This is a genomic window from Paenibacillus sp. EB106-06-01-XG199 (assembly GCF_058791575.1).
Window position 1 is genome coordinate 1 of the sequence record NZ_JBYTDQ010000014.1, and the last position, 57,671, is coordinate 57,671.

General features: G+C 50.5%; 50 protein-coding genes, 2 tRNA genes, 1 other RNA gene and 1 pseudogene (1 of these 54 running past the window's edge). 47 read left to right on the plus strand and 7 right to left on the minus strand.

What is annotated here, in order from left to right; translation table 11 throughout:
* Window positions 1–84: 84 nt before the first annotated feature.
* The 9 genes from AC3WT9_RS31050 to AC3WT9_RS31090 all read left to right on the plus strand — a co-directional run bounded on the left by AC3WT9_RS31050 (window position 85) and on the right by AC3WT9_RS31090 (window position 8,527).
* Window positions 85–157 (plus strand) — tRNA-Lys (locus AC3WT9_RS31050).
* 41 nt (window positions 158–198) lie between these two features.
* Complete coding sequence (locus AC3WT9_RS31055) at window positions 199–1,269, plus strand: NAD(P)/FAD-dependent oxidoreductase (protein ID WP_492408633.1); 1,071 nt, start codon at window positions 199–201, stop codon at window positions 1,267–1,269.
* 109 nt (window positions 1,270–1,378) lie between these two features.
* Window positions 1,379–2,473, plus strand: coding sequence for a PucR family transcriptional regulator (locus AC3WT9_RS31060; protein ID WP_341089115.1), 1,095 nt, complete (start codon window positions 1,379–1,381; stop codon window positions 2,471–2,473).
* Between the two features lie 107 nt (window positions 2,474–2,580).
* Window positions 2,581–3,702 (plus strand): ABC transporter ATP-binding protein, encoded by a 1,122-nt coding sequence (locus tag AC3WT9_RS31065; protein WP_038584594.1) that lies wholly within the window; start codon window positions 2,581–2,583, stop codon window positions 3,700–3,702.
* Window positions 3,703–4,003: 301 nt separating this feature from the next.
* Window positions 4,004–4,942 (plus strand): HPr(Ser) kinase/phosphatase, encoded by a 939-nt coding sequence (gene hprK, locus AC3WT9_RS31070; RefSeq protein ID WP_038584597.1) that lies wholly within the window; start codon window positions 4,004–4,006, stop codon window positions 4,940–4,942.
* 12 nt (window positions 4,943–4,954) lie between these two features.
* Window positions 4,955–5,986 carry a prolipoprotein diacylglyceryl transferase gene (gene lgt / locus AC3WT9_RS31075; protein WP_341089117.1) on the plus strand — a complete coding sequence of 344 codons (1,032 nt, stop codon included), beginning with the start codon at window positions 4,955–4,957 and terminating at the stop codon, window positions 5,984–5,986.
* 7 nt (window positions 5,987–5,993) lie between these two features.
* A complete protein-coding gene (gene ppaX, locus AC3WT9_RS31080; protein ID WP_341089119.1) occupies window positions 5,994–6,647 on the plus strand; it encodes a pyrophosphatase PpaX in 654 nt (217 codons plus the stop codon).
* On the plus strand, window positions 6,644–7,165 hold the full coding sequence (locus AC3WT9_RS31085; protein WP_341089120.1) for an acyltransferase: 522 nt from the start codon (window positions 6,644–6,646) through the stop codon (window positions 7,163–7,165). Before ppaX ends, AC3WT9_RS31085 begins: the two co-directional genes overlap by 4 nt.
* 162 nt (window positions 7,166–7,327) lie before the next feature.
* Window positions 7,328–8,527, plus strand: a complete 1,200-nt coding sequence (locus tag AC3WT9_RS31090) for an acyltransferase (RefSeq protein WP_341089122.1) — start codon at window positions 7,328–7,330, stop codon at window positions 8,525–8,527.
* Window positions 8,528–8,627: 100 nt separating this feature from the next.
* Here the strand turns inward: AC3WT9_RS31090 and AC3WT9_RS31095 are convergent, their stop codons facing one another.
* The 3 genes from AC3WT9_RS31095 to gntK all read right to left on the minus strand — a co-directional run bounded on the left by AC3WT9_RS31095 (window position 8,628) and on the right by gntK (window position 13,299).
* The gene (locus AC3WT9_RS31095) at window positions 8,628–10,067 is read right to left on the minus strand and encodes a stalk domain-containing protein (protein WP_341089123.1); all 1,440 of its coding nucleotides are present in this window, start codon (window positions 10,065–10,067) and stop codon (window positions 8,628–8,630) included.
* A 37-nt stretch (window positions 10,068–10,104) separates the two neighbouring features.
* Window positions 10,105–11,493 carry an MBOAT family O-acyltransferase gene (locus AC3WT9_RS31100; protein WP_341380306.1) on the minus strand — a complete coding sequence of 463 codons (1,389 nt, stop codon included), beginning with the start codon at window positions 11,491–11,493 and terminating at the stop codon, window positions 10,105–10,107.
* A 276-nt stretch (window positions 11,494–11,769) separates the two neighbouring features.
* The gene (gene gntK, locus AC3WT9_RS31105; RefSeq protein ID WP_445935377.1) at window positions 11,770–13,299 is read right to left on the minus strand and encodes a gluconokinase; all 1,530 of its coding nucleotides are present in this window, start codon (window positions 13,297–13,299) and stop codon (window positions 11,770–11,772) included.
* Between the two features lie 311 nt (window positions 13,300–13,610).
* Between gntK and AC3WT9_RS31110 the strand changes: the two genes are divergently transcribed.
* The 23 genes from AC3WT9_RS31110 (at window position 13,611) to AC3WT9_RS31220 (ending at window position 35,438) form a co-directional block, all read left to right on the plus strand.
* On the plus strand, window positions 13,611–14,828 hold the full coding sequence (locus AC3WT9_RS31110) for an ATP phosphoribosyltransferase regulatory subunit (RefSeq protein WP_341089125.1): 1,218 nt from the start codon (window positions 13,611–13,613) through the stop codon (window positions 14,826–14,828).
* Between the two features lie 189 nt (window positions 14,829–15,017).
* A complete protein-coding gene (gene hisG / locus AC3WT9_RS31115; RefSeq protein WP_341089126.1) occupies window positions 15,018–15,662 on the plus strand; it encodes an ATP phosphoribosyltransferase in 645 nt (214 codons plus the stop codon).
* Between the two features lie 33 nt (window positions 15,663–15,695).
* Window positions 15,696–17,003 (plus strand): histidinol dehydrogenase, encoded by a 1,308-nt coding sequence (gene hisD / locus AC3WT9_RS31120; protein ID WP_341089127.1) that lies wholly within the window; start codon window positions 15,696–15,698, stop codon window positions 17,001–17,003.
* Window positions 16,993–17,604 carry an imidazoleglycerol-phosphate dehydratase HisB gene (gene hisB, locus AC3WT9_RS31125; RefSeq protein ID WP_076113252.1) on the plus strand — a complete coding sequence of 204 codons (612 nt, stop codon included), beginning with the start codon at window positions 16,993–16,995 and terminating at the stop codon, window positions 17,602–17,604. Before hisD ends, hisB begins: the two co-directional genes overlap by 11 nt.
* A 1-nt stretch (window position 17,605) precedes the next feature.
* Window positions 17,606–18,229, plus strand: a complete 624-nt coding sequence (gene hisH / locus AC3WT9_RS31130; RefSeq protein WP_341377004.1) for an imidazole glycerol phosphate synthase subunit HisH — start codon at window positions 17,606–17,608, stop codon at window positions 18,227–18,229.
* A 41-nt stretch (window positions 18,230–18,270) separates the two neighbouring features.
* Window positions 18,271–19,020 carry a 1-(5-phosphoribosyl)-5-[(5-phosphoribosylamino)methylideneamino]imidazole-4-carboxamide isomerase gene (hisA, locus tag AC3WT9_RS31135; protein ID WP_341377005.1) on the plus strand — a complete coding sequence of 250 codons (750 nt, stop codon included), beginning with the start codon at window positions 18,271–18,273 and terminating at the stop codon, window positions 19,018–19,020.
* 73 nt (window positions 19,021–19,093) lie between these two features.
* The gene (gene hisF / locus AC3WT9_RS31140; RefSeq protein WP_038584629.1) at window positions 19,094–19,852 is read left to right on the plus strand and encodes an imidazole glycerol phosphate synthase subunit HisF; all 759 of its coding nucleotides are present in this window, start codon (window positions 19,094–19,096) and stop codon (window positions 19,850–19,852) included.
* A complete protein-coding gene (gene hisIE / locus AC3WT9_RS31145) occupies window positions 19,849–20,580 on the plus strand; it encodes a bifunctional phosphoribosyl-AMP cyclohydrolase/phosphoribosyl-ATP diphosphatase HisIE (protein ID WP_341377006.1) in 732 nt (243 codons plus the stop codon). Before hisF ends, hisIE begins: the two co-directional genes overlap by 4 nt.
* A 13-nt stretch (window positions 20,581–20,593) precedes the next feature.
* The gene (gene hisJ / locus AC3WT9_RS31150) at window positions 20,594–21,421 is read left to right on the plus strand and encodes a histidinol-phosphatase HisJ (protein WP_341377007.1); all 828 of its coding nucleotides are present in this window, start codon (window positions 20,594–20,596) and stop codon (window positions 21,419–21,421) included.
* Between the two features lie 23 nt (window positions 21,422–21,444).
* Window positions 21,445–22,395: a ribose-phosphate diphosphokinase gene (locus tag AC3WT9_RS31155; RefSeq protein ID WP_341089136.1), complete on the plus strand. Its 951-nt coding sequence runs from the start codon at window positions 21,445–21,447 to the stop codon at window positions 22,393–22,395.
* 251 nt (window positions 22,396–22,646) lie between these two features.
* The gene (locus AC3WT9_RS31160) at window positions 22,647–24,389 is read left to right on the plus strand and encodes a tetratricopeptide repeat protein (RefSeq protein ID WP_341377008.1); all 1,743 of its coding nucleotides are present in this window, start codon (window positions 22,647–22,649) and stop codon (window positions 24,387–24,389) included.
* Between the two features lie 160 nt (window positions 24,390–24,549).
* A complete protein-coding gene (gene trxB, locus AC3WT9_RS31165) occupies window positions 24,550–25,503 on the plus strand; it encodes a thioredoxin-disulfide reductase (protein WP_038584642.1) in 954 nt (317 codons plus the stop codon).
* A gap of 204 nt (window positions 25,504–25,707) precedes the next feature.
* On the plus strand, window positions 25,708–25,935 hold the full coding sequence (locus AC3WT9_RS31170) for a DUF1858 domain-containing protein (RefSeq protein WP_038584645.1): 228 nt from the start codon (window positions 25,708–25,710) through the stop codon (window positions 25,933–25,935).
* A gap of 42 nt (window positions 25,936–25,977) precedes the next feature.
* On the plus strand, window positions 25,978–27,237 hold the full coding sequence (locus AC3WT9_RS31175) for a DUF438 domain-containing protein (RefSeq protein WP_341089139.1): 1,260 nt from the start codon (window positions 25,978–25,980) through the stop codon (window positions 27,235–27,237).
* 319 nt (window positions 27,238–27,556) lie between these two features.
* Entirely contained in the window at window positions 27,557–28,507 is a 951-nt protein-coding gene (locus AC3WT9_RS31180; protein WP_341089140.1) for an ROK family glucokinase, read from the plus strand.
* 46 nt (window positions 28,508–28,553) lie between these two features.
* On the plus strand, window positions 28,554–29,453 hold the full coding sequence (gene rapZ / locus AC3WT9_RS31185) for an RNase adapter RapZ (RefSeq protein ID WP_076113245.1): 900 nt from the start codon (window positions 28,554–28,556) through the stop codon (window positions 29,451–29,453).
* Between the two features lie 57 nt (window positions 29,454–29,510).
* Window positions 29,511–30,446 (plus strand): gluconeogenesis factor YvcK family protein, encoded by a 936-nt coding sequence (locus AC3WT9_RS31190; protein WP_179091833.1) that lies wholly within the window; start codon window positions 29,511–29,513, stop codon window positions 30,444–30,446.
* Window positions 30,447–30,488: 42 nt separating this feature from the next.
* Window positions 30,489–31,418, plus strand: a complete 930-nt coding sequence (whiA, locus tag AC3WT9_RS31195) for a DNA-binding protein WhiA (RefSeq protein WP_341097504.1) — start codon at window positions 30,489–30,491, stop codon at window positions 31,416–31,418.
* Between the two features lie 97 nt (window positions 31,419–31,515).
* Entirely contained in the window at window positions 31,516–31,785 is a 270-nt protein-coding gene (locus AC3WT9_RS31200; RefSeq protein ID WP_019914358.1) for an HPr family phosphocarrier protein, read from the plus strand.
* Window positions 31,786–31,932: 147 nt separating this feature from the next.
* Window positions 31,933–32,457 carry a GNAT family N-acetyltransferase gene (locus tag AC3WT9_RS31205; protein WP_341089141.1) on the plus strand — a complete coding sequence of 175 codons (525 nt, stop codon included), beginning with the start codon at window positions 31,933–31,935 and terminating at the stop codon, window positions 32,455–32,457.
* Between the two features lie 126 nt (window positions 32,458–32,583).
* Window positions 32,584–33,342 carry an SIMPL domain-containing protein gene (locus AC3WT9_RS31210; RefSeq protein WP_341089143.1) on the plus strand — a complete coding sequence of 253 codons (759 nt, stop codon included), beginning with the start codon at window positions 32,584–32,586 and terminating at the stop codon, window positions 33,340–33,342.
* Between the two features lie 235 nt (window positions 33,343–33,577).
* The gene (locus tag AC3WT9_RS31215; protein ID WP_341089144.1) at window positions 33,578–34,678 is read left to right on the plus strand and encodes a PdaC/SigV domain-containing protein; all 1,101 of its coding nucleotides are present in this window, start codon (window positions 33,578–33,580) and stop codon (window positions 34,676–34,678) included.
* Between the two features lie 121 nt (window positions 34,679–34,799).
* Window positions 34,800–35,438, plus strand: coding sequence for a GDSL-type esterase/lipase family protein (locus AC3WT9_RS31220; protein WP_341089146.1), 639 nt, complete (start codon window positions 34,800–34,802; stop codon window positions 35,436–35,438).
* 100 nt (window positions 35,439–35,538) lie between these two features.
* Here AC3WT9_RS31220 and clpP read toward each other — a convergent pair whose 3' ends face one another.
* Window positions 35,539–36,135 (minus strand): ATP-dependent Clp endopeptidase proteolytic subunit ClpP, encoded by a 597-nt coding sequence (gene clpP / locus AC3WT9_RS31225; protein WP_341089147.1) that lies wholly within the window; start codon window positions 36,133–36,135, stop codon window positions 35,539–35,541.
* Between the two features lie 191 nt (window positions 36,136–36,326).
* A tRNA-Arg gene (locus AC3WT9_RS31230) sits at window positions 36,327–36,401 on the minus strand.
* 248 nt (window positions 36,402–36,649) lie between these two features.
* Here AC3WT9_RS31230 and AC3WT9_RS31235 point away from each other — a divergent pair.
* The 13 genes and pseudogenes from AC3WT9_RS31235 to AC3WT9_RS31295 all read left to right on the plus strand — a co-directional run bounded on the left by AC3WT9_RS31235 (window position 36,650) and on the right by AC3WT9_RS31295 (window position 50,840).
* Window positions 36,650–37,702 (plus strand): sugar-binding transcriptional regulator, encoded by a 1,053-nt coding sequence (locus tag AC3WT9_RS31235; RefSeq protein WP_341377010.1) that lies wholly within the window; start codon window positions 36,650–36,652, stop codon window positions 37,700–37,702.
* A 116-nt stretch (window positions 37,703–37,818) separates the two neighbouring features.
* Complete coding sequence (gene gap / locus AC3WT9_RS31240; RefSeq protein WP_038584677.1) at window positions 37,819–38,829, plus strand: type I glyceraldehyde-3-phosphate dehydrogenase; 1,011 nt, start codon at window positions 37,819–37,821, stop codon at window positions 38,827–38,829.
* A 110-nt stretch (window positions 38,830–38,939) separates the two neighbouring features.
* Window positions 38,940–40,121, plus strand: coding sequence for a phosphoglycerate kinase (locus AC3WT9_RS31245; RefSeq protein WP_341089150.1), 1,182 nt, complete (start codon window positions 38,940–38,942; stop codon window positions 40,119–40,121).
* Between the two features lie 33 nt (window positions 40,122–40,154).
* Window positions 40,155–40,910, plus strand: a complete 756-nt coding sequence (gene tpiA / locus AC3WT9_RS31250) for a triose-phosphate isomerase (protein WP_341089151.1) — start codon at window positions 40,155–40,157, stop codon at window positions 40,908–40,910.
* 2 nt (window positions 40,911–40,912) lie between these two features.
* On the plus strand, window positions 40,913–42,457 hold the full coding sequence (gene gpmI / locus AC3WT9_RS31255) for a 2,3-bisphosphoglycerate-independent phosphoglycerate mutase (RefSeq protein ID WP_341089152.1): 1,545 nt from the start codon (window positions 40,913–40,915) through the stop codon (window positions 42,455–42,457).
* Between the two features lie 58 nt (window positions 42,458–42,515).
* Window positions 42,516–43,802 (plus strand): phosphopyruvate hydratase, encoded by a 1,287-nt coding sequence (gene eno, locus AC3WT9_RS31260; RefSeq protein ID WP_038584689.1) that lies wholly within the window; start codon window positions 42,516–42,518, stop codon window positions 43,800–43,802.
* Between the two features lie 126 nt (window positions 43,803–43,928).
* Window positions 43,929–44,192 (plus strand): YesK family protein, encoded by a 264-nt coding sequence (locus AC3WT9_RS31265; protein ID WP_341089153.1) that lies wholly within the window; start codon window positions 43,929–43,931, stop codon window positions 44,190–44,192.
* 148 nt (window positions 44,193–44,340) lie between these two features.
* Window positions 44,341–44,574, plus strand: a complete 234-nt coding sequence (gene secG, locus AC3WT9_RS31270) for a preprotein translocase subunit SecG (protein ID WP_038584695.1) — start codon at window positions 44,341–44,343, stop codon at window positions 44,572–44,574.
* A 244-nt stretch (window positions 44,575–44,818) separates the two neighbouring features.
* Complete coding sequence (rnr, locus tag AC3WT9_RS31275) at window positions 44,819–47,713, plus strand: ribonuclease R (RefSeq protein ID WP_341380308.1); 2,895 nt, start codon at window positions 44,819–44,821, stop codon at window positions 47,711–47,713.
* Window positions 47,714–48,113: 400 nt separating this feature from the next.
* On the plus strand, window positions 48,114–48,593 hold the full coding sequence (gene smpB / locus AC3WT9_RS31280) for an SsrA-binding protein SmpB (RefSeq protein ID WP_038584698.1): 480 nt from the start codon (window positions 48,114–48,116) through the stop codon (window positions 48,591–48,593).
* 193 nt (window positions 48,594–48,786) lie between these two features.
* Window positions 48,787–49,151: a transfer-messenger RNA gene (ssrA, locus tag AC3WT9_RS31285) on the plus strand.
* Window positions 49,152–49,405: 254 nt separating this feature from the next.
* Window positions 49,406–49,832: pseudogene (locus tag AC3WT9_RS31290) on the plus strand (VOC family protein).
* A 90-nt stretch (window positions 49,833–49,922) separates the two neighbouring features.
* Entirely contained in the window at window positions 49,923–50,840 is a 918-nt protein-coding gene (locus AC3WT9_RS31295; protein WP_341089154.1) for a VOC family protein, read from the plus strand.
* A gap of 366 nt (window positions 50,841–51,206) precedes the next feature.
* Here AC3WT9_RS31295 and AC3WT9_RS31300 read toward each other — a convergent pair whose 3' ends face one another.
* Together AC3WT9_RS31300 and adhE are read right to left on the minus strand one after the other, a co-directional pair.
* Window positions 51,207–51,608, minus strand: coding sequence for a CHRD domain-containing protein (locus AC3WT9_RS31300; RefSeq protein WP_341097507.1), 402 nt, complete (start codon window positions 51,606–51,608; stop codon window positions 51,207–51,209).
* A gap of 310 nt (window positions 51,609–51,918) precedes the next feature.
* Window positions 51,919–54,543 (minus strand): bifunctional acetaldehyde-CoA/alcohol dehydrogenase, encoded by a 2,625-nt coding sequence (gene adhE / locus AC3WT9_RS31305; protein ID WP_341097508.1) that lies wholly within the window; start codon window positions 54,541–54,543, stop codon window positions 51,919–51,921.
* Window positions 54,544–54,800: 257 nt separating this feature from the next.
* Here adhE and pflB point away from each other — a divergent pair, with 257 nt between their 5' ends.
* Both pflB and pflA read left to right on the plus strand, forming a co-directional pair.
* Window positions 54,801–57,029, plus strand: a complete 2,229-nt coding sequence (gene pflB / locus AC3WT9_RS31310) for a formate C-acetyltransferase (RefSeq protein WP_341089155.1) — start codon at window positions 54,801–54,803, stop codon at window positions 57,027–57,029.
* 13 nt (window positions 57,030–57,042) lie between these two features.
* On the plus strand, window positions 57,043–57,671 hold the 5' portion of the coding sequence (gene pflA / locus AC3WT9_RS31315) for a pyruvate formate-lyase-activating protein (RefSeq protein ID WP_341377012.1). It continues 112 nt past the right edge of the window; the window shows 629 of its 741 coding nt (coding positions 1–629); the start codon lies at window positions 57,043–57,045; the stop codon falls past the right edge of the window.

The following is a 57,671-nucleotide window of genomic DNA, read 5'->3' on the forward strand; positions in this document are numbered from 1 at the left end:
GCGAAGTGGCCAAACGCATCAGACTGTAAATCTGCTCACGTACGTGTTCGGTGGTTCGAATCCATCAGCCTCCACCAGTTTTATGAGCCATTAGCTCAGTTGGTAGAGCACCTGACTTTTAATCAGGGTGTCGAAGGTTCGAGTCCTTCATGGCTCATCCCAATCAGAAAGTCATCACCTTCGGGTGGTGGCTTTTTTGTGTTATCGTCATACCGCATGAAAATGAAATTGCTGACAGCGAGTTTAAAATTTCTGTCTCCGTTTAATTATAAGTTTATAACACTGAGCAGAAATGAGGGGATTCCCGTTATATATGATGCAATTATTGTTGGAGGCGGTTTTGCCGGCCTGCAGGCAGCGATTCAATTGGGACGTTACTCTACGCACCATGTGCTTGTGATAGACGCGGGAGGGGGAAGATCTAACATTTGCCGCAATTATCATAATATATTGGGCTGGCCAGAGGGAATATCCGGTGAAGAGCTTAGGGCAAGGGGGAGGCGACAGGCTGAAGTTGCCGGTGTGGAGTTTGCTGCGGATAGGATTACTAAGGCAGAGAAGCAAAATGGTTTGTTTCAGCTGAACGGTTCCGAGAATCAGTGCTATAGTTCCAAGACATTGCTGCTTGCAACAGGTGTAATGGACCGCTTTCCTGAGCTGCCGGGGCTCGCAGCTACACTAGGGAAAACGGTATATGTATGCCCGGATTGTGATGGCTACGAAATTCAGGACCGGCAGACCCTATTGCTGGGCTCAGGAGACGCAGGGGCAGATATGGCTTTTGTTTTGCGCGAGCGTACGGGTGATCTGACTTATATCAATCATGAATGCCAGCCGGTATCGGCAGAAAACCGCCAACGTCTTGATGAGCAAGGGATCTTATACGTAGAGGAAGCAGTTGCTCGAATTGATGAAGAGAATGATGGAATCATTAAAGCGGTAATCCTAGAGAGCGGAGATACTTTGCTTGCAGAGCGAGGGTTCATCGCCTTTGGGAACAATGCGGTACATTCGGAACTTGCGGCAGAGCTTGGGGTGAAGCTTCATAAGAACAAGCATATCGAAGCTGATAAGCGTTCATTAATGACCAATGTAGAGCATTTATGGGTGGCTGGTGATGTTGCTGTTCATGCAGAGCAAGCTACAGTTGCAATGGGGGAGGGAGCGTTAGCCGGTATTTGGATGCATAAAGAGTTAAAGAAGATATCCCCGGTAAGCTTGCCGCTGTCTAAGCAAAAACATAGCGAAATAGTAAAACAAAATAAATGATTCCTCAAATTGTCGATTGTGTCTTAGTAATCGGAGGGACCAGGCCGCATAATGTTGTGAATTATGATAAAATAGGCGAAAAGAGCAAAAGTGGTGGAGTATGGTGACGATGGATAGTGAGGCATTGCGTCAAAAATTGGAGCAGCTCACCGGAAAAAGAACCGGAATCAAACAACTCGGGAGGCAGCATTCAGCTTCTCTTTTTGGCATAGGCAAAGAAGAGTTGGATCAGCCGGTCACTCATGAAGGGCATCTCTGGGTACCATTGTATGAGAACGAGGGAAGAATAACTGCGATTTGGGTAGAGATGGATGGCCTTTCGGCTCTGGAATTGCAATTGGTCAATTATGCGGCACGGAATTTTGCTGTCGCGCTCAAGGCCACAGGGTTAAAGGAAGAAGGAGAAGTAGAGGCCCGGCAGCTGAGCAACTGGCTGAATTCGCAGCTCGAGCAAGAGAAGAATGATGCAGAGATTCCTGACGAAATCACTCTGAAGGGACGTTTGTTCGGCGAGATGATTCCTTTTCTGCTGGTGAGTGAGAATGTCCACAATCCGCAGATCTCTTACCGTTCGCTTATGAAGCTGCTGCGTAGTTATTTTGAGAACGAAATATTGCTGATCCCCCTGCAGGAGAAGGAATGGTTAATTTTAGCCCGCAAGGAATTACTGACCGGCGGGGATGATAAGGACGATGAGGAAGAGAGTGCAGATGAGCTGCTGTCACAGACTTGTATGGGGCTGCATGAGCTGATTGCCAGTGAGTGGGTAGGTGTATTCCATCTGGCGGTTGCACCGGCGATCATCCCGGTAAAAGGTTTGACAGGCTCGGTTGCGCTGCTGCGGGAAACGATTGTTTTGGGACGGATTTTTCAGGTTGGCGACTATATTCATCTCCCGTGGGAGCTGCACATGGAGCGGCTGGTGAACAGTATCCCTGATGAGCGGCGCAGGCAGCTGCTAGGACAGATCGGTGACTATACTTCAGTGCTGGCGGATAAGGAAATGCTGCTGACGCTGGAAACCTTCTTCGAGATGGACTGCAATGTCAGTGAGACCGCGAAAAAATTATACATCCACCGCAACACGCTCCTATACCGGTTGGACAAGATCAAACAGGAGACCGGAGCCGATGTACGGAGCTTTGGCGACGCAGCAATTGTAAAGTTAACCATGTTATTGTATAAAGTGACGAAAAGAAAATAGGATTTTTGTGAACGTTGCAAATAGCCAGCGAGGCACGTCTGGGGTAAGATAAATGTACAAGAAAGCGATTTATTTATAATCAACTAATAACTCGAGGGGGAAATACAATGGCAGGCGTACGTTTAGAGCATATTTTCAAAAAATACCCGGGTTCCGATAAAGCAACAGTAATCGACATCAATCTTGATATTAAAGATAAGGAATTCCTCGTACTGGTTGGACCTTCCGGTTGTGGTAAATCCACTACCCTGCGTATGATTGCTGGTCTGGAAGAAATCTCCGAAGGTAAAATGTACATTGGCGACCGTGTAGTCAATGACGTTGCACCTAAAGACCGCGATATCGCGATGGTATTCCAATCCTACGCCCTGTACCCGCATATGAGCGTGTACCAAAACATGGCTTTCGGTTTGAAACTGCGTAAAGTGAAGAAAGAAGAAATCGACAAGAAAGTTCGCGAAGCTGCGAAAATTCTCGATATCGAGCACTTGCTTGAGCGTAAACCTAAAGCACTGTCCGGTGGTCAACGCCAACGTGTCGCTCTAGGCCGCGCTATCGTCCGTGATCCGCAAGTCTTCTTGATGGATGAGCCACTTTCCAACTTGGATGCTAAACTTCGTGGTCAAATGCGTGCTGAAATCACAAAACTGGTTAAACGCCTTGAAACCACTTGTATCTACGTAACGCATGACCAGACAGAAGCTATGACGATGGGTGACCGTATCGTAGTTATGTATGATGGTATCATTCAACAGGCAGCTTCTCCTGAAGAACTGTACAATGAGCCTACCAACCTGTTCGTAGCCGGATTTATTGGTTCCCCAACTATGAACTTTATCAATGGTACTCTGTCCGATGTTGGCGGCGCTGTCCGCTTCCGCGCTGAGAACCTTGATGTTGAAGTTCCAGGAGGCAAAGCTACAATCCTGCGCAGCAAAGGCTACATCGGCAAAGAAGTGATCATGGGCGTTCGTCCAGAAGATATCCATGAAGAACCAGTATTCCTGGAAGCTTCCCCGAACACAATCTTCACTTCGCTGGTAGATGTTACGGAAAACCTTGGTCATGAAATGCTCCTTTACTTGAGCGGTCTGGGCAGCAACACTGTAATTGCCCGTGTAGATGGACGTTCCACTACCCGTGAAGGCAGCAAGCCTAAATTGGCAATTGACATGAACAAAATCCACATCTTTGATAAAGAATCCGAACTTAACGTATTGTTGGGCTAAGATAGAAATATCTTTCCCTTTAAAGAAAGCCGCCTGAAAGGGCGGCTTTTTTGTCTTCTTGGAGCCTTCCGCTAATGACCTCCTAAGCTATAGGAATAGATGGGCAGAATATAAGCAGGTTTTGGGTTCAACTCCTTATATACCAATGGATCTAAGGGCAAGGTAGCAGGTATTAAGATTGCATTAAAGGGGATTATCAATTAAGATAGCAGGAGAATTACCTACGGATGGAATGGAAAGAGTTGTTAACCAAATGTAGGAAAGCGGACATAACCGTTAGGTGACGAAAGGACGGACATACATGGCTAAGAAGGTAAAAGTATCGGAATTGGTACAGCATTTTCAATTAGAGGTTGTTTCCGGGCATGAAGGTCTGAAGAGACCGATTACAGTGGATGACTTGAATCGGCCCGGGCTGGAAATAGCAGGTTATTTCGAATATTATCCGGAAGAACGAGTACAGCTGCTGGGCAAGACAGAGCTGGCCTTCTTTTCTATGCTTTCGGAGGAAGAGCGCAAGAGCCGGATCCGCGGGATCTGCAAGGATAATACACCCTGTATTGTCATTACAAGAGCGTTGGATGTACCGCAGGAGCTGATTGACATCAGCAACGAAAAGGGGCTTCCAGTGTTGCGCAGCTCGATGGCTACAACGATTTTTTCCAGTAGACTGACCAGCTTCCTTGAAGGCAGACTTGCTCCTACAGCAACCATTCATGGCGTTCTCTGCGATGTATACGGTGTAGGCATGCTGATTACAGGCAGCAGCGGCATTGGTAAAAGCGAAACGGCACTTGAGCTCGTTAAACGCGGACATCGCTTGATCGCGGACGATGCCGTGGAAATCCGCCAGACCTCCGATAACCAGCTGCATGGTACGGCACCGGAGCTGATCCGCCATTTGCTCGAAATCCGCGGTGTCGGAATTATAAATGTAATGACACTCTTTGGTGCAGGCGCAATCCGCAATCATAAGCGTATTACGCTGGTGGTTCGGCTGGAAGCCTGGCAGCAGGACAAGCAATATGACCGGCTTGGTCTGGACGAAGAAACAACACGGATTATCGATACGGATGTTCCTCTCGTAACGATTCCGGTACGGCCAGGACGAAATCTTGCAGTTATTATTGAGGTTGCGGCCATGAACTACCGCTTGAAGCAAATGGGCTTTAACGCGGCTCTGCAGTTTACCAATAAACTTACAGCTACCATATCTGAAGACATGGATGATCTGGACTAGGAGTGTGAGAGAATGTTTTTTTCATTAGCGATTAATCCCATTGTATTCTCCATCGGTTCACTACCCGTTCACTGGTATGGTTTGATCCTGGGGTTCGGCGCACTTGCCGGATTATTCCTCGCGATTCAGGAAGGCAAACGGTTTAATATTTCCCAGGAATTCTTTATGGATATGCTGCTGCTTGGAGTGCCGTCAGCAATCATTGGCGCACGGATATATTTTGTAGCTTTTAAATGGGAGGACTATAAGGATAACTTTATAGATGTCTTCAAAATATGGAACGGCGGAATTGCCATCTATGGAGCCTTAATCGGGGCCATTATTTGCGCCATTATCTATTTCCGCTATAAAGGGTACCCATTCTGGCGTGTTGTGGATATTTGCGCGCCTGGACTGCTGGCCGGACAAATGATTGGCCGATGGGGCAACTTTATCAATCAGGAGGCTTATGGTGGGGTTGTAGAGGAGTCGTTCCTGCGCGATAAGCTGCATTTGCCTGACTTTATCGTCAATCAAATGTACATAGAAAATGCGTTCCATCATCCAACCTTCCTGTACGAATCTCTGTGGAGCCTGCTGGGTATTCTACTCCTTATGGTGCTTCGCCGCCAGAGGTTTGTCCGTGCGGGTGAAATCTTCTTATCCTACTTTATCTGGTATTCAATCGGCCGTTTCTTCATTGAAGCCTTGCGTACTGACAGCTTGGGCTTTACCGGCAGCAGCGGTGTAGCTTCATTCGTCAACGGCCTGTGGAGCCCGATGAAATGGATGGGCTTTGAACAAGGGTACTTTGATCCTGCCTATGGAAATATCCGTATCTCGCAGCTGCTCGCTTTGCTGATTATTGTGGCTGCCGTAGTACTTATTATTGTGCGCCGGGTAACCGGCCAATCTAAGGCTCATTATTCCGATCCTATTGTCAGCACCAAGCCGGTCGCGGCAGATTCTGTGGTCCCGGAGAATGCAGTCAACACACCGCAAAAAGCCCCGCAGGCGGCACCGCCTGACAAGGTCAAGTCTGAGGATGCGGAACCGAAGGAGTAGTAACCCGATGATAGAATGCGTTCTTTTTGATCTGGACGGAACGATTGTGAATACCAATGAACTGATTATTGGCTCTTTCATGCATGCGCTGAAGGAGAATAATCTTCCGTCTCTGACCCGGGAGCAGATTATCCCCCATATGGGAACAACACTTCATCAGCAGCTGAGCGCGTTCTCCGGCCTTGAGGATACAAGCGTATTGGAGAAGTCCTACCGTTCTTACAACTACGCGCATCACGATGAGCTGATTGGTTCTTTTCCGCGTGTGAATGAAACGATGGAGGAGCTGTCGCGGCGTGGGATTAGAATGGGGATTGTAACGACGAAGATTCGTCCAACTACGCTCAAGGCACTGGAGATGTTCGATCTGCTGAAGTATATGGAAACTATAGTAACGGTTACTGATGTGACAGAGCCTAAACCGCATCCAGAGCCGGTGCTGACAGCTATCCGCAACTTAGATGTTGACCCGCAGCATACCTTGATGGTAGGCGACAGCATTGTAGATATCCAATCGGCCAAAGCGGCCGGTGTGCCTGTAGCAGCTGTAGCCTGGTCACTTAAAGGGGAAGAGACGCTGCGTAAATATGAGCCGGATTATATTATCCACGACATGACGGATTTATATGAGATAGTCCGGCAAGGGACGAAGGAATCGTGAGAAACCTAACCCGCTATCCGGTGGAGGGGCATAATTCACTCTGGTACATTTACCGAACGGTCAGCCCATGGAAGGGCGTCCGTAATTTTATTTTTATCCAAATTGCCCGGTATTGCCCCATCCTTCCGCTCAAGAACTGGATTTATCGCCGGATCCTTGGCATGAAGGTAGGTAAACATACGGCATTTGGACTGATGGCAATGGTGGATGTATTTTTTCCGGAGAAAATTACGGTCGGCGAAAACTCCATCATCGGCTATAACACCACCATTTTGGCACATGAGTACCTGATTAAAGAGTATCGGCTCGGTGAAGTCATTATTGGTGAAAATGTTCTGATTGGTGCCAATACAACCATTCTTCCCGGTGTAACGATCGGAGATGGCGCGGTTGTGGCGGCGGGTTCGGTTGTGCATAAGCATGTGGCGGCTGGCTCGTTTGTCGGAGGCAATCCGCTGCGGGAGCTGCGCCCGGAGGACTCGTCAGAACGGTTAGACCGTACAGAGGACTATAGTTAGAAACAAACCGCTTACGTATTTTACTTGTCCAGGATGCATTTTGATGTCTTTTGGGTATAGTTACGTAAGGCGGTTTTTTTCGTTATAGAGGAGCAGCGACAGATAAGTTACAGGCATCGTATCTCTTTGCATAGTCAATCTGAAGGAGATGAGAGATTTAAAGTGAATTCCATCAAAAAGGAAAGGCTGCCCCAGTTGGATATTTTCCGGGCTTTGGCCATACTCGGTGTACTGCATGTACATGCCACATCGTTTGCAGCAGGAGAGCAGGCACTTCAATCGCCTTATTATGTTTGGATCAACGGGGTCAATATTTTTTTTAGATTTGGGACCCCCTGTTTTATTTTTCTTAGCAGTTTTGTTCTGTTCTATAATTACTACGGCCGTCCGGTTACCCGCGGGCTGATGCTTAACTTTTACCGCCGGAGACTAACGTATATCCTTTTGCCTTATCTGCTGGCCTCCATCGGATATCATCTATTGGTTCTCTACATAAACGGCCAATTACTTGATGATCCGTTAACGAATCTATCCTCTTTTATGTACGCCCTCATTACAGGCTCTGCCTATACTCATTTGTACTTCGTATTTATCAGCATTCAGTTCTATTTGGTCTTTCCGCTAATCCTGCAACTGATGCAGAAATCAAAAACAATGGTCACCTGGGCTATACCGACCGGTCTCATCATTCAGTGGGCTTTTGTATTCCTGAATAAATATCAGCTGCAACTTGTGGATAAGGCCAGCTATGCTCCAACGTATATGGCTTACTACATGATGGGGGCTTATCTTGCGATTCATTTTGACAAAATCAAGCCTTGGCTGGAACGCCCCTTCAAAGCGTGGTCCAACAAACAAACCGGAGAGACCCTTGTGCTATGGGGCAGTTGGCTCGCTGCGGCCTTCATTCAGATTCATCTATGGTATCAAGGCCGGCATTTTGGCCATTGGGTCAACTCGCTGTGGTACGAGCTGTTCTGGAATGTTCACTCTATGTTATCGGCGCTTGTACTGCTCCATGCCACCTTCCTGATATACCGCACAGCTTCCCGCGGGGTTAATGCCTTTATGACGAGGCTAGGAGAAATCTCCTTTGCTGTGTATCTGCTCCATCCGCTCATTCTGGTGCTGTATCGCCGGTTCCGGTATAACATTCCATTGGATTCCTTGGCCTATGTATTATTCGTACATGGAGGGCTTATAGTGGCTCTGGGGGTAAGCTGGGTGGTCGTTCAGATCTCGTTCCGCCGAATCCGGTGGTCCTGGATCGCATTCGGAAGTGTTCCCCGCTCGCTTGCACCTCAACCTAAGCGGGAGCCGGAAGCAGTGCTCACTTTGGATAATAGCCACGGAAAGGCTTAGCGAGTGTTTAAACAGCAAAAAGCCATCCGCATGAAGAATGCCAATGGCTTGATGTTCCCGGTTATCGGGCACTAGGATCGAACAGTTACGGGTGTATGCCTTACTTCCCAAAGGTGATATCAACTTCAAGCAGCTTGTCTTTCTCCTGCCCCAAAGTGACTGAACCTCCGAACAAGGCTGGAATGGACTCCAGTGGAGCGGCCATGATCCCGATCTTGTTCTCAACGGGGGCAGCCAGCTTGACCGTTTGTCCATCGAGCAGGGCTTCGTCCGAACCTACAGTCAGTTCCGCAACGCTGTCTCCCTTGGCGAGAGTAATCAATTTCTTATCGATATCATAATCGAAGGCAATCCCCAGCATCTGCGCATAGAGCTTGAGAGGAGCCATAATGACATTCCCAGTCGTTGGCGGAAGGAAACCGAAGCTTTGCGGCTCACCGTTCAGAGAGAGATCTATGGAATAGACTGTACCCTCCTCTGTATTAACGATTACATTCTCAGCCTGCCGCTTCAGCAGTTGGATCCCCTGTTCCAGGTTATCTGCTGTGACCAGATGGGTTCCTTTAGAGATTCCATCCACGATTAAGGAATTAACTACGCCGGAGTGATGGGACAGATCCTTGTAAAGATCAAGGTTATAGGTGATGTCGCTATCTGTCTGGAATTCATAAATACTAGCATTGGAATAGGAATTAAGCTTATCGAACATATAACGTTTCATTTCCAGCTGGTTGCCGTAGCGTTCCGGGTTGGTCTTATACCAGACCTGCTGCCGCAGAATCGAATATGGCGGATAGTAGAAATAAAACTTCGTTTCCGGATGGGCTTTGACTATGCTGATCACATTCTCATCAAAGGTTTGCTTAACAGAATCCAGCGGATCCTCATTATTTCCATACGCGACCTCCTTGTTCCGTGCTGACTGCCAGTTCTTAATGACTAAGTCGCGTCCATAGGTAACTGACTTGTCCCAGTTGTACAGTAGTTCAAGCGATGACAGCTGCAGGTTGGCTCGTCCTTCTGACTTACTCAAGGCTGTAAGCGCCGACTTAATATTAGTTTCATTGAAGACATATTTGTAATCGTTAAGCGGATTGCTATCGTACAGATATGCGGGGAATTCTTCATTCCCGGTTGCATTGTTAGTGCGGAAGGCGAAATAATCGATTCCCCATAATACTTGTTTGACCTGGCCTGTTTTGAAGGCTACTTTTGCAGTCTGATACTGCTCTCCGATGGTCGAGCCTTCAATAGACAACTTAAGAACGTCGCCCTTCAACTTCTCGCCTACATCAGAGGGGAGGAAATTCTCCGTCATGGAGCTGCCGAGAACGATGGTATCATATTTGTAGTTACGGGCTAGACCTGGGTTCTGGTATCGTTCCTGCCAGGATAGTTTAGGAGTATAGAAGCTGGCCTTGCGGTAGAACTGCAAGGGATCGACAATATAACTAAAGGTACCAATCAGAACAGCGAACGCGATAACCATAGTTATAAATTGAAATATAAATTTTTTGTATTTCGTTTTTTTATGCCTCAATTCAATAAATCTCCTTTATCAGTTGAAATGGCCGGGATCAGAAGCTGAAATAGAGAAACTCGCTGATTTTGTTGAAATAGACGACAGCAATACAGAACAAAGCGGCGGCAAAAATGGCGGTTTTCCAGCCCGGCTTGAATCCTTCCAGCATCTGCATGGAGTTGCGGCATAGCACAGCCACAATCATGAAGACAGCCAGTCCCAATACAATCGTCTTGTCCAATGAAGCGATGCCGATTCCGTTAAGGCCGACCATTCCTTTCAACACCTTGATGGCATTGTCCCAACTGGTTGCCCGGAAGAAAACCCAGGTAAGATTAATAAATTGGAAAGTGATAAACCAAGCTACCCATTTCGGCAGTTTGATGTTGGCTTTTTGCCAAATCCGGTGGATAAACTGGGCAAATCCATGCATGAATCCCCAGAAGACAAAGGTCCAGCCCGCCCCGTGCCAGAGACCGCCGATGAGCATGGTCAGCATGGAGTTGATATGGGTGCGTGTAGTTCCTTTACGGCTGCCGCCCAGAGGGAAATAGATATACTCCCGCAGGAAGCGGCTCAAGGTCATATGCCAGCGGCGCCAGAAATCCTGAATGTTCAAGGATTTGTATGGTGAATTAAAGTTGATGGGCAAAATGATATTAAACAGCAGGGCAACACCAATCGCCATGTCCGAATACCCGCTGAAATCATAATAGAGCTGAAGGGTGTAGGAAAGTGAGGTTGTCCAGGCTTGAATAAAATTCAACTGGGACAACACATCAAATCCATTGCTGGCTACGGGTGCAAATGAATCGGCGATAACCACTTTCTTAAATAGCCCAATGCTCAGCAGAAAAAGGCCTTTGGCCACGTTGCTGTAATCAAAACGTTTGCCCCGTAAACGGTCGAACTGCGGCATCATCTCCTTATGATGGAGAATCGGACCTGCAATCAGATGCGGATAAAAGGTTACAAACAATACATAGCTGATCACATTATATTCTTTTGCCTTACCGCGATAAGCGTCGACCAGGTAAGCGATCTGTGTAAAGGTGAAAAAGCTGATTCCGAGCGGAAGCACGATCTTGAGCAATGGAACATCTGTATCGAACAGAGCGTTGACATTGCCGATAAAGAAATCGGCATATTTATAATAGATAAGCAGCAGCAGATTCATGATGATGGCGAAAGCCAAAGCTAGTTTGCGCTTTCGTTCTGTGGCATTCTGCATATGGGAGATGGTTCTGCCCATAAAATAGTTGAAGGCGATGGAACCCAGCAGCAGCGGAAGGTAGCGCACATCCCACCAGCAGTAGAAGAAAAGGGAACTAAGCGCTAGCCAAAGCTTGCTGGCGTAGATCAAACGAAAGCGATTTAATAGAAAATAAACTATCACAGTAACCGGCATGAAAATAAATATAAATTCGTAAGAGTTAAACAGCACTTCTTCAAACACCTCTTCATAATTTTCGACTTCAAATAGCTGGTCTATGGCCCTAAGTTTCAATATACTAAAAAAACGTCTAGCGGGTAAGTCCTTACACGGCAAATAATAAGAAATAATCCTGAAAATTGACAAAAAACGATGTGCGGCAAATATTCCATATTTTAGTTTTTTTGTCAAGTGACATTGAGGCGAGCCGATATCAGGAAGATCTATTCAAAGATATGAGATTGCCGAATGTATAACATCTTGCCGGTATCATCAGCCAGTACTCCTTTATTCCCCCGACTGTTCACGCTGAAACCCGGCGATGGCCTCATATTGACTTTCCAGACTACGGAAGACGGAAATATAGATGGGCAGCAGCTGCTTGTACACTTTGGCATGCTCCTGGATCGGCTGATGCTGATGGGTGGAGCCGATCATTTCGAATACATGATCAAGGGAGTCGATGCGCCGGATAGCATAAAGACCAAGCACAACTGCGCCAAGGCAGGAACTCTCAAAGCTCTCCGGAACGACAACCTCCTGATCGAAAATATCGGCCATCATCTGCCGCCACAGGGCAGAGCGGGCGAAGCCGCCGGTGGCGAGAATCTTGTTCGGGCGGCCAATGCGCTCCTCCATGGCCAGCAGCACGGTGTACATATTGAAAATGACCCCTTCCAGCACTGAACGGATCATATGCTCCTTGTGGTGATTCATCGTCAGGCCAAAGAAGGAGCCCCTGGCGTCCGGATTCCATAGCGGTGCGCGTTCTCCAGTCAGGTAGGGATGAAAGAGCAATCCGCCGCTGCCGGGAGGCACCTGTTCGGCAATGCGTGTCAGCACTTCATAGGGATCAATGCCGAGGCGTTTGGCAGTCTCCACCTCGGAGGCGGCAAATTCATCACGTACCCAGCGGAACAGCATGCCGCCGTTATTCACCGGACCGCCGATGACCCAGTGTTTCTCGGTCAGGGCATAGCAGAAGATTCGCCCTTTGGGATCGGTAAGCGGACGGTCCACTACGGTGCGGATCGCTCCGCTGGTTCCGATCGTGGCAGCGATAACGCCAGGCTGTATGGCACCTACCCCAAGATTAGAGAGGACCCCGTCGCTGGCGCCGACAATAAATGAAGTAGAGGAGAGCAGGCCCAGTTCTGCTGCCAGCCCCGGGAGCAGCCCCTGCATGATATGGGTGGTAGGGACGGGGCTCGACAGGCGCTCCCTGGTAATGCCGGCAATGCTCAGTGCCTCTTCATCCCAATCCAGCTTCTCCAGGTTGAACATGCCTGTAGAAGAAGCGATGGAATGGTCGATCACATATTCTCCGAACAGTTTGGCGAAGATATATTCTTTAATGGAAATGAATTTATAGGCCTGGCGAAAAAGCTCCGGCTGCTCTTCGCCAAGCCACATCAGCTTGGTGATCGGAGACATCGGATGAATAGGGGTTCCTGTACGCAAATATAATTCATGTCCCCCGAGCTCGTTCTTAAGACGGGCAGCACAAGCAGCGCTGCGGTTATCCGCCCATGTGATGCAGGCGGTAAGGGGCTTGCCCGTATTGTCTATGGCAATGACACTATGCATGGCTGAACTGAAAGAGACAAACAGCACCGCTTCAGCGGGGACAGCACTGTCCCGCATCACCGCCGCAATGGTTTGGGTTACTGCATTCATAATTTGTAACGGATCCTGCTCAGCCACAGATGGGGAGGGCTGGTGCAGCGGGTAACCCTGATTGGACTGTGCTGCGATTCGGCCATTTTCTTCGAAGAGGACTGCCTTAGTGCTGGTGGTTCCAATATCAACGCCGATCATATAGGATGTATTCAACGGTTAGTCCTTCTTTCTATTGGAAAATAGATACTTGGAACACTGGAAGCAGGGAATAAAGTACAATTATATAAGGTTATTATATTATCCGGTATACGCTGAGGCAAAATTCAGGTAAACCTCAGGCTGGTGGTTAAGATATTTTGTCTATGGTGTAAGGTTTTATTGACGCAAAAGGATGGATCATGATACGATGTTGCAAATGCTTTACTTTGCTACCACTGTACCAAAGTAAAGTATACGATATGTAAAACGATATATAACTTGCATGATATCTGATGAGGTGACTAATGAAGATGTCCAAACCTAAGGGATTCGAGAAGCCGGCTGGTGTGCGCGACTATCTCCCGCGTGCAGTAACGAAGCTGCGCAAGATTGAGAACGACGTGCTCCACTGCATGAGCCGCTGGGGATACCAGCAGATGATTACACCCACACTTGAATATTACGATACGGTCGGCGTGGCCAGTTCCACATCAGACCAGAAGCTTTATAAATTGCTTAACAACCGTGGTCAGGCCCTGGTGCTGCGGTCCGAAATGACAGCACCGGTTGCGCGCGTGGTTTCATCGTTACTGAAGGATGAGCCACTTCCGCTCCGCCTTTCTTATCATGCCAATGTGTTCCGGGCAATCGAAGAGGAAGCCGGCCGGGAAGCGGAGTTTTTCCAGACTGGTGTGGAGCTTGTAGGCGATGATTCGCCTGAGGCGGATGCCGAGGTCGTGGCGCTGGCCATTTCGTCGCTGCAGGCAGCGGGCGTCAAGTCTTTCAAAATCGCGATGGGACATGTCGGATTCCTGGACGGACTCTTCCAAGAGGCGGTCGCCGGACTGCCGGAAGCCCAGGAGGAGCTCAAGAGCCATCTGCTGAACCGCGATTATGTTGCTTTCCGGGAAACCCTCCGGCGGCTGGACCTGACGGAGGCCCAGAAGCGGGAGCTGGACGGGCTGCTGCGGCTGCGCGGCGGCAAAGAAATCTGCGGGCAGGCACTGGAGCTCAGCAGCCATCCGCTGGCCCGGACCTCTATTGAGCATCTGTGCAAGGTATGGGAGGTGCTTGTCTCTTACGGGGTTTCGCAGCATGTGCTGATTGATCTGACGATGATCGGAGATTTCTCTTATTATACAGGGATGACCTTTGAGGGTTATGCCTCCGAGCTTGGGTTCCCGGTATGCAGCGGCGGGCGGTATGATAATCTGCTTCAGCAGTTTGGGCGCCCGATTCCTTCGACCGGGTTCTCACTCAAAACGAACCGGATTCTGGACGGAGTATCCGGCATGCCGGAAGAGGTGGAGCGGCCGGTATTGATCCAGTACGATGCGCTGCGGCGGACCGAAGGGCTGGAAGAAGCCGCGCGGCTGCGCGCACAAGGCCGGATTGTTGTAACCAAGCTGGCAGCGGGGCCGGAAGAGCTGAAGACGGTGAAGCGGCTTGACACAGAGACGGTGGAAGCCGGCGGTGAGCAGTATGGTGAAATCTATACATTTGTGTCTTTTGTCAGCGAGCACGGCTAAGCGGAGAAATTGCGGCTATATAGATTGAACTTCTTCGGATTTCTACCGCTAATTGCGGTTAAGATCAGGAAATCCGAAGACAACAGCGGCCGGAAGTCCAAATTAAGTTCAATTTATATAGTGATCGGTATAGCGAGAGAACAGAAACGAACAAATTGCAGAGGGAAATGGAAACGGAGGCTAATGATGATGGCGCAGATACTGAAGGTAGCTATGCCGAAAGGCCGAATATACAATAAAGCGGCAGAGTTGTTCCGCCAAGCGGGGCTGCCGATTCCGCCGGATGGCGAAGAGTCGCGCAAGCTGGTGATCTCACTGCCTGAGGCGGGCATGGAGTTTATTCTTGCCAAGCCGGTGGATGTGCCTACCTATGTTGAATATGGTGTGGCGGATATAGGCATCGTGGGCAAGGATGTGCTGCTGGAGGAAGAACGCGACGTGTACGAGCTGCTTGATCTGGGCATCGCACGCTGCCGGATGTCCATTATCGGCCTGCCGAACTGGCAGCCAGGGATTCAGCAGCGGGTAGCGACGAAATACCCGAATGTAGCTTCGCGGTATTTCCGTGAGCAGGGCCAGCAGGTGGAGGTCGTTAAGCTGAACGGCTCGATTGAGCTTGCTCCGCTGATTGGCCTTGCCGACCGTATTGTCGATATGGTGGAGACCGGGCAAACCCTTAAGGATAATGGACTGGTGGAAATGAAGAGCATCTTCGAAATCACAAGCCGGCTGGTTGCGAACCGTGTAAGCTACCGGATGAAGAATGAGCAGATTCAGCAGCTATGCGACCGTCTGCAGGCAGTTATTGCAGAACCGGGGCTTCAGTTACAATAAAATGAGTGTGGATGTTCAAAGGGGGAACGAGCGGTGAAGGTCCAATCGAGCAGGGAATTTAATCTGCAGCGTGAAGTGGAATACGGAACGCCGGAGCAGAACAAGGCCGTGAAGCAAATCGTAGCTGACATCAAACAGGAGGGCGACGCTGCGCTGCTCCGCTATACGGAGCGGTTTGACGGGGCGGCGCTGACACCGGCGCAGCTGCGGGTAACCGCAGAAGAGCTCCAGGCGGCTTATAGCCGGGTTGAGGAATCGTTCGTAACCGCGATTCGTGCAGCCGCGGTCAATATCCGGGCGTTTCACGCCCGTCAGAAACGCAGCTCCTGGATGGATCTGCAGCCGGACGGTACGATCCTCGGCCAGATCATCCGCCCGCTGAAGCGGGTGGGCGTATATGTTCCCGGCGGCAAGGCAGCGTATCCGTCCTCGGTGCTGATGAACGTGATTCCGGCCCAGATCGCCGGAGTGCCGGAGATCGTGATGGTCACACCGCCGTCGACCGGCGGCAAGGACGGCATCGATCCTTATATCCTCGTTGCTGCGGCGGAAGCCGGTGTGAGCGAGGTCTACCGCGTGGGTGGCGCGCAGGCCATCGCCGCGCTCGCCTTCGGCACGGAATCCATCGCGCCGGTCGATAAAATCTGCGGCCCCGGCAACATCTACGTTGCCCTGGCCAAGCGCGAGGTCTACGGCGCGGTCGATATCGACAGCATCGCCGGGCCCAGTGAAATCGTCGTGCTCGCCGACGAAACCGCAGAGCCAGCCTACATCGCGGCTGATCTGCTCTCACAGGCCGAGCATGACGAGATGGCCTCGGCCATCCTTGTGACGCCGTCGCAGAGCCTCGGAGAGGCCGTGGCGGCCGAGGTAGAGCGGCAGCTTCAGGAGCTGCCGCGTGAGGCCATCGCCCGCGCCTCGGTGGAGAACTACGGCGCAATCATCGTCGTAGACTCGATGAAGGAAGGCATCTCCGTAGTGAACCGGCTGGCGCCGGAGCACCTGGAGATTGTCGCCCTAGATCCCATGGGCCTGCTCGGCAGCATCGAGAATGCCGGAGCGATTTTCCTGGGACCGTACAGCTCGGAACCGGTCGGCGATTATTTCGCCGGACCGAATCATATTATACCCACCAATGGCACCGCGCGGTTCTCTTCGCCGGTGGATGTGGATGATTTCATCAAGAAATCAAGCCTGATTTATTACAGCAAGGAAGCGCTGCTGCGTGATGGAGCAACCATTATCGAGTTGGCCAGACGCGAAGGGCTGGAAGGTCATGCACGGGCGATAGAGATCAGGCTGGAGAATGAAGCGAAGGGCGGAGAAGAACATGGAGAATAACAATAACGAACAGGCTGTTCGCAAAGCAGGTCTTAGCCGTAAAACAAACGAAACGGATATCACGCTGTCCCTGGCTGTGGACGGAAGCGGCATTGCAGAGCTGGAGACCGATGTGCCTTTTCTGAACCATATGCTCGATTTATTCACGAAGCACGGCCAATTTGACCTTTCTCTGGAGGGCCGGGGGGATATTGATATTGACGACCACCATACGGTGGAGGATATCGGTATCTGTCTGGGACAGGCGCTCCGCGAGGCACTGGGTGACAAAAAAGGCATCAAGCGTTATGCGAGTGTGTTCATTCCCATGGATGAAGCACTGGCCCAGGTGGTCATCGACATCAGCAACCGGCCGCATTTTGAATACCGGGCGGCTTATCCGTCGCAGCAGGTAGGCAGCTTCTCTACGGAGCTGGTTCATGAGTTCCTCTGGAAATTCGCGCTGGAGGCCCGGATTACACTGCACGTGATAGTACACTACGGCTCCAATACTCATCATATGATTGAGGCGATATTCAAAGCGCTGGGACGGGCGCTGGACGAAGCAACGCAGATTGATCCGCGTGTGAAGGGTGTGCCATCCACGAAGGGAGTGCTGTAGCATGACCGTTGCTATCGTCGATTACGGCATGGGCAATCTGCACAGTGTCAGCAAGGCGGTGGAACGTCTCGGCTACGAGAGTCTTGTGACAGGCGATGCCGGGGAAATTCTTGCGGCAAGCAGTGTCATTCTGCCGGGCGTCGGTGCTTTTGGCGATGCGATGGAACAGCTGCGGAGCAGCGGGCTCGATCTTGTGGTCAAGGAGGCCGCTGCCGGGGAACAGCCGGTGCTTGGCATTTGTCTGGGCATGCAGCTGCTGTTCAGCAGCAGTGTGGAGCACGGCGAGCACGAAGGGCTGGACATCCTGCCGGGATCGGTGGTGCGGTTCGCGCCCCGTGACGGCTATAAGGTGCCGCATATGGGCTGGAACAAGCTGAGCTTCCGGCAGCCGCAGAGCCCGCTGCTTGAGGGACTGGAAGAGGGGCATGTGTATTTTGTCCATTCCTATCATGCAGTGGTTGGACAGGAGAACGATTTGCTCGCCGTAACGGATTACGGGCATCCGGTCACGGCGGTGGTCGGGCGGGACAATGTCTTCGGCATGCAGTTCCATCCGGAGAAGAGCGGAGAGCTTGGCATAAAGCTGCTGGGGAATTTTCTAAAGCTTAAGAGAGAGCGGGCGTAAGCCCGCTATAAATATATTGTAATGAAAGCGGGGAGCGCCACATGTCTTCTTTTATCGTGTATCCGGCAATTGATATCCGGGATGGAAAGTGTGTAAGACTGCAGCAGGGTGATTACGCTCAGGAAACGATCTATAATGACAGTCCGGTGCAGGTCGCTAAATCATGGGAAGAGCAGGGGGGCCGGTTCATTCACCTCGTAGATCTGGACGGCGCGAAGGCCGGACATCCTGTCAATGACGCCATCATCGGTGCCATTGCCAAAAACGCAGGTGTGCCCGTCCAGGTGGGCGGCGGACTCCGCAGTCTTGCTGATGTGGAGAAGCTGCTCGGTCTTGGAGTCAGCCGGGTCATTATCGGGACGGCGGCCATCAATGACCATGCTTTTACGGAGGCTGTGCTCGCCAAATACGGCGATAAGGTAGCTATCGGCATTGATGCACGGAATGGCTACGTAGCTACGCATGGCTGGCTGAACACCTCCGAGGTGCGCGCCGAGGATTTGGCTAAGGAGCTGGCAGCCAAAGGCGCGGAGACGTTTATCTACACGGATATCTCCCGTGACGGGATGATGCAGGGTCCGAATATCGAGGGAATCGTGGCCATGGCTGCTGCCAGCGGCAGAACCGTCATCGCCTCCGGCGGCGTTACGAGCCTTGACGATCTGCTGCGCCTGAGCGTACATAGCGGCAGCGGAATCGGTGGAGCGATTGTAGGCAAAGCGCTGTACACCGGCAACATCAAGCTTCCCGAGGCGCTGCAGGCGCTGGGACGTCCAGCAGGACAGCTGTAATATAGGGCAAAAAATTGATCGAAGAGAATTCGAGGCGGATGCCCTCAGAACCCTTTGAAGGAGGGACTTCATAATGTTAGCCAAACGTATCATTCCCTGTCTGGATGTGAAAGACGGGCGGGTAGTTAAAGGCGTTAATTTTGTCAATCTGCGCGATGCCGGAGACCCGGTGGAGCTGGCGGCGCTGTATGACCGTGAAGGTGCGGATGAACTGGTGTTCCTGGACATTTCCGCCTCGGTGGAAGGACGGGCGACCATGGTTGAAGTGGTCCGGCAGACGGCTGGCGAGATTGCCATTCCCTTCACCGTTGGCGGGGGGATTTCCACTCCCGACGACATGAAGCGGATTCTGCGCGCGGGCGCGGATAAAATCGGCATCAACACGGCGGCGGTCAACAATCCGCAGCTTATTCTGGAAGGGGCCCGCCGCTTCGGCTCCCAGTGTATTGTGGTGGCGATGGATGCCAAATATAATGAGGCTTGGGGCGAATGGGAAGTGTACACGCATGGCGGGCGCAAGCCTACCGGCATCCGTGCGCTGGCCTGGGCTAAGGAGGCCGAGAAGCTGGGCGCCGGCGAAATACTGCTGACGAGCATGGATGCGGACGGGACCAAGGACGGCTTTGATTTGAAGCTGACCGCAGCGGTCTGTGATCTGCTCAGCATCCCCGTAATTGCCTCAGGCGGTGCGGGCAAGATTGAGCACTTTTATGATGTATTTACTGAAGGCAAAGCCGATGCGGGACTTGCGGCGACCATTTTTCACTATAAAGAGATCGCGATTCACGATTTGAAGACAGAACTGAAGCAAAAAGGGGTAGAGATCCGATGAGCCAAGAAAAAGAGAATAGAACCCTGATCCAACAAGAAGCAATCGAAGGCATCCGCTGGAATGAATCCGGTCTGCTCCCTGCTGTCGTGCAGGATGCCGGCACTTTGGAAGTATTGATGTTTGCCTATATGAATCCGGAGTCGCTGCAGCTCTCGCTGGAGAGCGGCCAGACCTGGTTCTGGAGCCGTTCACGCAGTGAATTGTGGCATAAAGGGGGAACCTCGGGCAATACCCAGGCCATTACCTCGATCCATTATGATTGCGACAGCGATACGCTGCTCGTAAAGGTTATACCGGAGGGACCCGCCTGTCATACCGGTGAAACCTCCTGCTTCTTCCGTGAGATTCCACTGAATGCTCCGGCAGCAGCAGCGGCACCAGTCGCTAAAGCAGCTGAGACAGAGCCTTCTGCAAACCTTGCAGATAGCGGACGTTTTGCTGTACTGGGTGAACTGGAGCGGGTCATTGCCGAGCGGGAAGCCGAACGTCCGGAGGGTGCTTATACGACCTATCTGTTTGACAAAGGCGTCGACAAGATTCTGAAAAAAGTAGGCGAAGAGGCTTCGGAAACGATCATCGCCGCCAAAAATAAAGACAACGCCGAGCTGCGCCTTGAGGTCAGCGACCTGATCTATCACCTGCTGGTGCTGCTCCAGGAGCGCAAGCTTCCGCTCGATGAGATTCTGGAGGAACTGAGCGCCCGCCACGAACGGCCGCGCCGGGACTAAGGGGGCTTTTCGCATGCATATCGATTACCATACCCATCATGAACGCTGCGGCCATGCGGTAGGGAAGCTGGAGGAGTACGTGCAGCGCGGCATAGCGCTGGGGCTTCAGCAGCTTGGGTTATCCGACCATTTGCCGCTCATTCATGTCAATCCGGAGACCTATTATCCTGAAATGGCCATGCCGCTTGCCGAGCTTCCGCGTTATGTGGAGGAATGCCTGACGCTGAAGGAGCGCTACCGTGGTAAGATTGAGCTGCGGGTGGGGCTGGAAGCCGATTATATCGAAGGCTATGAAGAACAGATTCGTGAGCTTTTGTCGCCCTATCCTTGGGATTATCTGATTGGTTCGGTTCATTTTCTCGGGGAGTGGGATATCACGGATCACCGGCAGACCCATGACTGGGAAGGCAAAGATGTAATGGAGGTATACCGCAGGTATTATGATGCTGTGCGGAAGTCGGCGTTATCGGGATTATATGATATTATAGGACATATGGATGTAATCAAACGATTCGGCTATGGTCCGCAGACACCGGAAGGCAAAGCTGAGGTCAGAGAGCTGGAGCTGGATGCGCTGAGGGCAATTGCAAGCAGCGGCATAGCCATGGAGCTGAATGCTTCCGGGCTGAGCAAGCCCTGCGCGGAGATGTTTCCGGCAGAGCATGTGCTGCAGCAAGCGCTGGCACTCAGTATTCCGCTTACCCTGGGCTCTGATGCCCATGATCCGGCAAAGCTGGGAGACGGCTTGCAGGAGGCGCGAAGTCTGCTGTGGCGCACTGGTTTCCGTGAGCTGGCGGTATTCGAAGGACGCCGCCGTACATCCGTCCAGTTTGAACTATAAATTATGATCCCCAGGAGGGTACTATGCATCATCATCAATTGCGTATTTTTTCCGGTTCGTCGAATCCGAAGCTGGCCGCAGATATTGCGGAGCGTCTGGGCGCCCCGCTGGGCCAGATTAAGCTGACCCGCTTCAAGAGCGGCGAGATTTATGTGCATTATGAAGAGAGCATCCGGAACTGTGACGTATTTTTGGTGCAATCCCTCGCACACCCGATCAATGAGCTGTTCGTTGAGCTGCTCGTCATGATTGATGCCGCCAAACGTGCATCGGCAAGAACTGTGAATATCATTGTGCCCTATTACGGATACGCCCGGCAGGAGCGTAAATCTGCTCCACGTGAGCCGATTTCGGCCAAAATGGTCGCGGATGTGCTTACGACTGCAGGAGCGACCCGTGTCATTACCATCGACCTGCATGCAGCAGCTATACAAGGATTCTTCAATATTCCGGTCGATCATCTGACGGCGCTTGATCTGATCAGCGGATATCTGAAGGTGAAGGGACTTTCCGATCTTGTGGTAGTTTCGCCGGATGCCGGGCGCGCTTCCATGGCGGAGAAGCTGGCCAGCCGGCTGGATTCACCGTTCGCGATTATGATCAAGAAACGTCCGGCCCATAACGAATCAGTAATCACGCATGTTATCGGCGATGTTGAAGGACGAACGCCGATTATTATTGAGGATCTGATCGATACGGGCACGACGATTGTGAATGTGGTGGAAGGCCTGAAGGAGCGGGGAGCCAAGAACAGCATCGTGTGCGCAACTCACGGTTTATTCTCCGGTGACGCGCTTGTACGCATGGACCATCCCAATATAGATGAAGTGGTAATCACGGATTCCATCGCGCTTCCGGATGACCATTCCAACCGCTTTAAAGTGTTGTCCGTTGCACCTATGCTGGCTGAGGCAACACGCATTATCATCGAAGGCGGTTCTATAGATAAGTTGTTCAGAGACGCGGGGATTTAATTTCCCGCGTTTTTTTGTTGATGTTCTCATTCATTCCGGTGAACCTCTCACGGCTGCAAGCTTTTTCCCTCCAATGGTTTCCCTTACGCTTGAGAATCTCCCTGCCACATGTGGTATACTATTTGGAGACAGTCGGGACCATAAATGGAAACGAAAGAACGCTTAAGATGGGAGCTCAGGGTGCCGCAAGACGCCGCTCTCCTATTTTTCGTGAGGATAAGGAAGCTTACAAAGGGAGGTGCCTTGCTTCCATGATTGAGAGAACTTCAGAGAATGTTGCGGAAGGCAGTAATGTTATTTCCGTCACTCTGGATGCCAATTTTTTCTTTGAAAGAGCCGTACGGTCGCTGGACCGCTTTCAATATGATAAGGCATTAAAGAATTTTCGCAAAGCTGTTGAATATGAACCGGAAAACCCTGTGAATCATTGCAACATGGCGGGTATATTATCTGAGATGGGCGATTATGAAGCATCGAATGATATTTTGATCCATGTGCTGGAGAAGATTGACCCTGCAATGACGGAATGTCATTTCTATATGGCTAATAATTTTGCCAATATGGAAAGTTTTGAAGAGGCCGAGCGGTCGCTGGTCACGTATCTCGAGGAGGATGCGAGCGGCGAATATCTGGCAGAGTCCGAGGAACTGATGGAGCTGCTGCAATACGAGCTGAACCGCCCTGCCCCGCTGATCCGGATCCGCAGCCGTGAAGGCGTGGTCGAGCATGACCGGGCCCGCACGCTGCTGGAAGAGGGGAAGTTCCCGCAGGCAGTTAAGATGCTAGAGGAGATCACTAAGAATACGCCGGACTTTCTGGCGGCTCATAACAATCTTGCTCTTGCCTACTTCTACATGGGCCGTTTTGCCAAAGCGAAGGAATGCCTGTCCGAGGTGCTGGAGCAGGATCCCGGCAACCTGCATGCGCTTTGCAATATGGCCATCTTCATGCAGTATGCGGGAGACAAGGAACAACTGGCGGTCTTGCTGCGTATGCTTGAGGCGACAGTGCCGTTTCATCAGGAGCATGTGTTCAAAATGGCCACAACGATGGGCATTCTGGGCAGACACAGAACAGCCTATGGCCATTTCCGCCGCCTGCTGAAGGATGAAGAGGTGGGCGGAGACGCTGGTCTCTATCATTATTGTGCAGCGGCCGCCAGCAACAGCAGCCTGTACAATGAAGCGCTGCGCTGCTGGAGACAGGCAGCCAAGCTGGATCCCGAATCGGCTGTGCCGGGCTTCTTCCTGTCACAGCTGCAGGGGGCGCAGGCCGAAGGCAGACCGATGCCTCTTGTCAGCTACAACTACCAGCTGCCATTTCAGGAGCAGCTCAAGCAGTGGCAGGGCAACACGGACAGCTTTACCGAGGAGATGCGGAACAATCCGCTGCTGCGCGCTTCGTTCTTCTGGGCGCTGCGCTATGGTGATGCCAACACGAGGCTGCAGGTGACCGAAGCGCTGCGCTGGATCGAGGACGAAGAGATGTCCGAGGTGCTGAACGGGCTTCTGGCGCAGGAGCCGCTGCAGGAAGATAAGCTGCAGGAGGCGGCGCTGCTCAGCCTGCAGCGGCTGATCGGCAGCAGTCCGGATGCGAGTGCTGCTCCCCAGGAGGAGCTGCCGCCGCTAAGCCATAAAGGGCCGCCGGAATGGAAAGAAGACTGGCAGCGGATATTGGACCATACGGCATCAATGATGGACCGGCGGTATGATGCCATCCAGAAGAAGGACGCCGAGCTCCTATGGAAGCAGTTTGTTAGCGATTTGTATCCCGATGTGCCTTACTTCCGCCATACGGGGGGCTGGGCCGCAGCTCTGGAATATCTGACTGCCAAACTGCATGACCGGCCGATTACCTATCGCGAGGTGGCCCAGCATTATGGGGTTTCTGCCTCCATGGTAAGCCGGTATGCACGCCGTATCAGCAACGAATGTGATATTCCCGGGAGCTTGCCCGGGCAGGAGACCCTGCCCTCGTCAACGGAGAATATCTAGATATTTGCAATATTACTGCAAGGAAATATAAGCAAGGAAGTATAAAGTGAGTATTATACTGCATCCTTTATATTATTCACCTGAAACGCATCTTGGCTTCCTAGAAGCCCTACAGCCGTTTCTTCCAAATAAATAACCCACTTGTAAGGAGGCCAAAGTGATGTACAAAACGATTGTAATCGGAACAGGCCCGGCCGGGCTGACTGCCGCGATTTATTTGGCGCGTGCCAACCTTAGCCCGCTCGTGATTGAAGGCTTGCAGCCGGGGGGACAACTGACAACGACGACAGAAGTGGAGAACTTTCCAGGCTTTCCTGAGGGAATCCTCGGTCCTGACCTGATGGATAACATGCGTAAGCAGGCGCAGCGCTTTGGTGCGGAGTTCAAGAACGGCTGGGTGGAATCCGTGGATTTCTCGCAGCGCCCCTTTAAAGTAACTGTAGATGGACTGGGTGTGCTGGAGGCCGAAACAGTTATTATCTCGACTGGTGCCTCGGCCAGATATTTGGGCATCCCGGGTGAGCAGGAGAATGTAGGACGCGGGGTCAGCACTTGTGCAACCTGTGACGGCTTCTTTTTCCGCAACAAAAAGATTGTCGTGGTCGGCGGCGGCGATTCCGCAATGGAGGAAGCCAGCTTCCTAACCCGGTTTGCCTCCAGCGTAACCTTGGTTCACCGCCGTCCGGAGCTTCGTGCTTCGAAGATCATGCAGGACCGGGCGCGCGACAACAGCAAGGTAGCCTGGGCGCTTAACCGCACGCCGCTTGAAGTAACGGTCGGCGATGCCGGGGTTAAAGGGCTGACAGTCCGCAACAACGAGACAGGTCTTGAAGAACTGGTGGAAGCGGACGGTGTATTTGTAGCCATTGGACACACACCGAACACAGCGTTCCTGGGCGGGCAGATTACTACCGATACCAATGGGTACATTGTGGTGAATCCGGGTACGACGGAAACGAACATTCCGGGTGTTTTCGCTTGCGGCGATGTACAGGATACACGTTACCGGCAGGCAATCTCCGCAGCGGGAACCGGTTGTATGGCGGCGATGGATGCCGAGAAGTTCCTGGAGGGCACCATGGTGCATGACTGGAGCGAAACGCTGGATAAATAAGTACAGCTTCTTCTAAAATATCTATTGAATAGGCAAGCCGGCTGGTCCCTCAATCAGGGACCAGCCGGCTTTTTCTTTTATCTTCAGAGATGTGCGGACCTTCGGATTGAACTTTTTTTCACTTAGTGATTGCAATCACTATTGCCCCCTATCGGCTATGCTAAGCTGTTGTTGAGAAGGATTCTCAGTAGGGAGAAGATGCATATGAACAAAGTGCTGAAGATGGATGAATCCATATTCGAGCTGGTGAGCCGGCATCCCGAGGTTGTGGACATTATGACAGAGCTGGGCTTTCAGGATATTGCCAAGCCGGGAATGCTGCAGACCGCAGGCCGTTTCATGACCTTGTCCAAAGGAATCAAACTGAAGAAAATGAATCCGGACGCCGTAAAGCTGACGTTTCAGCGCCATGGCTTCGAGATTCTTGAATAGAGATTATCTGCAAGACGATATGATAAAAGGAGCGGAATTCCAATGAGTGAACTAATTAACAACCGCGAAGTAGATGTGCCTGAGCAGACACGCCGGCAGGCGATGCTCAAAGAAATTATAAAGGAACTTCATGCCGGGAAAAGTGTGGAAGAGGTCAAAGCACGCTTCGCAGAAGCGGTAGGCGATGTTACGGTGGCGGAGATTTCCGCGATGGAGCATTCACTGATGACGGAGGAGGGTATTCCTGTAGCGGAGGTCCAGCGCCTGTGTTCGGTGCATACGGCCATTTTCAAAGGCTCCATTGAGCAGATTCACCGTTCCTCGAAGCCGGAGGAGCAGCCTGGTCACCCCGTGCATACCTTCAAGCTGGAGAACCGCGAAATCGAACGTCTGGTCAACTTCCGCCTGGAGCTGCATGCCGGTAAGTTTCTGAAGAACGCCAGTGAAGAAATCATCTTCAAGCTGCTGGAGGATCTCAGCCTGCTGCTGGATCTCGACAAGCATTACAGCCGCAAAGAGAACCTGTTGTTCCCGTATCTTGAGAAATACGGAATTTATGGCCCGACCAAGGTTATGTGGGGTGTGGACGACGGCATCCGCGCGATGATAAAAGAGGCTAAAGCTGCACTCAGCCAGTATAACGGCCAAGCCGAGGACATCGGAGTTATGCTTACGAACATCATCCAGGAAGTAAATGAGATGATCTTTAAGGAAGAAAATATTCTGCTGCCGATGGCGCTCGACAAGCTGACCGAAGATGAATGGGTCAAGATAGCCAGAGAAAGCGACGAGATCGGCTTCTGCCTGACTGCACCGGAGCAGGAATGGATTCCTGAGCGTGCTGACGAACCGGAAGGAGCTGCAGTGCAGAGTGAAGCTGTAGGCGAAAGTCCGCAGGGCTTTATCCGTTTCGAGACGGGCCTGCTGTCGCTCCATCAACTGGAGACCGTACTGAACCATCTGCCCGTCGATTTAACGTTCATTGATGAGAATGATGTAGTCCGCTATTTCTCACATGGCAAGGAGCGGATTTTCGCCCGGACCAAAGCGGTTATAGGCCGCACGGTGCAGAACTGCCATCCGCCGCAAAGTGTGCATGTGGTCGAGAAATTACTGGAAGACTTTAAGGCAGGCCGCAAGGATGCCGAGGATTTCTGGATTGCGATTAAGGATAAATTTATCTACATCCGTTATTTCGCCGTTCGTGATGAAGCGGGCCGCTACATGGGTACGCTGGAGTTCACACAGAATATCGCACCGATTCGTGCGCTGGAAGGGCAAAAACGCATATTGTCAGAATAATGACAAGATTGATTTACTACACCTGTTCCTCGCCGGTTAACCCGGCAAATCCACCTGACTTCCCGCCACTAAAGGCCGGGAAGTCTTTTTTGCAACCGCAAAAACCTGTTTTAGTTCTAATTAATCCCGGCTCTGCATTTCTTAACTATGCCATGTGCATTGTCCATGTATCTTGCCTGGCCAATAAATTCATGTGCTCTGGATAGCTTAGCTTTCAAATTAGCCGGGTGTGTCGCCTTTCCTTGACCGCAGAGAAAGCTTCTATTATAGTGGGTACGTAGGATTAACTATTTTAGCATAGAAAAAGGTGGCTTGTTACATGTCTGAAAATATCTACGTTGGCGTGGATTTAGGTGGAACCACGATTAAGGTTGGAATCTGCAATGCCGAGGGGAATCTGCTGCACACTTATGAAGGTCCTACAGGGACTGCGGATGGCGTCGATGCCGTCATCGATAACATCGAGAAATATGTGCGCCAGATTGTGGAGGACTCTCCATACTCTTGGGATCAGCTTGCCGGTGTAGGAGCGGGCCTTGCCGGCTTTACGAACATTCGTGAAGGAATCATCATCCTTGCGCCTAACATAGGTTTTAGAGATGTGCCGATCCGCTCCATTCTGGAGAACCGATTGAACAAGCCTGTGAAAATAGACAATGACGCGAATGTGGCTGCACTGGGCGAAGCCTGGAGCGGTGCGGGACGCGGCATTGAGAATTGCGTCTGCTACACACTGGGAACGGGTGTTGGCGGCGGCATTATCATTAACGGTAAGGTGTATCAAGGATTTGCCGGTCTCGCAGGTGAACTGGGCCATATCTCTGTAGTGCCAGACCTGGAAGCGATCCAGTGCGGCTGCGGCAATATGGGTTGTTTGGAAACCGTTTCCTCTGCTACGGGAATTATCCGTATGGCCAATGATGCTGTAGCACGCGGGGACCGCACCACTCTGTCATTGGTAGAGAAGATTGCGGCGAAGGAAGTATTTGATGCAGCAAAAGCGGGCGACGAAGTTGCAATTCGTATTGTTAACCGTGCAGCGTTCTATCTGGGCAAGTCCATTGCGGCGGTAGCTGCGGTGCTTAACCCTGAAGTGTTTATCATTGGCGGAGGTGTCTCCAAGGCGGGGGATATTTTGTTTGACGAGGTCCGCCGTGTATTCGCCAAGCTGACTCCCGAGCCATTGCAGAAAGGCGTTACCATCGTTCCTGCGGAACTGGGGAATGACGCTGGTATTATTGGGGCTGCCGGCCTTTTGTTGCGTTCTTAATAAGCTGGAATTATTCATATACTAATTTTAGGGAGGGGACGCTTTAATGACCGAATTGGAGCAATCTCCGTCGGCTAGTGCCACCCTGATCATTATTACGGGTATGTCGGGTGCAGGCAAGACCATTGCTGTACAAAGTCTGGAGGACCTCGGGTTCTTCTGTGTCGATAATCTGCCGCCGGTGCTGATCCCGAAATTCGCCGAGCTGATTGAGCAGTCGAAGGGGAAAATTGCCAAAGTGGCGCTCGTAATTGATCTGCGGGGGCGGGAGTTTTTTACGGCTTTGTCAGAGTCGCTGGCCTACATCAAAAACGAGTCAACCATCGGCTGCGAGATTCTGTTTCTGGATGCAACGGATTCTGTGCTTGTCCAGCGCTACAAGGAGAGCCGGCGGCATCATCCGCTGGCTCCCAAAGGGATGCCGCTTGACGGCATCCGGCTGGAGCGCCAGATGCTGGAAGAGCTGAAGGATTCCGCTACACTGTGTCTGGACACCAGCAGCATGAAGCCGGTGCAGTTGAAGGAGAAGATCGTATCGCGGTTTTCGCATCTTGGAAAAAGCACACTCTCCGTTAACATTACCTCGTTCGGATTCAAGTATGGCATTCCGATCGATGCAGACCTCGTATTTGATGTCCGCTTCTTGCCTAACCCACACTATGTGGATCAACTGCGGCCCAAGACTGGCCAAGACAGCGATGTCTACGATTATGTAATGAAATGGCCTGAAACGCAGACGTTTCTGACCAAGCTGCTGGATATGCTTCATTTCCTAATTCCGCAATACCGCAAGGAGGGCAAATCCCAGATTATTATCGGCATCGGCTGCACGGGCGGCAAACACCGTTCGGTAGCGATCGCGGAATATTTGGGCAAAATGCTTGGAGTTAGCGAGACGGAATCCGTAGCGGTTAGCCATCGGGATTCCGAGCGTGATCGGCATTAACGAGAGAAGGGATCATTAGTGGCTGAAGAACAAGGGCAGCGTCCGCGTATCGTCGTGATGGGCGGCGGTACCGGTCTATCTGTCATGCTTCGCGGTTTGAAGGAAAAGCCGCTTGATATTACGGCTATAGTTACTGTGGCGGATGACGGGGGCAGCTCCGGTATTCTGCGCAGCGAGCTGCAAATGCCGCCGCCAGGCGATATTCGCAATGTGCTCACGGCTATGGCTGATGTAGAACCGCTGATGGCGGAGATTATGAAATACCGCTTCAGCAGTGGAGAAGGACTGGCCGGACACAGCCTCGGCAATCTTATTCTTGCGGCGCTTACGGATATCTCCGGTGACTTTGTCACCGCTGTCCGTGAGCTTAGCCGGTTGTTCGCCGTTCGCGGCAGAGTGCTGCCGGCTGCTGGGCACGCTGTGGTGCTGCATGCGGAGATGTCGGACGGCACGATTATTACCGGCGAGTCCAAAATCCCGGAGGCCGGGGGACGGATCAAACGCGTCTTTCTGGAGCCTGCTGATGTGGAACCGCTGCCGGAGGCGCTGGAGGCCATCCGTAATGCAGATGCCATCCTCTGCGGCCCCGGAAGCCTGTATACCAGCATTCTTCCCAACCTGCTGGTGCCGAAGCTGGCGGAGGCTATTGTAGAATCCGAAGCGATTAAGATCTTTGTCTGCAATGTGATGACCCAGCCGGGTGAAACGGATAATTACACGGTCAGTGATCATCTTCAAGCGGTGTATGATCATGTCGGCCTGCACTTATTCGATTACGTTATTGTCAACGACGGGGAGATCCCAGAGCAGGTTCAGGTCAAATATGCGGAAAAAGGCGCCCGCCCGGTGCTGCTTGACCGGGATGTGCTGGACGGCAACGGTTATAAGGTCATTGCGGATAAGCTAGTCTTATTCAAGACTTATCTCCGGCATGACACGAATAAACTCAGTCACCATATTTACCAGTTAGTGAAGGACTGGAAATCCAGATAGTTCTGGTTTGATTTTTGGATGAACATGAAAGAGGTGAGCCCCTTGTCTTTTGCGGCCCTTACAAAAAAAGAGCTGACGATGGTGGAGAGCCAGCCTTGCTGCGAGAAAGCGGAAATGTCAGCGCTGATCCGAATGAATGGTTCGGTGCAGCTTTCGAGCAAAAAGGTAGTTCTCGACATTTCGACGGAAAACGCCGCGATTGCAAGGCGGGTATATTCCTTACTTAAGAAATATTACCAGGTCCATATCGAGCTGCTCGTGCGTAAAAAAATGCGTTTGAAGAAGAATAACGTTTATATCGTAAGAATCCCAAACCGTGTTCAGGAGATCCTGAAGGATTTGCGGATTGTTTCCGAAGGTTTCATCTTTACCGATGGGATCGACAAGGAAATCGTCGGTAAGAACTGCTGTAAGCGCGCATATCTGCGTGGTGCATTTATGGCGGGGGGATCGGTCAACAACCCGGAAGGTTCTTCCTACCATCTGGAAATCGCCTCCATGTATGAGGAGCACTGCAAAGCGCTGGTGGATCTGGCTGGGGAATTTCACCTGAACGCCCGATGCATAGAGCGCAAGAAAGGCTTTATCCTATATATCAAGGAAGGCGAGAAAATCATTGAATTTCTCAGTCTGATTGGAGCGCATCAAGCGTTGTTTAAATTTGAGGATGTGCGGATTATGCGTGATATGCGTAACTCCGTGAACCGGATCGTCAACTGTGAAACAGCGAATTTGAACAAAACGATTGGCGCTGCGGTGCGGCAAATTGAGAACATCAAGCTGCTGCAGCGTGAAGTGGGACTGGAAAGCCTGCCGGATAAGCTGCGCGAGGTCGCTGAAATCCGTTTGGCACACCCGGACATCAACCTCAAGGAAGTGGGCGAGATGCTGAAGGGAACGGTCAGTAAATCCGGTGTAAACCACCGTTTGCGCAAAATTGACGAGCTGGCTGATAAGCTTCGGGGAAGCTGATTATTTTTTTTCTAGTGTGGATGAGGTTATAATGATATAATATTATAAAATTAATGTGAAATTTTTGGGCAGATCTCAAATAGGGGGTAAGCGTTTCATGACAAAGCACCCGGTAGTTGTACGGTTGAAGACGGGGCTCCACGCTCGGCCGGCAGCATTGTTCGTGCAAGAAGCTAACAAGTTTTCGTCGGAGATTTTCGTGGAAAAAGACGATAAAAAGGTTAACGCCAAAAGCATCATGGGCATTATGAGCCTGGCGATCAGTTCCGGCACGGAGATTTATATTAGCGCGGATGGCGCCGATGCGGATCAAGCTGTAACCGCTTTGACTAGTCTTGTAAGCAAGGAAGAGCTTGAGAACCAATAATCTTGCAAGTTCTTACTTATTTGTACACCAGAAACGTTGCTGCGCTCCCTCTCCGGGAGACGGCCAGTTTAAAAAGCCCCTTTGCGGGCTTTTTTTATTACCTTGTTTAGGGAATTTGAATTTGATGAGACTAGAAGGAGAATGAGCATGCACAATCAGGTGACTTTAGCAGAGCCGACAGTAGAGCTGGCGCCGCAGTACTTGGCATTTTACGAAGAATGGCTGGCAGGCGGAGAGATATTCGTCCCTTGGGTAATTGGCATTGATCCCACCGACTTCGCGGCTATGGTCCGGTATTTGCAGGATAACGCGGATGGCGTAAATCTTAAAGAAGGCTGGGTACCTAGTTCTACATACTGGTTGGTGAATGCCGATTCCAAAGTGGTGGGTGCAGTAAATATAAGGCATCGCCTGACTGAGAAACTGCTTCAGAGCGGGGGACATATTGGATATGGGATACTTCGCTCTGAGCGGCGCAAGGGATTGGCAACCGAACTTCTGAGACAGGCGTTGCTGAAGGCGGGCGGGCTTGGGATTGCCAAAGCGCTTGTCGTTTGCGATGACAGCAATATCGCTTCCGAACGGACGATCCGCAGAAACGGCGGGCTGGAGGATAGTTCATACATCGAAGAGGACGGCAACGTGATCCGGAGGTTCTGGATCGAGACGTGAAATGCAGGCGGAATGTAACCTCTGCAAATTTTTTCTTCAAAAGCCTTGGGGGATATGCAACTTTTGCCAAGCAGTTCCGTCTAGAGGGTACCAACAATTTTTGGAGAATGAAAGGGGATGGCAAGGATGAAGAAATGGGGCAAAACAGTCGGTACCGTATTGCTGGCGGGAAGTTTATTGGTAGGGGGTACGGCGTTAAGCGGAGTGCTCCTGGCTCCTGAAAAGGCTTACGCTGCTGAGGACGTGCAGAGAAATGTCGTTAGTGTTGTAGGTAAAGGCGAGCTTTCGATCAAGCCGGATATCGTGTATCTGTCGATTGGCGTCAGCACTTCTGCTGCAACAGCTGAAGAAGCACAGAAGTCCAATGGAGCCAAAATCACCAAGCTGACCAACCTGCTGAAAAAAACCTGGGGTATTGCGGATAAGGATATTCAGAGCACCCAATTTTATGTGCAGCCTAATTACGCCTACACTGAAAAAGACGGTCAACAGGTTAAGGGTTATAACGCCCAGCACACGCTGCAAGTCTCTTACCGCGATCTGACTAAGGTCGGGGGACTGCTGGATGCCGCTTCTACAGCGGGAGCGAACAACATCGGAAGTGCTCGGTTTGCCATTGAGGATCCTTCTGCATTCGAAGCACAGGTTATTGAGAAAGCAATGGCTAATGCAGATGTGAAGGCAGCTGCGATTGCCAAAGTGGCCAAACGCAGTCTGGGCCAGGTCGTTACGGTAATCCAGAACGATGACGGTAATAATCCTGTTGTCTATATGGAGAGTGCCCAAATGTCCAAAGCATCGGCCGATATGGCTGCAGGCACTTCGGTTGAAGCGGGAGAGGTTAAAGTATCTACCCAGCTTAGTGTAATGTACGAGCTGAAATAAGTAGCAACGGGTGAGGCGTTGCTTCCGCTGTGATGGCGGAGGCAACGCCTCTTTTTGCTTTTGAAGTACAGAAGCAGGTGTGAAATCTCTCAATTTGTTTAAAGTAATGTAATAAGACTCGTAATATTTGCAGGGAAACTTTAAGAAACTGTAAGGAGCGTTGTAACAACCACGGTTGCTGTTTATTCTATAATGGGAAGAGTCAATCATCGTATCAGCGGAAGGGGAAAAAAGTATGAAGTATATGTCGAAAGAACAGGCCCGGAAATGGGGCGCAGGATTAATGGCAGCAGGATTGCTGCTGGGCGGAGCTCTTCTGCCTGCAGAGACGAGCCAGGCCGCAGCGGCCAAGACACAGGCTAAGGTCAATTCATCACTTGTTGTATTAAAAACAAACGGAACGATTTCACAGCATACCGGGATCGTAAGCGCAGGAAAAGTATGGGTGCCGGTTGCTTTTATGCGTGATTCTCTGGGTATGCCGTTGACTTATGATAAAACGGAGAAAACTTATACGATCGGGAACGGAATTACACGAACCAAGCTGATGGTCTCCGATTACGGCACCTCCATCACGGTCAATAATTATTTCCTGGGAGAGTTTGAAGGCAAGATTATAAATAACCGTCTGTATGTTCCCTTTGATCTGCTTAGCGATTATTTGGGCTATAAGGGGGATTGGAATGCTGCCTCCGGACGGTTAAATGTGATAAAGAAAACACAAAATCCGATTACGGTAACGACTGAAACTTACAGCAAGGACTACAAGGACGCGCCGATCAAGCTGGATTACCCGCAAATCAGCGGTTTGGACAATGCCAAAGCGCAGGCAGCGATTAATAATACCCTTAAGCAGACGTTCCTAAAGTATGCGGAAGGGGCTGAGAAAGAAATTGCGATTAGAGCCAAAGATGACCGCCCCTATGAATACGAAGGAGGATACGTGGTTACGTACAATCAGGACGGGGTGCTCAGCCTTGTGACCAGCCAGTATGGGTATACCGGCGGCGCTCATGGAATGACCTACCGTAATGCCTTTACCTTCTCACTCAAGGACGGAAAGCAGCTATTGCTTGGAGATTTATTCGGAGCCAACCCCAACTATAAAAAAGAGCTTAATGCAAAGCTGGCGAAGCTGCTGAAAGCGGATGGCGGGTATCTTGGCGGCTTCACCGGCCTGAATACGGAGAAGGATTTCTATTTGAAAGACGGCAAGGCGGTCCTTTTCTTCCAGCTGTATGAATACACTGCGTATGCTGCCGGATTCCCTGAGTTTACTTTCACGTTCAAGGAGCTGCTCCCCAGCGGAAGCAGTCCATTTGCCGCATTGAAGTAAATACAGTGACCTGACTGCGAATCCGCCAATGCCGGATACGGACATTTCTCCGTTACCGGATCACCTAACCGTTCATAAGCTAAAGGAGAAACCAGCTTAGGAGCGGGGAGGGAAAGTAACGATGAGTATTCAGTATACGGCGATTGGCGATTCGTTAACGACAGGATTTGGAGCTCTGCCGGGCAATGGGTTTGTTCCGGTCTACCGCCGGATGGCCGAGGCGCGGCTGCGGGTACCGATCGAATTATCCAATTTGGGAGTCAATGGTTTGACCACAGATGGATTGGAGCAAAGGCTGAAGGCGGATTACAACTATCGGCTTGCCATCAGCGAGGCCGAATTGATTACGATGTCCATTGGCGGCAACGATTTGATCAAGTCGGCCAAAGCGGCGGCCGGCCGGCCGGGCGATCTGGCTCCGGTACTGCAAAAAGCGCTACGGGAATGCAAGCGTAATTTGAATGACATTATGGGCACGCTTTCGCAGTTGAAGGCGGGCATGCGGAGACCCTATATTATCAGAATAGTAGGACTGTATAACCCCTATCCCCAGTTGACGGAAGCGACGGATTGGGTGCGGCAGTTTAACCGCTATGCTGCGGGATATAGCAGCCCGGTATGCCGGTTCGCCTCTATATATAATGAATTTGCCGGCAACGAGCGCGGGCTGCTGTCAATAGATCATTTGCATCCTAACGGAAGAGGTTACCGTGTTATCGCCGGGAAGCTGGATGCGTTGGGGTATGGGCGTCTGGGTTAATTCTTCATCAATAGAATAATGCACCTGGACTATAAAACAGCAAAAGAGGCTGGCGGGGATCACTTAGTGGTCCCAACCAGCCTCTTTGTTGTTGCATGTATTAAACGCCGGCAGGCAGCGTTTTCTCGATAACTTTATCGACAATACCATATTCAGCTGCTTCAGCTGCAGTCATGAAATAGTCGCGGTCGGTATCCTTTTCGATCCGTTCCAGCGGCTGTCCTGTGCGCTCGGACAGAATGCGGTTCAGCTTGTCGCGCAGCTTGAGGATGCGGCGGGCGCGGATTTCGATGTCCGTAGCCTGACCTTGAGCACCGCCCAGAGGCTGGTGAATCATAATTTCACTGTTAGGGAGTGCAAAACGTTTGCCTTTGGCACCGGCGTTCAGCAGGAAAGCTCCCATCGAAGCGGCCATACCTACGCAAATCGTCGATACATCCGGTTTGATGTACTGCATTGTATCAAATATAGCCATACCCGCTGTAATGGAGCCACCAGGGCTGTTTACATACAGGTGAATATCCTTCTCCGGATCCTCGGCAGCCAGAAACAGCATTTGCGCGATGATGGAATTGGCTACCACGTCATTAACCTCCGTTCCAAGGAAAATGATGCGGTCCTTCAGCAGGCGGGAATAGATGTCATAAGCGCGCTCACCGCGGTTGCTCTGTTCTACTACCATAGGAATATAACTCACGTGGAAAACCTCCTTGAATTGGTTCTTCGAATGTGTTCATTTTTACTGTTACCGTATTAACCACATGATAAACAAATTCAAACAAAAAGTCAAAGAAAGTCAAACTTAGTTGCAAAAAAAGAGCCATCACCTGGCTCTTTGGTTAATTATTAGTATAGGTGTTGCTAAATTATAGACAAATAAGAAAAAAATGGCGCGCCCGCCAAGAATCGAACTTGGATCTCAGGCTTCGGAGGCCTACGTCATATCCATTGGACCACGGGCGCAACAGAAATTATTATAATACACTTATTATTCAAATGCAATGGGTTCATCCTGTTGTTTAGAAAATATCTTTCCCCGGATCTCTGTGATGATGTATAAGATGAAAAGAGGTTGAGAATTATACTCTCGGGAGACTTGCACTCCGCGTAATATTTGGGTAGAATATGGGTGGGACTTAAAAAGTTAACCCGGGACATTTTGAGACCACGAACAAGGGAATAGAGAAAGACGAAGTTGCAGGAGTGAAAGTATGCGTAATTTATTAGAAATCCAAAAGCAGCTTCTGCCTGATCTCATGGAAACCCTTAAGAGACGGTACACGATTCTACATCAGATCATGCTGTCCGATATTATCGGACGCAGGACGCTCGCCGCTTCGCTTGATATGACTGAGCGGGTACTGCGCGCCGAGACGGATCTTCTGAAATCGCAAGGGCTCATTGAGATCGAGAGTGTCGGCATGCGCATCAGCGATGCCGGGCGCAGACTGCTTGACCTGCTGGAGCCGATCGCCAAGAGCTTGTTCGGCCTGGATGATCTGGAAGAGAAGATTCGCTCAACGTACGGTCTTAGTAAAGTCATAGTAGTGCCTGGCGATTGTGAGACATCGTTGTTTACCAAACGTGAGCTGGGCCGGGCAGGCGCCAAAGCGTTGCTGGGTGTGCTCCGTGCAGGCGATACGATTGCTGTCACCGGCGGTTCGACACTGGCCGAAATGGCCGATCAGCTGACACCGCCGTTATCCCATTCCTATAAGAACGCCTGGATTGTTCCGGCGCGCGGAGGACTTGGGGAAAGTATGGAGATTCAAGCTAATACCATTGCTTCGACGATGGCCAAACGGCTTGGAGCCAATTATCGGCTGCTGCATGTACCCGATCTGCTCAGCGGAGATGCTTATCAATCGCTGGCGCAGGACTCCAATATTGGAGAAATCGTGCAAATCATCCGTAGATCGCGTATTATTGTTCATGGAATTGGCGATGCCATTGAAATGACCCACCGCCGTAAGCTTGATGAGACTACGGTCTCGGAAATACAGGAAGAAGGCGCGGTTGCCGAATCGTTCGGCTACTATTTCAATGAAGACGGCCAGGTTGTCCATACCATGCTGACGATGGGACTGCGACTGGAGGATATTATCCGGACGGAAGTTGTCATCGGAATCGCCGGAGGCAAACGCAAGGCGAAGGCCATTCATGCGATGCTGCGGTTTGGGCAAGAGGATATACTCGTCATAGACGAGGCAGCGGCTGTCGAAATCGGCAAAGAAATTGACGCACAAATACAGCAGGTCCTATAGCATCCAGTTTCTGGAGAGCATTCGCAGTTATTTTGCATTATACTTAACATTGTTGTCTTGACAAGCTTAACGGCCTGTCTTGAATAAATAAAACGAAATCTAGGAGGAACTATTCAATGAGTGTAAAAGTTGGTATTAACGGTTTTGGACGTATTGGACGCCTTGCATTCCGCCGTATTCAAAATGTAGAAGGTATCGAAGTGGTAGCAATCAATGACTTGACTGATGCTAAGATGCTTGCTCATTTGCTTAAATATGATACAACTCAAGGTAAATTCCAGGGTGAAGTTGAAGTTCACGACGGATTCTTCAAAGTAAACGGCAAAGAAGTTAAGGTTCTGGCTAACCGCAACCCTGAAGAACTTCCTTGGGGCGACCTCGGTGTTGACATCGTTCTGGAATGCACAGGTTTCTTCACAACTAAAGAAGCAGCTGAGAAACACTTGAAAGGCGGAGCTAAGAAAGTAGTTATTTCCGCTCCAGCTACAGGCGACATGAAAACTGTCGTTTACAACGTTAACCATGACATTCTGGATGGTACTGAAACAGTTATCTCCGGCGCATCTTGCACAACTAACTGCCTGGCTCCAATGGCAAAAGTGCTGAACGACAAGTTCGGCATCGTTGAAGGCTTGATGACAACTATCCACGCTTACACTGGTGACCAGAACACTCTTGATGCTCCACACGCTAAAGGCGACTTCAGACGTGCCCGTGCTGCTGCTGAGAACATCATCCCTAACACTACCGGTGCTGCTAAAGCCATCGGCCTGGTTATTCCAGATCTGAAAGGCAAACTTGACGGAGCTGCTCAACGTGTGCCTGTAGCTACAGGTTCCCTGACTGAGCTGGTTACTGTCCTTAACAAGAGCGTTACTGTTGAAGAGCTGAACGCAGCAATGAAAGAAGCTTCCGATCCAGAAACTTACGGCTACACTGAAGATGAAATCGTATCTTCCGACATCAAAGGCATGACTTTCGGTTCCCTGTTCGACGCAACACAAACTAAAGTCCTGACTGTTGGCGACAAACAACTGGTTAAAACTGTTGCTTGGTATGACAATGAAATGTCCTACACTGCACAACTTGTTCGCACTTTGGAACACTTCGCTAAACTTGCTCAATAAGATCGTTTTTATATAAGCAGCATCTATAGAGCGGAAACAGAAGTTCCTTGTTTCCGCTCTTTCTAAATGGATTCGTGAGTGAACCAATATGGGTGTGGAGGAAACTAATCATGAACAAAAAGAGCGTCCGTGATGTAGAAGTAGCAGGCAAACGCGTATTCGTACGCGTCGATTTCAATGTGCCAGTGGAAGACGGTAAAATCACTGATGATACACGTATCCGCGAAACACTTCCAACGATTAAATACCTGATCGAGAACGGTGCAAAGATCATTCTGGCCAGCCATATGGGCCGTCCTAAGGGTCAATTCGTTGATTCCATGCGCCTTACCGGTGCTGCTGTACGTCTGTCCGAGCTGCTCGGCAAACCAGTTGCCAAAGCTGATGAGGCGATCGGCGATGCTGTTAAAGCACAAATTGCTGAACTGAACAACGGTGATGTACTTGTGCTTGAGAATGTCCGTTTCTATCCGGGTGAAGAAAAGAACGATCCTGAACTGGCTAAGCAGTTCGCGGAACTGGCTGACCTGTTCGTCAACGACGCATTCGGCGCAGCTCACCGTGCACATGCTTCGACTGAGGGCATCGCTCACTTCCTGCCGGCTGTATCTGGTCTTCTGATGGAGAAAGAATTGTCTGTTCTGGGGAAAGCTCTTTCGAACCCTGAGCGTCCTTTCACTGCCATCATCGGCGGTTCCAAGGTTAAAGACAAGATCGACGTTATCGACAACCTGCTGACTTTGGCTGACAATGTACTGATCGGCGGCGGCCTTTCCTATACATTCACTAAAGCTCAAGGCTTCGAAATCGGAAATTCCTTGGTAGACAACGACAAACTTGATGTTGCTCTTGGATTTATCGAGAAGGCTAAAGCACTGGGCAAAAATTTCGTACTTCCGGTTGACGTAGTTGTAGCCGATAAGTTCGGCGCAGATGCCAACACCAGAATTGTTGATACAACTGACATTCCTGCGGGTTGGGAAGGTCTGGACATCGGTCCTAAAACTCGTGAGATTTATGCCGATATCATCAAAAACTCCAAGCTGGTTGTATGGAACGGACCTATGGGTGTGTTCGAAATCGACATCTTTGCTGAAGGTACAAAGGCTGTAGCACAGGCTTGTGCGACAACCGAAGGTTACACTGTAATTGGTGGCGGTGATTCCGCAGCTGCAGCAGAGAAATTCCACCTGGCTGACCAAATGGATCATATCTCCACTGGCGGCGGCGCATCACTCGAGTTCATGGAAGGCAAGGCACTTCCTGGCGTAGAAGCACTGAACGACAAGTAAGACGTAGAAGGTAGAAGGAGGCAATCCATTACTATGAGTAGAACACCTATTATCGCCGGGAACTGGAAGATGTTCAAAACCGTTCCGGAAGCAGAAGGCTTCATCACTGAAGTCAAAGGCCAAGCAGAAGTAGCAGGCGTAGAGACTGTTGTTTGCGCTCCATTTACTAACCTGCCAGCACTGGTAGCAGCAGTAAAAGGCACAAGCATCAAGATCGGTGCACAAAACCTGCACTTCGAAGATAACGGCGCTTATACAGGCGAAATCAGCGGTGTAATGCTGAAGGACCTTGGCGTTGATTATGTTATCATCGGGCACTCCGAACGTCGCGCTTATTTTGGCGAAACGGACGAAATCGTCAACAAAAAGATGCATGCGGCATTCCGTCACGGCATCACTCCAATTGTTTGTGTAGGCGAAAAGCTTGAAGAGCGCGAAGCTAATCAAACAAAAGATGTGTGCAAAGTTCAAACCGAAGCTGCATTTGCCGGTCTCAGTGCCGAACAGGCTGCTCAGGTGGTTATCGCCTATGAGCCTATCTGGGCGATTGGCACAGGCAAATCCTCCACTTCCCAGGATGCCAACGAAGTTATTGCTTATATCCGTACCCTTGTAAAAGGTCTGTATGATGAAGCAACTGCTGAAGCTGTGCGTATTCAATACGGCGGTAGTGTGAAGCCTGAGAATGTAACGGAGTACATGAGTCAAAGCGACATCGACGGCGCTCTTGTCGGCGGTGCCAGCCTGCAGCCAGCTTCCTTTGTTTCACTCGTTGAGGGGGCGAAGTAAGAATGTCAGCACCAAAACCTGTAGCATTAATCATCATGGACGGTTTCGGTTTGCGCAATACGACTGAAGGCAACGCTGTTGCTCAAGCCAACAAGCCTAACTATGACCGTTATCTGAAACAATATCCGAATACCACACTGACCGCTTGCGGCGAGGCTGTAGGTCTGCCGGAAGGGCAAATGGGTAACTCGGAAGTAGGACACCTTAACATCGGTGCCGGACGTATCGTATATCAGGATTTGACCCGGATTGACAAGTCTATCCGTGACGGAGAATTCTTTGATAACGAAACGCTGGTTGCTGCTGTAAGAAACGCCAAATCAACCGGCAAAAAGCTTCATCTGTATGCACTGGTCTCCGACGGAGGCGTACACAGTCATATCAGCCACCTGTTTGCCATGCTTGATCTGGCCAAGAAAGAGGATATGCACGAAGTGTATATTCACGCATTCATGGATGGCCGCGATGTACCTCCTGACAGCGGACAAAAGTTCGTTCAGGATCTCGTAGCCAAGATTGAAGAGGTTGGCGTAGGTAAGATTGCTACGGTATCCGGGCGTTACTTCGCAATGGACCGTGACAAACGCTGGGAGCGTGTAGAGAAAGCCTATCGTGCTATGGTATATGGCGATGGTCCGAAATATACTGATGCCCTGCAGGCGATCACAGCCTCCTATCAGAATTCCGTGTATGATGAATTCGTTGAGCCTAGTGTTATTGTAGACAGCAACGACAAGCCGGTTGCGGTAGTGGAAAGCGGTGATTCTGTTGTGTTCCTGAACTTCCGCCCTGACCGTGCGATTCAGTTGTCCCAAGTCTTTACCAACTCGGATTTCCGTGGTTTTGACCGGGGTCCTTTGTTCCCGCAAGGCCTGCACTTCGTATGTCTGACTACATTCAGCGAAACGGTGCAGGGCTTCGTGGCCTACTCACCGAAGAACCTGGATAATACCTTGGGTGAAGTGCTGGTACAGCAGAACAAGAAGCAATTGCGTATTGCGGAAACTGAAAAGTACCCGCATGTAACCTTCTTCTTCAGCGGCGGACGCGATGAAGAGCTTCCTGGGGAAACCCGCATCCTGATCAACTCTCCTAAAGTAGCAACTTATGATCTTCAGCCTGAGATGAGCGCATACGAAGTGGCGGCGGCCTGCGTAGCGGAAATCGAAGCGGATAGACAAGATGCTATTATCCTTAACTTTGCGAATCCTGATATGGTTGGACACTCCGGCATGCTGGAACCAACAATCAAGGCCGTTGAAGTGACGGATGAATGTGTGGGTAAAGTTGTGGATGCCGTTGTAGCCAAAGGCGGCGTGGCAATCATCATTGCCGACCACGGCAATGCGGATATGGTGTTTGACGAGAACGGACGTCCATTCACGGCTCATACTACCAACCCGGTTCCTTTCATCGTAACTACCGAAAATGTTGTGCTGCGCGAATCCGGTATCCTTGCTGATGTGGCACCGACGATTCTGGATTTGATGGGACTTCCGCAACCAGCGGAAATGACCGGACAATCTATGATCGCCAGCCGTAAATAAGCAGGATTTAAGCTTCACCATCAATACCAAAACCCATGATAAAAGGAGATTAACTTACATGACTATTATTTCTGATGTTTACGCTCGCGAAGTCCTCGACTCCCGCGGTAACCCTACTGTAGAGGTTGATGTTTATCTGGAATCCGGTGCTAAAGGCCGCGCTATCGTTCCTTCCGGCGCTTCCACTGGCGCTCATGAAGCTGTAGAGCTTCGTGACGAAGACAAAAACCGTTACCTGGGCAAAGGCGTTCTGAAAGCTGTTGAGAACGTAAATGAAATCATCGCTCCTGAAGTAATCGGTATGGACGCTCTTGACCAACTGGGCATCGACAAATTGATGATCACTTTGGATGGTACTCACAACAAAGGCAAACTCGGCGCTAACGCAATTCTGGCTGTATCCATGGCCGTAGCCCGCGCTGCAGCAGCAGCTCTGGATGTACCTTTGTATGTATACCTGGGCGGATTCAACGCTAAACAGCTTCCAGTACCAATGATGAACATCGTTAACGGCGGCGCACATGCCGACAACAACGTAGACGTTCAAGAGTTCATGGTTCTGCCAGTTGGCGCACCTAGCTTCAAAGAAGCTCTGCGTACAGGCGCTGAAATCTTCCACGCTCTGAAATCCGTATTGAAAGCTAAAGGCCTGAACACAGCAGTTGGCGACGAAGGCGGATTCGCTCCTAACTTCACTTCCAACGAAGATGCACTGTCCTCCATCATGGAAGCTATCGAAAAAGCCGGTTACAAACCAGGCGTTGATGTATTCCTTGGTATGGACGTTGCTTCCACTGAGTTCTTCAAAGATGGCAAATACCACCTGGAAGGCGAAGGCAAATCCTTCACACCAGCTGAATTTGTTGACCTGCTCGCTTCTTGGGCTGATAAATACCCAATCATCACCATCGAAGATGGCTGCTCCGAAGATGACTGGGAAGGCTGGAAATTGCTGTCCGAGAAACTCGGCAACAAAATCCAACTCGTTGGCGATGACTTGTTCGTAACCAACACTGAGCGTCTGGCTAAAGGTATCGAAGAAGGTATCGGTAACTCCATTCTGATCAAAGTTAACCAAATCGGTACTTTGACTGAAACCTTCGATGCTATCGAAATGGCTAAACGTGCAGGTTACACTGCAGTTATCTCTCACCGTTCCGGTGAATCCGAAGACAGCACCATCGCTGATATCGCTGTGGCAACTAATGCCGGCCAAATCAAAACAGGTGCTCCTTCCCGTACAGACCGTATCGCTAAGTACAACCAATTGCTTCGTATCGAAGATGAACTGGGTGAATTGGCTCAATACAACGGCCTGAAATCCTTCTACAACCTCAAAAGATAATTATTTTTGAGTCAAGCTTTTCAAAGAGTCTGCCGATTTCGGGCAGGCTCTTTTTTTGTTTGGAATTGCATCTGCCGCTCTGAATAGGTATTCTATATATGTAGATATTTGGAAGGAGCGGATTGAATGAATGCTATTGTGGCAGGAATTGCGATCGGAATACTGATTGTAATCATAAGCTTAGTTTTTACACGAATCCGGGGACTGCATTCCGGGCTCACGTTTTATCCGGGGATTGTCGGCTTGGTTGGCGGTGCAATCTTGCTCGTGCTCAGTTTTTCAGTGATTGGGGGCTGGGAAGGGATTGCCTATGCCTTTATTTGTGTTCCTATCATTGTGATTTCTGCGCTGTTATTGCTGACTCTTACGTTTTTCAGGAGACAGGCTTAACAGATTGACACTCGGTATCTCCAAACTAGATTCGTAGTCAGAAGGTTGTATTCATACGGTAGCTATGATAAAATAAAAATGCTGTTTATGAAACGTATAACCTAATTTAGCATAGATAGTGATGCTTGGACGTAGGAGGTGGAAGTGAATGGATATCTTTTTGAAAGTAGTTCTCCTGATTTTTTCCGTCGGTCTGATTGCGGTCGTTCTTCTGCAAAAAGGGAAAAGCGCAGGTCTCTCCGGTGCCATCTCCGGCGGTGCTGAGCATCTTTTCGGTAAAACTAAAGCACGCGGTATGGAGCTTGTACTGCAGCGTGTAACGGTTGCACTGGCAGCTGGATTCTTCATTATGGCGATCGTTGTTGCCATTGTAGTTGATTAGGACGTCTACAATAAGCCTTCGCACTGTTCTGAATAGAATGGGGCGTGGGCTTTTTTGGTGCATTTTTTTGGACTGCGTTAACTTCGTGATAATCATTACAGGGATGCTCTGGATTGATTTCGTGTATACTAGGGTATGAAGTATATAAAGGTAAATTTTACTTGAATGATTTCGGGTGAAGCAGGACAACACATACATATATGCCAGCAGCGCTTAAAGGCTGCGGAGGGCCGAGGTGACTAACTTGATAACACAGGAAATATTGCTTGATTTTATGCGGGAGACCGCTTATAAACCGCTCACTTATGACGAATTGGTAAGCCACTTCGAGTTGCAGGATAGCGCGTCGTTTAAAGCGTTCGAGGATTTGCTGCTGGAGCTTGAACAGGACGGGAGAGTCGTGCTGACCCGGAATGCCCGTTATGGCGTGCCGGAACGGATGGATTTATTGCGCGGACGGCTACAGGCACATGCCAAGGGGTTTGCTTTTCTAATCCCCGACGACCGTGATCATCCCGACGTGTATGTACACGCCAACGATTTAAAGGGTGCGATGAACGGGGATATCGTACTGGTGCGGATTACTTCGAAAAGTCCGTCCGGCGGGCGGATGGAAGGCGAAGTGGTGCGGATCGTGAAAAGGGGTGTGCTCCAGACTGTTGGGGTATTCCAAAGCCTGGAGACCTACGGTTTTGTGCTGCCGGATGACAAGCGGATTAACCGCGATATCTTTATTCCGAAGCAGTCCTTTATGGGAGCGGTCGACGGTGAGAAGGTTGTGGTCCGCATTGTAAATTACCCGGAAGGCCGTGCTGCGGCTGAAGGGGAAATCATTGAAATTCTGGGACATAAGGACGACCCGGGTGTTGATATTTTATCCGTAATCCGTAAGCACCAGCTGCCTGAGACTTTCCCGTCTGAAGTGATGACTGAAGCGGAGCAGGCGCCGGATTCCATTACCGATGAAGAAATTATCCAGCAGGGACGCCGCGATTTACGCGGGCTTAACATTGTCACCATCGACGGTGAGGATGCCAAGGATCTGGATGATGCTGTCAATGTGGAGCGGCTGGAGAATGGGCATTATAAGCTGGGCGTCCATATCGCCGATGTCGGCTATTACGTGCGCGAAGGTTCGGAGCTCGACAAGGAAGCTTATGACCGCGGATGCAGCGTGTATCTGGTGGACCGGGTAATTCCGATGCTGCCGCACCGTCTCTCTAACGGGATATGCAGTTTGAACCCGCAGGTGGACCGTCTGACGATGTCCTGTGAGATGGAATTTAATGAGCATATGAAGGTCGTGAAGCATGATGTCTTTACGAGTGTAATCCGCACCAAAGAAAGAATGACTTACTCCAATGTCCGCAAAATCGTCGAAGATGAGGATCCGGAGCTGCTCGAGCGGTACAGTCCGCTGATCGGGGACTTCCGTCTGATGAAGGAACTGGCCATGAAGCTGCGCGATGCGCGGATGCGGCGGGGAGCGGTTGATTTTGACTTTGAAGAAAGCAAGATCATCGTAGACGAGAACGGCAAAGCTGTTGATATTGTAAAACGTGAGCGTTCAGTAGCCGAGCAAATTATCGAAGAGTTCATGCTGGCGGCCAATGAGACGGTAGCCGAGCATTTCCACTGGCTAAAAGTGCCGTTCCTCTACCGGATTCATGAAGATCCGGACCCGGAGAAGTTGCAGAACTTTATGGCCTTTGCCGCCAATTTCGGCTACCACGTTAAGGGACGTGGCAATTCTGTTCACCCGCGCGCGCTGCAGAGCCTGCTGGAGGACATTCAAGGCACCAAGGAGCAGACAGTCATCAGCACGATGATGCTGCGCTCCATGAAGCAGGCTAAGTATGATGCGGAGAGCACGGGCCATTTTGGACTTGCGGCGGAATATTATTCCCACTTCACATCGCCGATCCGCCGGTACCCGGACCTTGTCATTCACCGCGTGATGCGCGAGGTGATCGAGAACGGTGGAGCCCTAAGCCAGAAGCGTCATGATTACCTGTCCAGCCGGATGCCTGACATCGCGCAGCAGTCCTCTGAACGCGAACGCGTAGCAGTGGAAGCAGAGCGTGATACGGAGCAGCTGAAGAAAGCGGAATATATGCAGGATAAGGTCGGCGAGGAATTCGAGGCGATGATCAGCAGTGTAACCAGCTTCGGCATGTTCATCGAGCTGGAAAATACCGTCGAAGGCTTAATCCGTCTCAGCGCGCTTAGCGATGATTACTACCACTTCGACGAAGCTCATATGGCGCTCATCGGCGAGCGCACCTCCAAGGTGTTCCGCATTGGCGATGAGGTGAAGATCCGCGTCGCCAAGGTCAACATGGACGACCACACGATCGACTTCGAGCTGGTCGACATGAAGCCGCGTGTGGCGGGCGAGCACCGCAGCTATAGCGGACGCGGCGGTAAAGGCGGCCGTCCGGGCGCCGGCGGCTTCAGCAAGCCGTCCGGTGGAAAGGCCGGCGGCAAGGGCCGCACCGGCGGTAAAGGCAAGCCCGGCGCTGTCGGCGCGGGCAAGAGTAAATCCGGCGGCGCGCTGAACGCCGGCAGAGGCAAGTCCGGCGCGGTGGGAACCGGCGCCTGGGAAGCGCCGCGCACAGACGCGGCGGCCGGTAGCGGCGCGCCTGCAGGCGGACGCGCCAAGCGTGGCAGCGGCGGCCCTGCAGAGGCCGCACGCCGGGCTTACGCCGCCCTGAACGGCGAAGCGGGCGGCAGTGCGCCGCGCGAGCGCAGCGGCGGGGGACGTGGCCGCGGCGGAGAGGCCGGAGGCGGTGCCGGGGGACGCGGCATTAGCTTCGCCTTCGGCTCCGGCAAGGGCGGCTACGGCGCGCCAGCCGGCGGCGCAGGCGAGCAAGGCGCCGGCGAGCTGCGCGGCGTTGACGCGAACACCCGGTTCAGCAGCCGGGAGGATCGCGGGTTCGAGAGCCGCAGCGGAAGCACAGAAGGCAAGGATAAGGGCCGCCGCAAGAAGAAGAACAAGAGCGGCGTGTTCATTGGCCCTTCCGTGACTCCAGGCAACGTGGAGACCTCCGACAAGGTAGCCGCTAAGCGCAGCGACAAAGGCAGCAATGCGGAAGGCGCAGTACGCCGAAAGAAAAAGAAGAAAAAACCTCAGGAGTAAGCTGAGATAATGAAAGGCGCTGTTCCCCGTGAAGGGAGCAGCGCTTTTTTTGCTAATAAAGAATTTTATGTTCAGGGTCGCCCGCAAAAGGAATGCAAAAACTTCCCAGTCAAAGTCACCCTACATTGGGATTAACGTCATCGCCACTAATATCCTATGTGGTGTTGTGCCAGGCTGTAATTTCTATTTATCCATCATATTGTATATAAATTATCTCCAAAGCGCGTCTTGCTGACATACATATGTCAAAATGCCTGGTGGTGAATGGGCGCTGCTTCCTTGCGTTCCCCGGAGCGCTTTTGATACAATATAGATCTGACGTTTGGATAATCAAACTCACCTGCTTTTTAAGGCAATTTGATTATCTCTGCTTAGGAATACGATTCAAGGAGTGACTCTCATGGGTAAAAAAGCAGACGGGAAAGTGCTCGCCCAGAACAAAAAAGCTTCCCATGATTATTACATCGAGGACACTTACGAAGCAGGCTTGGTGCTGACCGGCACAGAAATCAAGTCGCTGCGTAATGGACGCGCGAATATTGGCGATGCTTTTGCGACGATTCGAAACGGTGAGATTTTCGTGCACAATATGCATATCAGCCCTTTTGAACAAGGGAACCGCTCCAATCCTACCGACCCGACACGTACGCGCAAGCTGCTGATGCATAAAGAGCAGATTCACAAGCTGCTGGGACAGTCCAAGCGTGAGGGATTCACCATCGTGCCGCTGAAGGTGTACGTCCGCAACGGGTACGCCAAGCTGCTGATCGGCCTCGGTAAAGGGAAGAAAGAGTACGACAAACGCGATTCTGCCGCAAAACGTGATGCTCAGCGCGATATTCAGCGTGTGCTGCGCGACAAGCAAAAGATCGCAAGATAAGCCTGGGCAGGAGAATGCCCAATGTTCCAGATTCCACCTTCAATTCCTTTAACCTTCGTGTTATAGTGTTGATAAATGTGCTATACTGTGTAAGTAAAGCTTAATGCTTCTTTGCAGTCTTCTTGAAGAAGAGACTGTGGATCGGATCACTTTTGCTCGCTGGTCCGCTTAATCCGAAGCGCCCTTTTAATGAGGGGCCGTTCTTGGATTCGACGGGGGTAGTTCGAGCATGAGTAGCGAGTAGTGGGGACGCGTCCGCTTCATCAACGCTAAAGCCTATTAAACGGCAAACAACAAACAAACTACGCTTTCGCAGCCTAAGAAACTGTGTGCGTGCTTCTACCCTGCATCGCCCATGTGACAGGGATAGGGGCTAACAAGTAGTGGGATACGCTGTCTCATCTCCGCCTGCGGTGAGCTGAAGAAGACAATCAGGCTGACCCGAAGGGGACCCGGTTACGGGGGGCTTCTAGGGTGACATCAAATCCGTGACTACACTCGTAGAAGCTTATGTGCCGTTATCTTCGGACAGGGGTTCGAATCCCCTCGGCTCCATATGGAGTAAATTAAAAGACACCTTAATCGGTGTCTTTTTTCATTTCTGAAGTTATTGACCGAAATCATATGGATGAACTTCCAAATACGTTACTGATTCTGAAAGGTGCTGATACACCGCAATAGGAGGTGGCTGGAGATGAACGAGCCGGGGTGGGTATAGGGGTTCATATGTTCGTAAAAAAGCGTTTATTTCCTTCAATTTTTGTGTATAATTAAGATGATTGTCCAATTTGTTCCAAAGGGGATGAAGAATGATGTCAATCCGCTTGAACCCGTATTTTGTCTTTAATGGAAACACAAGAGAAGCTCTGTATTTTTATGAAAAAGCGCTGCGCGGGAACGTGGTCGGGATCATGACGTTCGGGGATTTACCGGAAGATCCGAATCATCCGCTGACCGATGAGATGAAAACCCTTGTGATGCATGCGCATTTGAAGGTTGGTAATGCAGATCTCATGTTCTCCGATACTTTTCCGGGTACGTCGCATCAGGGCGGACGGTGACACGGTTCAGATTGCCATTCATCCTACAGAAGAGGCAATTGCACGGGAGATTTTCGCCGCACTGGAAGACGGTGGTCAAGTGGTCATGCCTTTGCAGAAGACGGATTGGAGCCCTTTGTATGGGATTGTTAAGGACAAGTTCGGCGTTACTTTTCAAGTGAATGTCCCAGGGGAGTAACCTCAGGGATAACATTTATGCAGTGTTCACTCTACCCACAATACCGCTTACTGTTTCCGGATGGACAGGACAGCTGAGGAGGAATGACTTGTGACAAATGCGAATCAGACAATCGTGCCGCATATATGGTATGACAAAGAAGCGGTAGAAGCAGCTAATTTTTACGCTTCTGTTTTCCCCGAATCCAAGGTTACGAGTGTTACGACAATTCATGACACACCGTCAGGTGACTGTGATCAAGTTTCATTTGAAATATGGGGACAGAAGTTTATGGCCATCAGTGCAGGTCCCTATTTTAAGTTAAATCCGTCAGTGTCTTTCTTCGTTAATTTTGATCCGTCACGCGATAAGGACGCAGCTGAGAAAATAGATGAGGTCTGGAACAAGTTATCTGAGGGTGGACAGGCGCTAATGCCGCTAGATAAGTATCCATTCAGTGAGCGGTACGGCTGGATTCAGGATAAATATGGCGTGTCCTGGCAGCTGATGCTTACAAATCCTGAGGGTGAGGAGCGTCCGGCTATCATCCCGTCTTTTTTGTTTGTAGGTAATCAGTACGGTAAGGCGGAAGAGGCTATGTCTCTCTATTTATCTGTATTTGGCAACTCGCGGCAGGGAACGATTGCCCGCTATCCTAAGGGCTTGGAGCCTGATCAGGAAGGAACCATTATGTTCTCTGACTTCATGCTGGAGAAGCAGTGGTTCACCGCCATGGACAGTGCGCATGAGCATAAATTCAGTTTCAACGAGGCGATCTCCTTTATGGTAAAATGCGATTCGCAAGAGGAGATTGATCACTACTGGGAGAAGCTTTCTGCAGTTCCCGAGGCTGAACAATGCGGCTGGCTGAAAGACCGGTTTGGCGTGTCGTGGCAGATTGTGCCAGCCGAGATGGACGAGATGCTGGAAAAGGGAACACCGGAGCAAATTGCTCGTGTTACGAAGGCTTTTTTGCAGATGAAGAAATTCGACCTTGCAGCCTTGCACAAGGCTTATAAGGGCGAGTGAAGCATAAACTCTACCCTCCGCCAAATTTACTCGCATACCCGATGATCGCCCAGCGTAAGGACGAGAGATTAGCATAAAACCTCCGACTGGGGTCGAGCGGAAGAAGATAATCAGGCTGATCCAACGTATAGCCGGTTACGGGGCGATACTCGGGTGACATCAAAACTGTCACTACACTCGTAGAAGCTTATGTGCCTTATTTTCGGACAGCAGTTTGAATCCCCTCGGCCCATACCATTCCATTCCAAAAAGCATCGATCCACTAGATCGGTGCTTTTTGCATGTGGAGAGCGGGTCGATTCTGCGACCAGCGTGAAGGTGCTTTCTGTGTGAGAAGCACATTTATTTCAATTATTCATGTACAATTTACGAAATAACTTGGCCGCGGATTTCTCCATTTGGATTTTGTATGGTGTGTACATTGACATAAGCATTGCCTCTTTCAAATTCACGGACTAGATCGCGGATCGTCTTTCCATCTAGAGGGCCGATTAAATCATTGCGAGTCAGAGTCCCGCGAATAACTCCTCGTCTTACGGAGATTCCAAATTTCGACGGGCCGAATAGAAAGGCGACTATAGGACCGTTTTCATTTCTTCGTCCAAGATGGATATGGGCTTGGGTTACTCGGTTTATATTTCGGATGACAAGTCTAAAAAATAATTTATCACCAGCACGGTTAAGCTGAAAAACAGTATTTCCAGTAGAAATTGTCCTTACAGGAGGTACTTCGTTTCTTCCATTCAAGAAAGCCCTAAACGTTTTGATATTCCTCACCCCTCTTCGTTGATACGGTATTTTATTCCGTACGGAAGGAAGGGATTGTTCATCCGTCTAAGGTTTGATTGATTTTTTGAAATGAATAGGGCGATACTCGGGTGACATCAAATCCGTGACTACACTCGTAGAAGCTTATGTGCCGTTATCTTCGGACAGCAGTTCGAATCCCCTCGCCTTAATCGGTGTCTTTTTTTATTTCAGCGGCTGTTTTGAACATGTCTTTCATACAAAAAGCCTCTCCTTGTTAAAGGGTTGTCTCGTGCAACCATTCTAAGGAGAGGCTTATTTAACAAATGTATTAAAATCTGCCGTAGAACGCATTCCGGTAAATGTCTGCAAGCTCTTTGACTAGCGGCATGCGGGGATTGGCTGTGGTGCACTGGTCCTCGAAGGCGCGGTCGGCCAAATAATCGACCTTTGATTCGAAATCGGACGGAGCGAAGCCAAGATCCTGGAATTTCTCGGGAATGCCAAGCGATTGGTTCAGCTTGCGGATAGCCATAATCAAGCTGTTAACTCCCTCTTCAGTGGTGCGTGCTTCCATTCCCAGCATTCTGGCGATTTCTGCATAACGTTCATCGGCGATGAAATAGTTATATTTCGGGAACGATGCAAATTTTGACGGCTTCGTGGCATTATAACGGATAACATGCGGCATCAGAATTGCGTTCGTACGCCCGTGCGCCGTATGGTATTCACCGCCCCATTTATGCGCCAAGCTGTGGTTGATGCCGAGGAAGGCATTGGCGAAAGCCATCCCTGCGATTGTTGAGGCATTATGCATTTTCTCACGGGCAACCGGGTCCGCCGTATGGAATGATTTCTCCAGGTACTGGAATACGAGCCTTATGGCATGCAGCGCAAGTCCATCGGTATAGTCACTGGCCATGACGGAAACGTAGGCTTCAATAGCATGCGTCAGCACGTCCATCCCGGTGTCTGCGACCGCCGCTTTTGGCAGGGAATAAACAAGCTCCGGATCAATGATCGCCACATCCGGCGTCAGTTCATAATCCGCAAGCGGATATTTCGTATGTCCTTCTTTTTTATCAGTGATTACCGCAAATGAAGTTACTTCCGAGCCTGTTCCTGAGGTTGTTGGGATCGCGACAAATTGGGCTTTGATGCCTAATCGCGGATATTTGTAGACCCGTTTACGGATATCCAGGAACTTCTGTTTGATCGAATGGAAGCTGGTATCCGGGTATTCGTAAAATAACCACATCGCCTTCGCCGCGTCCATGGGTGAGCCGCCCCCCAGTGCAATGATGCAGTCCGGCTGGAAGCTCTCCATCATGCGGGTTCCGCGTTCAACCGTCTCTACGGACGGATCAGGCTCGACATCCGCAAAGATCTCAACAGAAACTGGCTCGGTACGTTTTCGCAAGTAATATTCGATTTTTTCCACATATCCGAGCTTAACCATCATGGCGTCAGTAACAATAAGCACCTTGGAGATGTTAGGCATTTTCTCGAGATACTGCGTGGACCCTTTTTCAAAATAGATCTTGGGCGGAATTTTGAACCACTGCATATTCACCCTCCGGTAGGCGACACGTTTGATATTGATCAGGTTAACTGCAGTTACATTGGAGGTGGTTGAGTTTTTGCCGTAGGATCCGCAGCCTAAGGTAAGTGACGGTAAATTGGTGTTGTAAATATCGCCGATAGCCCCTTGTGTTGAAGGAGAATTGACAATCACACGTCCAGTCTGTAACCGTTCCGCGAAGGCCTCAATCACTTTATTGTCCTTAGAGTGAACGACAGAAGAGTGTCCCAAACCGCCAAATGCGACGATTTCCGCTGCACGGTCAATGCCTTGTTCGGCAGAGGTTACTTTATAGCATGCCAGAACCGGGCTCAGCTTCTCAGCAGACAGCGGGAAGTCCGTTCCTACGCCCTCCAATTCGGCAACAAGAATTTTCGTATGCTCAGGAAGCTGAAGACCGGCCATCTCGGCAATTTTGTAAGCAGGCTGACCGACAATAGCGCCATTAACTGAACATTTCTCCCCGGTGATAACGAGACTCGAGACTGCCTCTGTTTCCGTTTTATCTAAAAAGTAGCACCCGTTGTCTATCATCATTTGGCGAACCTGATCATACACCGGTTCCTCAATGATGAGGGCTTGCTCGGAAGCACAGATCATCCCGTTATCGAATGTTTTGGAAAGAATAAGATCGGTGACCGCTTGTCTGAGATCGGCTGTTTTTTCAATAAAGCAAGGTACATTTCCGGGTCCGACGCCAAGTGCCGGTTTGCCTGTGCTATAGGCGGCCTTTACCATGGCGGAGCCGCCTGTGGCCAGGACCAGAGCTACATCCGGATGGTTCATGAGCAGCTGCGTCGCTTCCAGCGACGGATGCTCGATCCACTGTACACAGTGTGGCGGCGCTCCTTCTGCTACTGCTGCATCCAGCAGTGTTTTTGCCGATTCGCTGCTGCATTTCTGCGCGGAAGGATGAAAAGCAAAAATAATGGGATTTCGCGTCTTCGTGGCAATCAGTGTTTTAAAGATCGTTGTAGAGGTCGGATTCGTAACAGGTGTTACGCCTGCGATAATGCCAACAGGTTCCGCTACCCGCTGATAATTCTCATAAAGATTTTCCTCAATAATTCCGACGGTTTTGTTATGTTTGATACTGTTATAAATATACTCTGAGGCAAAAAGGTTCTTAGTGATTTTATCTTCGTACACGCCGCGTCCGGTCTCTTCCACGGCCATCTTGGCAAGCAGCATATGCTTGTCCAGTCCGGCGAGTGCCATTGCTTGTACAATGCGGTCAATCTGTTCCTGATTCATGGAAAGGTACGCTTCTTGCGAAGCCCGGGCACGTGCAACCAGACGGTTGACCTCTTCCTGGGCGGTAAGTTTTTTATCGGTGATGCTTTCGTTATTTTCTGCCTGGCTTTGTACAGCCATCATTTTTTCCCTCCCTGGCATCTACTCGTGCTGCTTATATTCAGGTTGCATCAAAACAAGCCTTTTCAACAAACACAGTTTTACCTGCATTTCGTGTTATTATCCCCGTTTCCAGTCTCTACTGTTTAGGTCTTGTGTAAAAGTGGCGATATCCTCCATAGTATCCATTGATATACCTCCTTTATATTAGTCAAGGCGGATCATACTAAGCACAGCCCATAAACCCATGGCAAAGTAATAAAGGAGGAAATGTCACGATGCAGGCATGGGAAGACTTTAAATCAGGAAGCTGGCAGGAAGAGATTGATGTCCGCCAGTTTATTCAGCTCAACTACGAGCCTTATGAAGGAGATGCGTCTTTTCTGGCTGGTTCCACGGAAGCCACGCAACAGCTCTGGGAAGAGTTCATGGAGCTCGCGAAGCAAGAACGTGATCAAGGCGGAGTTCTGGATATGGATACTGAAGTGGTTTCCAGTATTATTTCCCATGGCCCCGGCTATTTGAATAAGGAGCTTGAGGTCATCGTGGGTATTCAAACGGAGAAGCCATTAAAGCGGGCCCTTCAGCCTTACGGCGGGATCCGAATGGCTAAGAATGCTTGTGAATCTTACGGTTATGAGCTGGATCCGGAAATCGAGCATATATTCTCCACTTACCGGAAAACTCATAATCAAGGCGTATTTGACGGCTATTCACCTGCCATGAGTCTAGCCAGAAAAGCCGGCATTATTACAGGGCTCCCGGATGCGTATGGCCGGGGACGGATTATCGGCGATTACCGGCGAGTTGCCTTATATGGCACGGATTTTCTAGCCAAAAGCAAAAAAGAGGAGCTCTCCTTCTTCGACGAACGCACGATGACTGAAGATGTAATTCGGGCACGCGAAGAAATCGCGGAGCAGCTGCGTGCCCTTACGGAACTGAAGCAGATGGCGGCCAGCTACGGATTCGATATTACCAAGCCGGCGGAGACCGCGCAGGAAGCTTTTCAATGGCTGTACTTCGGGTATCTTGCCGCGATCAAGGAGCAGAACGGGGCTGCAATGAGTCTTGGCCGCACCTCCACCTTTCTGGACATCTATATAGCGCGTGACCTGAAGGAGCAGAGGCTGACGGAGCAAGGGGCGCAGGAGCTCGTCGATCATTTTGTCATGAAGTTACGTATGGTAAAGTTCGCAAGGACACCGGAATATAACGCGCTGTTCAGCGGCGATCCGACATGGGTCACCGAGTCCCTCGGAGGCATCGGCCTGGATGGTCGTCCGTTAGTCACCAAGAATACTTACCGGTTCTTGCACACGCTCGAGACGCTTGGTCCATCGCCGGAGCCGAATTTGACCGTACTCTGGTCCCATCGGCTCCCTCAGAAGTTCAAGGAATATTGTGCACGCATGACGATTCAGACCAGCTCTCTTCAATATGAGAATGATGATTTAATGCGGACTTATTTTGGCGATGATTACGGGATTGCCTGCTGTGTGTCCGCAATGCGGATCGGCAAGCAGATGCAGTATTTCGGCGCTCGGGCGAATCTGGCAAAAGCTCTGCTGTATGCAATTAACGGCGGGATGGATGAGCAGATGAAGGTGCAGATAACCCCGCCATTGCGGCCGATTCTGTCGGACAAGCTGGACTTTGACGAAGTGATGCCCGCTTTCGACCATGTGATGGAATGGCTTGCGGAACTCTATATCAACACCTTGAATGTAATTCACTACATGCATGATAAATATTGTTATGAACGTATCGAGATGGCGCTTCATGATCAGGAAACGATGCGGACCATGGCAACCGGGATTGCGGGTCTTTCGGTCGTAACCGACTCGCTCAGTGCCATTAAATATGCAGATGTTCGGCCAGTCCGGGATGAGAACGGTCTTGCTGTCGACTATATAATTGAAGGAGAATATCCTGCTTACGGAAATAACGATAACCGCGCGGATGAGATTGCGGTAGATCTCGTCAAACGGTTCTACCGCAAGCTTAAGAAACAATCCACCTACAGACAGGCTAGGACCACGATGTCGGTGCTGACCATCACATCCAATGTGGTATATGGTAAGTTGACCGGGAACACCCCGGATGGGAGAAAAAAGGGCGAGCCATTCGCCCCGGGAGCGAACCCGATGCACGGCAGGGACCGAAAAGGTGCGATTGCTTCATTGGCCTCTGTAGCGAAACTTCCTTATGAGTACGCTTTGGATGGCATATCGAATACGTTCTCGATTATTCCTGGCGCTCTTGGGAAGAACGAAGAGGATAGGGTCCGTAATCTGACCGCGCTGCTTGACGGGTATACAGCGAAGGATGGCCATCATCTTAATATAAATGTGTTTGACACCAAAACCTTGCTTGATGCGATGGAGCATCCAGAGGAGTATCCGCAGCTCACGATACGAGTGTCAGGCTATGCGGTTAATTTCATCAAACTGACGAGAGAGCAGCAGCTTGATGTCATCAACAGAACCTTTCACGAAAAAATCTGACGGGGGACGCGCTATGGAGCAGCACGAAGGCCGCATTCATTCCATTGAAACATCTGGTATGGTAGATGGCCCGGGGATCCGGTTCGTTGTTTTTATGCAGGGATGCTTACTGCGCTGCCAATATTGCCACAACCCCGATACCTGGACGATTGGGAAAAGCCAACTGGTAACGGTTCAGGAATTAGTTGAGGAAATTCGCGGATATCTCCCCTTCCTGCAGTTTTCCGGGGGCGGAGTAACGGTTAGTGGCGGAGAGCCTCTATTGCAGGCTGATTTTCTTCTTACTCTTTTCCGGGCTTTAAAACGAGAACTCGGTATTCACACTGCAATCGATTCTTCAGGCGGTTGCTTTAGCCGTCGCGGCCATTTCTTTGAGACGCTGCAGATGTTGATGCAGCATACCGACCTCGTTCTGCTTGACCTGAAGCAGATCGACCCGCAAAAGCATCTCGACCTAACCGGTAAGCCCAACGATCATATTCTCGACTTTGCCCGTTTTCTCTCAGAAACTAATATCCCCGTCTGGATCAGACATGTCCTAGTTCCCGGACTGACTGATGATGAATCGGATCTTCGGAACCTGGCCGACTTTATTAAAACCTTGCGCAATGTAGAGCGGGTTGAGGTCCTGCCTTATCACGA

Coding starts and splice junctions, on each gene's coding strand:
- smpB (WP_038584698.1), top strand. CDS start 48,114: ATGGGTAAAAAAGCAGACGGGAAAGTGCTCGCCCAGAACAAAAAAGCT.
- AC3WT9_RS31220 (WP_341089146.1), top strand. CDS start 34,800: ATGAGTATTCAGTATACGGCGATTGGCGATTCGTTAACGACAGGATTT.
- AC3WT9_RS31245 (WP_341089150.1), top strand. CDS start 38,940: ATGAACAAAAAGAGCGTCCGTGATGTAGAAGTAGCAGGCAAACGCGTA.
- hisB (WP_076113252.1), top strand. CDS start 16,993: ATGGAGAATAACAATAACGAACAGGCTGTTCGCAAAGCAGGTCTTAGC.
- AC3WT9_RS31210 (WP_341089143.1), top strand. CDS start 32,584: ATGAAGAAATGGGGCAAAACAGTCGGTACCGTATTGCTGGCGGGAAGT.
- lgt (WP_341089117.1), top strand. CDS start 4,955: ATGTTTTTTTCATTAGCGATTAATCCCATTGTATTCTCCATCGGTTCA.
- AC3WT9_RS31215 (WP_341089144.1), top strand. CDS start 33,578: ATGAAGTATATGTCGAAAGAACAGGCCCGGAAATGGGGCGCAGGATTA.
- AC3WT9_RS31110 (WP_341089125.1), top strand. CDS start 13,611: ATGTCCAAACCTAAGGGATTCGAGAAGCCGGCTGGTGTGCGCGACTAT.
- pflB (WP_341089155.1), top strand. CDS start 54,801: ATGCAGGCATGGGAAGACTTTAAATCAGGAAGCTGGCAGGAAGAGATT.
- AC3WT9_RS31155 (WP_341089136.1), top strand. CDS start 21,445: ATGCATCATCATCAATTGCGTATTTTTTCCGGTTCGTCGAATCCGAAG.
- AC3WT9_RS31180 (WP_341089140.1), top strand. CDS start 27,557: ATGTCTGAAAATATCTACGTTGGCGTGGATTTAGGTGGAACCACGATT.
- AC3WT9_RS31235 (WP_341377010.1), top strand. CDS start 36,650: ATGCGTAATTTATTAGAAATCCAAAAGCAGCTTCTGCCTGATCTCATG.
- hisF (WP_038584629.1), top strand. CDS start 19,094: ATGTTAGCCAAACGTATCATTCCCTGTCTGGATGTGAAAGACGGGCGG.
- AC3WT9_RS31200 (WP_019914358.1), top strand. CDS start 31,516: ATGACAAAGCACCCGGTAGTTGTACGGTTGAAGACGGGGCTCCACGCT.
- AC3WT9_RS31190 (WP_179091833.1), top strand. CDS start 29,511: ATGGGCGGCGGTACCGGTCTATCTGTCATGCTTCGCGGTTTGAAGGAA.
- hprK (WP_038584597.1), top strand. CDS start 4,004: ATGGCTAAGAAGGTAAAAGTATCGGAATTGGTACAGCATTTTCAATTA.
- gpmI (WP_341089152.1), top strand. CDS start 40,913: ATGTCAGCACCAAAACCTGTAGCATTAATCATCATGGACGGTTTCGGT.
- eno (WP_038584689.1), top strand. CDS start 42,516: ATGACTATTATTTCTGATGTTTACGCTCGCGAAGTCCTCGACTCCCGC.
- AC3WT9_RS31170 (WP_038584645.1), top strand. CDS start 25,708: ATGAACAAAGTGCTGAAGATGGATGAATCCATATTCGAGCTGGTGAGC.
- hisIE (WP_341377006.1), top strand. CDS start 19,849: ATGAGCCAAGAAAAAGAGAATAGAACCCTGATCCAACAAGAAGCAATC.
- AC3WT9_RS31065 (WP_038584594.1), top strand. CDS start 2,581: ATGGCAGGCGTACGTTTAGAGCATATTTTCAAAAAATACCCGGGTTCC.
- AC3WT9_RS31160 (WP_341377008.1), top strand. CDS start 22,647: ATGATTGAGAGAACTTCAGAGAATGTTGCGGAAGGCAGTAATGTTATT.
- AC3WT9_RS31060 (WP_341089115.1), top strand. CDS start 1,379: ATGGATAGTGAGGCATTGCGTCAAAAATTGGAGCAGCTCACCGGAAAA.
- secG (WP_038584695.1), top strand. CDS start 44,341: ATGGATATCTTTTTGAAAGTAGTTCTCCTGATTTTTTCCGTCGGTCTG.
- trxB (WP_038584642.1), top strand. CDS start 24,550: ATGTACAAAACGATTGTAATCGGAACAGGCCCGGCCGGGCTGACTGCC.
- adhE (WP_341097508.1), bottom strand. CDS start 54,543: ATGGCTGTACAAAGCCAGGCAGAAAATAACGAAAGCATCACCGATAAA.
- AC3WT9_RS31205 (WP_341089141.1), top strand. CDS start 31,933: ATGCACAATCAGGTGACTTTAGCAGAGCCGACAGTAGAGCTGGCGCCG.
- hisG (WP_341089126.1), top strand. CDS start 15,018: ATGGCGCAGATACTGAAGGTAGCTATGCCGAAAGGCCGAATATACAAT.
- gntK (WP_445935377.1), bottom strand. CDS start 13,299: ATGATCGGCGTTGATATTGGAACCACCAGCACTAAGGCAGTCCTCTTC.
- AC3WT9_RS31175 (WP_341089139.1), top strand. CDS start 25,978: ATGAGTGAACTAATTAACAACCGCGAAGTAGATGTGCCTGAGCAGACA.
- rapZ (WP_076113245.1), top strand. CDS start 28,554: ATGACCGAATTGGAGCAATCTCCGTCGGCTAGTGCCACCCTGATCATT.
- tpiA (WP_341089151.1), top strand. CDS start 40,155: ATGAGTAGAACACCTATTATCGCCGGGAACTGGAAGATGTTCAAAACC.
- AC3WT9_RS31265 (WP_341089153.1), top strand. CDS start 43,929: ATGAATGCTATTGTGGCAGGAATTGCGATCGGAATACTGATTGTAATC.
- hisH (WP_341377004.1), top strand. CDS start 17,606: ATGACCGTTGCTATCGTCGATTACGGCATGGGCAATCTGCACAGTGTC.
- hisJ (WP_341377007.1), top strand. CDS start 20,594: ATGCATATCGATTACCATACCCATCATGAACGCTGCGGCCATGCGGTA.
- hisA (WP_341377005.1), top strand. CDS start 18,271: ATGTCTTCTTTTATCGTGTATCCGGCAATTGATATCCGGGATGGAAAG.
- ppaX (WP_341089119.1), top strand. CDS start 5,994: ATGATAGAATGCGTTCTTTTTGATCTGGACGGAACGATTGTGAATACC.
- gap (WP_038584677.1), top strand. CDS start 37,819: ATGAGTGTAAAAGTTGGTATTAACGGTTTTGGACGTATTGGACGCCTT.